Origin of the sequence: Pseudoxanthobacter soli DSM 19599 (genome assembly GCF_900148505.1) — a bacterium.
Classification (GTDB): Bacteria; Pseudomonadota; Alphaproteobacteria; order Rhizobiales; family Segnochrobactraceae; genus Pseudoxanthobacter; species Pseudoxanthobacter soli.
This window is the reverse complement of sequence record NZ_FRXO01000013.1, coordinates 57,081-106,981: the sequence shown is the minus strand read 5'-3', so window position 1 is coordinate 106,981 and position 49,901 is coordinate 57,081. Positions and strand designations below refer to the sequence as shown.

Genomic DNA, 49,901 nt, shown 5'->3' with positions numbered 1-49,901 from the left:
AGCAATGCATGAGCTTACCGGTACTAATAGCTCGATCGGCTTGATCACTCTCATTAATCAATGCCCGTACCAGATCACTTCCGCTCACGTGCTTCGCCGGCCTGGTGGCTATGGCGAGGGACCCCAACCCGATCCCATTCCGAACTCGGCCGTTAAAACCCTCTGCGCCAATGGTACTGCATCTTAAGATGCGGGAGAGTAGGGCGCCGCCAGGCCCGCTAAGCACGTCTTTCCTCTCCACAATCAAACAACACCGCGGGGTGGAGCAGCCCGGTAGCTCGTCAGGCTCATAACCTGAAGGCCGCAGGTTCAAATCCTGCCCCCGCAACCATATCAAAACATCCCAAACACACAAAAAGCCCAGGCACACCACCCAGGGCTTCTATGCGTAGTCGTGATTGTCGCTACTGTGGCAAGAACAAAACAGGAACGATATCGAAGAGCCAGGCGCGCCGACAATCACGTCAAACGTCAGAACAACAGCAAAAGCCCACAACAACTCCCGCATTCACTCCAAACACCGCAGCCTGCAAGGCTTCGATAGGGCGGAGGGGGGAGCCAGAGTTTGGGGGTGTCCGGCTCGATTTCCGCTTTCGCGCCATCGACCAAAGCCGGAAACCGGCAGGGAAGGGGACATCGAGCCCCCCTCCCCGCGTGGGCGCAAGCGCTTTTACGCCGGCGACCCCAACGCACGTTCCACGGCCCCGACGAGGCGATCGTCCGAGGGGACGATGTCGGGCGCGAAGCGGTCGATCACCGCGCCGTCGCGATCGATCAGGAACTTCTCGAAGTTCCAGAGCACTTCGGGCTCGGGGTTCGGGTTCCTGCCGCGGCCGTTCAGCATTGCGCGGAATGCCTCGCTGTCGCGCGCCTTCGGCTGCGCCGCGATCAACGCCGCATAGAGCGGATGCTTGTCCTCCCCGACTACGGTGATCTTGGAGAACATCGGGAAGTCGATGGCATAGACGGTCGAGCAGAAGGACTGGATCTCGCCGTCGCTTCCGGGCTCCTGGCCGGCGAAGTCGTTGGCCGGGAAGCCGAGCACCACGAAACCCCGATCCCGGTACGTCTCGTAAAGCGTCTCGAGGGCCTCATATTGTGCCGTCAGGCCACATTTCGACGCCGTGTTGACGATGAGGAGCACCTTTCCCGCATAGGCGGCAAGGCTGGTTTCGGTCCCCTCGATGGTCTTGAGCGGGATCGATCGCAAGTCGGTCATGGGAAGGCCTTTCCGGCACGGCGCTGATGCGCCCGGTCTGGGCACCGCGAGGTGGCATCGCCACCCGCATCGAAGGCAGCGTCCCGAAGGAGAGGCTCTCAGGCGCGGCCGGCCGGATCATAGCCCCGATCTTGCCGGAACACATCGGGCGGCGGGCTTGCCCCAGCCTTGGTTGCCATGCAGCATCGCGCACCCTCGGGCGAGACACCGGGCACGGTTTTGCTATAGTTGCCGAACGACAGAGGTTCAGGCATGGCAGATCCATTCTATTCGATTCGTGTGGGACGGAACGAGAACTCGCAGGGGCTTCCTCTGCGCGATATCCTCAATCTGTTCTACGCACTTTACAAGAAGCTCGACAATGACGGCCTGTTCTTCGAATATTTCGGCCAGAAATGCATCCGGAACGAGGGCCGGGACGCGCTGATCAAGCGCCCGGAGGATGACATCCTTTTCAAGCTGAAGAAAAAGAATGTCTGGCCGATCGAGTACAAGATTCTCTCCTATAGCGAAGAGGATTTCTTCGATATCGTCGAATATATTTACCACCACATATCGGTTCCGGTGGATGGCCGGCCGGCGCGGAACTGCCTCTGCCGCAAGCACTGGACGGTGTTCGACAGGGACGCGGCCAAGGCGAAGTTCCGGCGCGAAGTAAATGCGCTGCTGGAGAGCTATCGCGGCGACTTCGAGATGTCGGCGAACGGCCAGGTGTTGCAGAAGGCCAATCCCGGTTTTGAGGCTCTGGTCGAGGCCGAGCCGCCGACCGACAACGCCGATATCCGCGGCGCGATCGACGCCGCGCTGGTGAAATTCCGCAAACCCGGCGTCACGCTAGACGGCCGTCGTGAGGCGGTGCGCGCACTGTCCGCCGTGCTGCGGCGCATCGAGAACCATGCACGATCGGCGGCCGCGGAGCCCGGCAATGAGTTTCTGGTGGAGTTCTCCCACGGCGTCCGCGCCCTGAAGGACCAGAGATGGGCCGACCGGGAAAGCGACCCCGTGGTGGTGGAACTGCTGTTCCATCTCCATCTCTCCACCATCTACGCCCTGCTTCAGAAGGTCGGCGACGGCGAGGCGTGACGGCGCTGCCGTCCGTCAGCCCCGGACCTCGCGTACGATCCAGTCGATCAGGTCCTGAGCGGCGGCCGAGGGTTCGGGACCGGGCCGGACCCAGTAGCCGCTCTCCGCCCGCGAAAGCGGTGGGCCAACCGCGACGAGCGTGCCATCGGCGATCGCCCCATCGATCAGACCGGCCCAGCCGAGCGCGATGCCCTGGTCGGCGATGGCGGCCTGGACGACGAGCCCGTAGGTGTTGAGGCTGAGCTCGCCCGGACCGGGGTCACCGTCGAGCCCCGCCGCCGCGAACCAGTCCCGCCACGAGAACCAGCGCGGATGGGGCGTACTTTGCAGGTGCAGCAGCGGCAGCCCGGCGATCCGCCGCGGGTCGTCCGCGAGGGCATGGCGTGCGGCGAATTTCGGGCTGCAGACTGGAAAGACGCACTCCTCGAACAGTTGCACCGCGCCCGCGCCGAAATCCGTCCGCATACCGAACAGCACGGAAACGTCTCCCGCCTCGTCGCTGCCCGGGTCCGCCGCGGCGGAGGCGATGATGTGGACTTCGGTTTCCGGCCGCACCACTCTGAACCGCGCCACCCGCGGCATCATCCAGAACGAGGCGAAACCGTAATCGGTGAAAAGGCGCAGCGCTGGCCGCTGTCGCAGGCGACGCACCGCGCGGGCGGCCGCATCGAGATCCGCCACGGCGGCGCTGGCCGCGCGGTGCAGCCTCTCGCCGGCCGGCGAAAGCCGGCTGCCGCGGTGACCCCGCTCCAGCAGCACCGTGCCGAGCTGCTCTTCGAGCGCGCGCACGATGTAGCTGACGGCCGGTTGGGAAAGGCCAAGCTCGCGCCCGGCCGCGGTGAGGCTGCCGAGCCGCCCCACCGCATCGAACACCCGAACCCAGCCGAGATCGAGCGAGCGGTCGGTCATAAAATCTCCTGATGCCAGTTATCGAAAACGGGCGGCTTCACAGGCTGTGCCATTTAACGGCCTGATGTTCGACAGGGCAAGGCGGGCTCAAGACCCGAAAATCAGGGCACCCCTTCTTGCGGCGGCCCGTCGCGTGGCGGGCGCGTTCCCGTGGCGGCTTCGCCACCAACCTTCCGAGGGGTCGATCATGAAGCGCATTCTCCGGGCTGCCTGTGCCCTGTCCCTGTTCCTCGCGGCCGGCACCGCCTTTGCCGCCGATGCCCCGTCCTGCAAGACCATCCGGATGTCCGATCCGGGCTGGACGGATATCACCTCCACCAACGCCATTGCCGGCGAAGTGCTCGCCGGGCTCGGCTACAAACAGGAGGTGCAGACGCTGTCCGTGCCGATCGGCTATGAATCCATGAAGAACGGCGATCTCGACGTCTTCCTCGGCAACTGGATGCCGGCTCAGCAGAAGTTCATCGATGCGCTGAACGAGGCCAAGGCCGTGGAGGTGCTGGGCGTCAATCTCACCGGCGCGAAGTTCACGCTCGCGGTGCCGAGCTACGTCGCCGATGCCGGCGTGAAGGACTTCAAGGATCTCGCCCCCAATGCGGCGAAGTTCGGCAGCGAGATCTTCGGCATCGAGCCCGGCGCACCGGCGAATGCCAACATCCAGAAGATGATCGACGCCGACGATTTCGGCCTCAAGGGCTGGAAGGTGGTGGAATCGGGCGAGCAGGCGATGCTGGCGCAGGTCAAGCGGGCGACCAACGGCAAGAAGTGGATCGTCTTCCTCGCCTGGGCGCCGCATCCGATGAACGAGACGTTCGCCATCACCTATCTCGCGGGTGGCGACGCCTATTTCGGCGCGAACTACGGCGGCGCGGATGTGCGCACACTCGCGCGGACCGGCTGGTCGGCCGAGTGCCCGAACGCGGCGGCGCTGTTCCGGAACCTGAAGTTCGATCTCGGCATGGAGAACGCCATGATGGGCAAGATCCTCGACGACGGCCAGGAGCCGTCCGTGGCCGCGAAAGAGTGGCTCAAGGCCCATCCCGAGGCGCTCGAGCCGTGGCTCGCGGGGATCACGACATTCGACGGCAAGCCGGGGCTGCCGGCCGTCAAGGCCGCGCTCGGACTGTGATCGCGCCACCCCGGGATCGTCTTGGCCGCCGGCACATGCCGGCGGTGCCGTGATCCCCACCCCCCGGGCGGTGCCTGCCGGACTGCGGATGAACGCGGTTCGGGCGGGCGGCGCCCGCCTTCTTCCCCCGGCGGAGCTTTCGATGACGCGCCCCAACATTCTCGTCCTGATGGTCGACCAGTTGAACGGAACGCTGTTCCCGGACGGCCCGGCGGATTTTCTCCACGCCCCCCACCTGAAGGCACTCGCCCGTCGTTCCGTGCGCTTCGCCAACACCTACACGGCGAGCCCGCTGTGCGCGCCCGCGCGGGCGTCCTTCATGTCGGGGCAGCTTCCGAACCGAACCCGCGTCTACGACAACGCGGCGGAGTTCGCCTCCGACATCCCGACCTTCGCCCATCATCTGCGCCGGGTTGGCTACCGCACGATCCTGTCGGGCAAGATGCACTTCGTCGGCCCCGACCAGCTTCACGGCTTCGAGGAACGGCTGACGACCGACATCTATCCGGCCGATTTCGGCTGGACGCCGGATTATGCCCGGCCCGGCGAGCGCATCGACTGGTGGTATCACAATCTCGGTTCGGTCACCGGCGCCGGGGTGGCCGAGATCACCAACCAGCTCGAATATGACGACGAGGTCGCATACCACGCCGGGCGCCGCCTCTACGATCTCGCCCGGAGGCAGGACGAGCGCCCGTGGTGCCTCACGGTCAGCTTCACCCACCCGCACGATCCCTATGTCGCACGGCGGCGCTTCTGGGATCTCTACGAGGCGTGCCCGGCCCTCGATCCGGTGGTGCCGCCGATCCCGTTCGAAGCCCAGGACCCGCACTCCCGGCGGCTGATGCTGGCGAGCGACCACGCGGCAAGCGGCGTCACCGACGAGGACGTTCGCCACGCCCGCCGGGCCTATTTCGCCAATATCTCCTATATCGACGAGAAGATCGGTGAACTCCTCGATATTCTCGACCGCTGCCGGATGGCCGACGATACCGTCGTGGTGTTCGTGTCGGATCACGGCGACATGCTCGGCGAGCGCGGGCTGTGGTTCAAGATGAACTTCTTCGAAGGCTCTGCCCGGGTGCCCCTGATGATCGCGGCACCGGGGCTTCCGGCAGCCCTGGTGGAGCGGCCGGTCTCGACCCTCGACGTGCTGCCGACCCTTGCCGACCTCGCCGCCCTCGATCTGTCGGGAATCATACCATGGACGGATGGCGAAGACCTCGTTCCGCTCGCGCGCGGTGAGGGCGGACGCGGACCGGTGCCGATGGAATATGCGGCGGAAGGCTCCGAGGCACCGCTCGTCGCGCTGCGCAACGGGCCCTGGAAGCTGGTGCTGTGCGAGCTCGACCCGCCCATCCTCACCAATCTCGACGACGATCCGCACGAGCGCGCCAACCGGGCCGCCGACCCCGCCTGCGCCGCGATCCTGTCGCGGCTGAGTGCGGCGATGCGGCAACGCTGGGACCTCGCCCGCTTCGATGCGGATGTCCGGGCGAGCCAGGCCCGCCGCCACGTCGTCTACGAGGCCCTGCGCAACGGCGCCTATTATCCGTGGGATTTCCAGCCTTTGCAGAAGGCATCGGAGCGCTATATGCGCAACCACATGGACCTGAACGTCCTGGAGGAGGCGCAACGCTATCCCCGCGGCGAATGACGCCGCCGGGAAGCGGTGCGTCGGACCCACGCCGGGAGGCGTCGGCGGAACGGGCTCAGGAAAGCCCGTAAAACGCCGCGCAGTTGCCGCCGAGCACGGCGGCGCGCTCGGGCGCGGCCAGCCGTTCGCTCCAGCCCTCGACGATGGCCATCGTCCCGGCATAATCCGCGCCGCAGGTCGCGACCGGCCAGTCGGAACCGATCATGCAGCGCCCGGCACCGAACGCCTCCAGCACGAGGTCGAGATAGGGATGGAAGTCCGCGCGGCGCGCCGGCATGGCGCCCGGCAGCGTGACGAGGCCGGAGAGCTTGCACCACACGTTCGGCCGCCGGGCGATCGCCTCGATCCCGTCGCGCCATTCGGCGGTGAAGTGGCCGTCTATGGCTGGCTTGGCGATGTGGTCGACCACGAATTTCTGGTTCGGCAGCCGATCGACCAGCGCAATGGCGGCCTTCAGGTGCGGCGGTTTCAGCAGAAGGTCGTAGGTGAAGCCGTAGCGCTCCAGCAGGCCGACGCCGCGCACATGGGCGTCGCTCGCCGCGAAGCCGACATCCGGGTGGTCGTGGACCAGCATCCGGAATCCCTTCAGCAGGGGCGTGCCGCGATAGCCATCGAGGTCGCGCTCGACATCCGGGGCGCAGAGGTCGAGCCAGCCGACCACACCCTTGATGCGCGGGTTCGCGGCGGCGAGGCCGAGCAGGAAGTCCGTCTCGGCCTTCAGTTCGCGCGCCTGCACGGCGACGGTCCCGTCGTAGCCCGTCGCGTCGAGCAGCGGTTCGAGATCCGCCGGCAGGAAGTTGCGGCGGATCGGCTCCTCGGCAGGGCCCATCCAGGTGAAGTCGCCCGGGTTGGCGTCGTAGTCCCAGAAGTGCTGGTGCGCGTCGATCTTCATGGCCGTTTCCCCGTTTGCCGCGTCGGCCGACCCTATTCCGCCGCCTCGACGCGGTGGATCAGATACATGATTCCCTCGCTCATGCGGCCATAGTCGCGGGTGTTCTCCAGTTCGCCGGAGATGCGGTAGTCGTTCATCACCACGATGCGGTCGGCGAGGGTGATCATTTCCGGCATGTCGCTGGTGATCAGAAGGATCGCCGTGCCGCTGTCGGAAAGCTCGCGCAGAAGCTCGTGCAGGTAGGCCTTGGTCTTGATGTCGATACCGACGGACGGCTCGTCGACGATCAGCACGTCGATGCCCGCCGCCAGCCACTTCGCGACGCTGATCTTCTGCTGGTTGCCGCCGGAGAGGTTGCCCACGATCTGCTCGAGCGACGGCGTGCGCACCTCGAGCTTGCGGATATAGGGCTCGACCGTGCGGCGCACCGTGCCGTCGGTCAGAAGGCCGAGGCGGTTGGCGAGCCGCCGCCACACGGTGATGCCGGCATTCTCCAGCACCGTGTGGATCAGCACGAGGCCTTCCTGCTTGCGGTCCTCGCTGACATAGCCGATCCGGTAGCGATGGATGGCATCGGCGACGGTCGTGATCTTCGCCGGTTTGCCGGCCACCTCCACAGTGCCGCCGGTCACCGGGTGCGCACCCATGATGCACTTGGCGAGTTCCGTGCGGCCGGCGCCGACGAGGCCGTAAAGGCCGACGATCTCACCCTTGCGGACGGTCAGGTCCACGTCACGGTGGCCGAGAGCGGTCGAAACGCCCGTCAGTTTCAGCGCCTCAGGCGCCTTCTCGAAGTGGCGCGTGGGCCAGTTGGCGATCTGCTCGCTGCGGCCGATCATCAGCCGCACCAGATCGTGCCGGCCCATGCCCGCCATCGACTGGCTGGCGCAGGCGTTGCGGCCGTCGCGCAGCACCGTGACGCGGTCGCAGATTTCCTGCACTTCCTCGAGCTTGTGGCTGACGAACAGCATGCTCACGCCGTCGTCCCGAAGCCTGCGCAGCAGATCGAACAGCGCGACCGTCTCGTGCGGGGTGAGCGAGGCGGTCGGCTCGTCCAGCAGCAGCACCCGCGACTTGAGCGACAGCGCCTTGGCGATCTCGACGAGCTGCATCTTGGCGACGGAAAGCTGCGAGACCGGCGTGCGCGGGTCGATGTCGAGGCCGAGCACGCCGAGCCAATGCCGCGCGGTCTCGTTCAGGGCCTGATAGTCGACGGTCTTGAGGGGGTGGGTGGCGAGCCTTTCGAGCGAGATGTTCTCGCCCACCGTGAAGCGCGGGATCAGGTTGCGCTCCTGATGCACGACGCCGATGCCGCGCGAGGTGGCATCGCGGGTGCCTCTGAGCTCGATCGGGGTGCCGTCGAGCAGGAGCGTCCCGCCATCCGGCCGGTGCACGCCGGTGATGATCTTGATCAGCGTCGACTTGCCGGCACCGTTCTCGCCGAGCAGCGCGTGGATCGAACCCGGCTCGAGCCGCATGGAGACGTCCTGCAGCGCCTTCACGCCGGGGAAGAACTTGGAGACCTCGCGCGCCTCAAGCACCGGAACGGTCGAAGGGGACGAAAGATCGGCCATCGCTCAAATCCTCTTCGCGGTCTTGGCGAGACGGACCTCGCGGAAGCGGTTGATGCCGACGGCCCACAGGATGAGGACGCCGAGCACCACCTGCACCAGGAACGGGTCGATGTTGAACAGCACCAGGGCCTGGGTGATGATCGCCACGATGGCGACGCCGAGCAGGGTGGCCGGCACGCTGACGTGGCCGCCGCTCAGGACCGCGCCGCCGATGACGGGGGCGGCGAACGACAGGATCAGCCAGTCGTCGCCGATGGTGGGCTGGCCGATCTGCAGCCGGGCGACGAGCGCGACGCCGGCCAGTGCCGCGAGCAGGCCGGACAGCGCATGGGCGGCCACGATGGTCTTGCGCACCGAGATGCCGGAGAGTTCGGCCGCGTGCTCGTTGCCGCCGACCGCGAGGATGCAGCGGCCGAGCGCCTGCCGGTTCAGCAGGAACCACAACAGCACTGCCACCACCGCGGTCACCACCGCGAGCCATGGCAGCGGGCCGATGATGTTGGTGTTGCCGAAGTCCTTCACGATCTGCGGGATGTCGTAGAACGGCGAGGCGCGAGTGATGCCGAGATTGATGCCCTTGAACACCGAGAGGCTGGCGAGGGTGATGATGAACGCCGATATACCGGTCCAGGCGATGAAAATGCCGTTGAGCATGCCGGCGACGACGCCGATCGCGAGCGCCAGCACCAGCGCGACGGGCACCGGCAATCCCCACACTTCCATCATGCCGGCGAAGGCGATGGCGGCGAGACCGCCGATGGCGCCGACCGACAGGTTCATCTGGCCGATGGCGATGATGATCATTTGCGAGAACGCGATCAGCGCGTTCACCGCGATGGCGAGCAGCAGCACCTGGATATTGAACGGCGACAGGAACGAGGGATTGAAGCCGCCGACCAGCGCGATCGCGATCAGGGTGGCGATGAGCGGTCCGAACCAGTCGGTGCGGGCATAGCGCGAGAGATATCCCATCAGATCATCCTCCGGCTCGCGAGGAACAGCCTGCGCGCCTTGTCGAGCAGCACCGCGATCAGCAGCAGGATGCCGAGGCAGGCCTGCACCCAGAACTCGCCGATCTGGAGCAGCAGCAGCCCGCTGGTCAGCATGGTCACGAGCAGGGCGCCGAGGAAGGTGCCGAGCACCGAGACGCGCCCGCCCGACAGGAGCGTTCCGCCGAGCACGGGGCCGAGGAACGCGGGCAGAAGCCAGTCCTGGCCGAGTTGGCCTGCCATGGCGGGAATGGCCGCGCCGTTGCGCGCGACCAGCATCAGCGCGGCAATGGAGGCCAGCAGGCCCGAAAGCAGGTGGCAGAGCACCACCACGCGGTCGACCCGCACGCCCGACAGCACGGCGGCCTCGGGCTTGGCGCCGGCGGCCAGCATCTCGCGGCCGAGCGGCGTCAGGCGGTAGAGCACCACGAGCGCGAGCGACACCGCGACCGCCACGATCAGCAGGGGCGAGATCACCCCGGCGAGCTTCATGCGGCCGAGCATGGTGAAGGACTGCGGCAGACCGCGGAAGGATTCGGCGCGGGTGATGAACACCATCACCCCGAAGAAGATGCTCATGGTGGCGAGCGTGATGATGAAGCTGTGCAGTCCCGAGCGGACCACGGCGATGCCGTTGACGGCGCCGAGCGCCGCACCGAGGGCGAGCCCGCCGGCGAGCGCGATCGGCCACGGCAGCCCAACCACCTCGATCAGCGCGCCGAACGTCATGGCGGCGCAGACGCCGATGGCGCCGACGGCGAGGTTGAGGCCGCCGGTCACGATCACCGCCATCATCGAAAGGCCGATGACGATGTTGACGGCGGCGGTGCGGCCCAGCGTGAACAGGTTGAAGGAGGACAGAAACCCCTTGGTCGCCAACCCGAACAGCACGGTGAAGACGACGATCAGAACGATCAGACCGAATTCGTTCGACAGGAGGAACCGCAGCGAGGCGTTGGGTCCGCGTTGGTCGGCCGGCGACGCCTGCGGCGCCGGAGCGCGCGCCGGGCTTTGTTCGACATTCATCGCATCACCTCGAAAACTCTGCCGGCTTCACCGGGAGCGCGGCCGGGCCGGCGACGCGGCACCGGGTGCTCGCACGGGCCGCAAAACCCGGGAAGCGTCGCTGGCGGCGCGCGCCGGAACGGGCCGGGCGGAGCGGGCCGCCGGCGGGACGGCGCGTGCCGCGTCTACTGTCGCGGATCGTGTATCGCGGAACTTGTCTTGTGGGATCGTGGCGGGGCGCCCTTGCCACGCCGGGGCGGGCCGGCCGGCGACCGGTTTCCCGGTATCGGCGGCGGCCCGCGGGCACCGCGCACCGGCAGGCGCGCGGTTCAGGACAAACCTGCGGCGAGCGGGGATCAGCTCGGGCAGTTCAGGTAGGTCTTCTCGAAGGTCGAGAACAGGTCCTTCGTGATGCCCTGCATCGCGGTCACGTAGTTGTCGACCTGCTCGGGGCCGACGAACACCGTGCCCGAGTCGATGAAGTGGTCGGTCAGCGCGTTCTTCTTCCAGGGCGCGTCGGCCTTCACCGTGCAGCCGCTGCGCAGCTTGTCGACGGCGAACGAGCCGATATAGCCCTGGCCGTAGGGGTTCTGCAGCATGGTGCCGGCGACGAAGCCGTCCTTGATCGCCTTGATCACCACTTCGTCGTGGTCGATGCCGACCATGACGATGCGCTTGTCGCCGATCTTGCGCAGCGCGTTGGCGGCGGTCACGGCCGGCACCCAGGCCGTCGTGATGATGCCGTCGACATCGTTGGCATGGGCGGCGAGATAGGCGTTGATCTTCTCTTCCGCCGGCTCGGGCGCGTCGATGTCGGCAATCACCTGCACGACCTCCGCACCCTCTTCCTTCGCCGCCTGGTTGACGGCGTCGATACGAAGCTGGGTGTTCGGGTCGACGAGGAAGCCGGTGAAGTGCGCGATGCGCTTCTTGCCCGCGGGCAGGCGCTTGATCAGTTCCTTCGCGCCGAGATAGGCGGAATGGCCGGTGTCGGTGCCGAGGCAGAACGAGGCGTCCGACGGGTCCTTCAGGCAGCCGGCCGCCGCGATCACCGGGGCGCCCGCGCCGACGAGCTCGTCCACCGTGGAGACGGAGCCGACCGGATCACCGGGGAAGATGAGGAATGCGTTGTAGCCCTGGGTCAGCAGGCTTTCCAGAAGCTGGTTCTGGGCGCTCAGCTCCCACTTCTGCGGCACCTTGTAATCGGCCCCTGCGAGGCCGAAATCGCGTGCGGCGTCCTTTCCGGCCTGCTCCCAGGCGGCGAAATAAGGATGCGGCCCGCCCGGCACCAGCGCGACCTTCGTGTCGTCCGCAGCCTGAGCGACGCCGATGCCGGCCACGATGGCGATCGCGGCCGTGAGAATTCCCAAACGACGGGACATTCGTCCTCTCCTAAAAGTTTGTCCTCCCGGACCCCGGTCGCAGGAAGGAAGCGCCGTGACGATCATTCTTGCGTGGGGTGCCTGAACCCTAGTATACAAGTGTGCAGGGCGCAACGCTTTTGTTGGCGGTGGGATGGCCCCAAGGACCGGCCGACGAGCGCGTCCGGGCCGGCAAAGCGGCAAGATGCTGCGATTTCGGCGTCTTGTTCGGCCGCGCCGGCGGTGCCCTTCTCGCCCCTGCGGCGTCTCGGAGTTCTACGATGTCATTCGTCGCGCAGATGCCCGGAGACCACGATCGCAGCGAAGCGCCGCTCGACGTCGCGTTCGTTCTCGACCGGCGGCAGCCCGTCTCCGATCAGGTCTACGAAGCGCTGAAGCAGGCCATCGTCAGCGTGCGCCTGCTGCCCGGCGCCTCGATCAGCGAGAACCGGATCGGCCGTCATTTCGGCGTGTCGCGCACGCCGATTCGCGCCGCCATCCTGCGCCTCGTCGACGACGGGCTGATTGAGGTATTTCCGCAGCAGGGCAGCTTCGTCGCCCCGATCAAGCGGGGCGATCTCGCCGACAACCAGTTCGTCCGGCTCTCGCTCGAGGTGGCCGTGCTGCGCGAGGTTGCCGCCCGCTGGACGCCGGAGATGAGTGCCGCCTCCCGCGCGATCGTCGAGCGGCAGGTGGCGGCGGTGGCGGCAGGCGACGTCGAGGGCTTCCACGAGGCCGATGAACGCTTCCACCAGATCATGACCGAGTTCGCCGGCCGGCAGGGCGTGTGGCAGGCGATCCTGCTCGCCAAGACGCGGCTCACCCGCTTCATCCGCCTGTTCGGCCAGCGCGAGCGCCTGCCGGATGCCATCGCCGAACACACGGCCGTGCTAGACGCGCTCGATGCCGGCGACGCGGCGGCGGCCGAGGCAAGGCTCGTCTTCCACCTCGACCGCATCTTCACGCTCGTCGAAAACTTGCCCGAGGAGCGCCGCCGCTTCGTCGTCGATTGAGTAGGCGCCGCTTCCCCCCCGCAATAAAATCAGGCGCCGCCCAACGGCGCACCAGGAAGGAATGGAATCCGGGATGGAACTGTCAGGGAAAATCGCGGCCGTCACCGGCGCTGGCGGATCGATCGGCCGGGCCGTGGTCGCCCGCCTTGTCGCCGCAGGCGCCCATGTCGCCGCCATCGACCGCAGCGCGGAGGCGCTTGCCGCGCTGTCGCGAAGCCACGGCGATGCGGTGTCGCTGCATGATGTCGATCTCGGCGACCTCGCGGCGACCGAACGGCTCGCCGGCGACATCGTCGCCGCCCGCGGCGGCATCGATATCCTCGTCAACAATGCCGGTATCCTGTCGAACGACAAGCTCGCCGCCACCGATCTCGGCGACTGGCACCGCATCATGGCCGTCAATGTCGATGCCGCTCTGGTCCTTACCCGCGGCGTGATGGCGGGCATGAAGGCACGCGGCTGGGGCCGGATCATCAATGTCTCCTCCTACGCCGCCAAGTGCGGCGGCCTCACCGCCGGCACGGCCTATACGGTGTCGAAGGCGGCGATGAACGGCCTCACCTTCAGCGCCGCGCGCGAACTCGCCGGCTTCGGCATCACGGTGAACGCCATCGCCCCGGCTTACGTGCTCTCGCCGATGATCCTGGAACAGTTGAGTGACGAGGACCGCGCCCGCCAGCTTGCCGCCATTCCGGTCGGCCGCTTCTGCGCCCCGGAAGAAGTCGCCCATGCCGTCGCCTTCCTGGCTTCGCCGCTCGCGGGGTTCATCACCGGCGAGATCGTTGACATGAACGGCGGCCTCCAGTTCGACTGACCCGCCGTACGCAGGTTGCCGCGCGGCAAGCCGGCCCGGCCGTCTGGACAAGAAAAGACGCAAGAGGAAATGCCCGTGACCACGCTTTCGAACGCGACGCTCGGATCGCTCAGGCCCGACGTGCTTCGCCCCGCCTATGATCGCTCCGCCGTCACGCCCGGCATCGTGCATCTCGGCGTCGGCGCGTTCCACCGGGCGCATCAGGCGGTGTTCGCCGACGACGCGCTCGGCCGTGGCGAGAGCGGCTGGGGTATCGTCGCGGCCTCGCTGCGCAGCCCCGACACCCGCGATGCGCTCGCTCCCCAGGACGGCCTCTATTCGCTTGCGCTGCGCGACGGGGAACGGGAGGAGGTGCGCGTCATCGGCTCGATCGGCTCGATCCTCGTCGCCCCGGAGGCGCCGGCCCGCCTCGTCGATGCGCTCGCCGATCCCAGGGTGAAGCTCGTCACGCTCACCGTCACCGAGAAGGGCTACCTGATGGATCTTGCCGCCGGCACGCTGTTGGCGGATCATCCGGACATCCGGCACGACCTCGCCAATCCCGCTGCGCCGCGCTCGGCCATCGGCTTTCTCGTGGAGGCGATCGCCCGCCGGCATGCTGCGGGCGTCGCTCCCTTCACCATCGTCTCGTGCGACAACCTGCCGAGCAACGGCGCGACGCTGTCGGCGGCGCTGTCGGCTTTTGCCGAGGCGCGCGACCCCGCGCTCGCCCGTTTCATCGCCGAAAGCGTCGCGTGTCCGTCCTCGATGGTCGACCGTATCGTTCCGGCCACCACCGATGCCGACCGTGCGGCGATCGCCGCGCGCCTCGGCGTGACGGATGCGTGGCCGGTGGTGGGCGAGCCCTATTTCCAGTGGGTCATCGAGGACCGCTTCTCTGCGGAACGGCCGCGCTACGAGGAAAGCGGCGTCGAATTCGTCGCCGACGTGCGGCCGTTCGAGCACATGAAGCTGCGGCTGCTCAACGGCTCGCACACCGTCATCGCCGCCGCCGGCCGGCTGGCCGGCTTCGAGACGGTGGCGCGGGCTTTTTCCGAGCCGACCGTGCGGCGGCTGGTCGATGCCTACTGGCGCGATGTCATCCCCACCATCGAAACGGGGGAAGCAGCGGCCACCGCCTATACCGGGCGGCTGAAGGCGCGCTATGCCAACAGTGCTCTCGCCCACCGTACCGCCCAGATCGCGACCGACGCGTCGCTGAAGGTGCCGCAGCGCCTGCTGGCGCCATTGCGCGAGCAACTCGCCGCCGGTTCGCCTGCGAAGGCGCTCACGTTCGCGGTGGCGCTTTGGATCCGCTCCTGCGGCGGCATCGACGACGCCGGCCGGCCGTTCGATGTCACCGACCCGGCGCTCGCGGAATGGACCGGCCGTCCCGACCAGTCCACCGCCTCGCCGGAGGCCGTCGTGGATGCCTTCCTCGGCTTCGCCCGCGTGTTCGGCAGCGAGCTTCCGGTGCGCCCGGGCTTCCGCCCGTCTCTTATCGAGGCCTATGCCGCGATCCGGGCGAAGGGCGTGCTCGCAGCCGTCGACGAGACGCTCGCCGCCTGACGAACATGCGCGCCGCGGCGTGTCCGGCAGGTCGCCAGGGGCGGCGTCAGCTTTTGCGCAGCCGGTAGAGGTCGTGGCACGACGAGCAGGTGGCGCCGACGGCCTGGACGGCGGGGGCGAAGGCCGCAAGCCCGCCTGGCGCGGCGGCCACGCCCGCCTTGGCCGCTTCCTCGAGCTTCGTGATATGGGCGTCGAAATCGGCCATGTTCTCCCAGATCTTGGGAGAGGCGCGGGTATCGCCGCCGGTCTGGCTGTCCGCCGGAAACAGCGTGTGCAGCTCGGCCGCCGCGGAGGCGATGGTCTGCATGGCTTTTCCGGCCGCCGCCGCGTCGTAGCTGTCGGCGCTGCCCTTGGCGATGGTCGAGGCGGTCTTCATCGCCCGTCCGATATCATCCATGGCGTCCTGGCGGTCGCCGATCGGGTCCTGTGCCGCGCTGACCGTGCCAAGCCCTGCCAGCAGGGCGATCGCGACGAAAGACGCCGGCACGAGGCCCGCGCGTGAAAGACCGGAACGCATGCTTCTTCCTCGATCACGGGCATCCTGCCGGATGCGGCCTCGCGTAGCCCCGAGGGGACCGGGAAGAAGGGTATCGGTGAATGGAATTGCTGTAAAGAAAGCCCCGTCCGGCGATCAGGCCGTCTCGCCCTCGACGAGTTCGAAGCCCAGATCGACGGTCTGTGCAGAGGCGCCGGCCAGCACCAGACGCATGCCGGTTTCGCCGATGCCCACGCGGGGCGTGCGGATCGTCGACATCACCTGCGGCGCGAACCGGCCGACATCGAGGCCGTTGTGGCCGAAAAGGGCGAGCTGCGACGGTACGGACAACCCGTTGGCGAGGCAGTGGAAATAGCCACCGATCGCCATGTCGTCGTTGGCGTAGTAGATCGCCTCGACGCCGGGCGTGCGTTCCAGCATCCGGTCGGTGCCGACGCGTCCCGCCTCGATGGACGACGAGACCGGCACGATTTCCTCGTCGGCGAGCGTGAGGCCAGCCTCGCGCAGCGTCTCGACGAAGCCGCGATAGCGCTTGCCCGCGCGGGTGTCGCGACCGAAATCGCGCCCGAGATAACCGAACCGCTTGTAGCCGCGCGCCAGCAGGTGGCGGGCGGCAGCGCGCCCGGCGCCTTCGTTGGAGAACCCGACCACGAGGTCGAGGCCCGGCCCATCGATGTCGAGCAGCTCGCACACCCGGCTGCCGCTCGCCGCGAGCAGCGCTCTGGTGCGCTCGGAATGCTCCAGTCCCGCCACCATCATCGCCGCCGGCCGCCACGACAGCATGCTGGCGACGAGCGCCTCCTCCCGGCGGGGGTCATAGTTCGTCACCCCGACCACGGCCTGGAAGCCCTCGGCGTCGATCACCGCGTTGGCGCCGCGCAGCACGTCGGAGAACACGATGTTGGTCAGCGACGGGATCAGGATGCCGATCAGGTTGGAACCGGCGGAGGCGAGCGTCCCGGCGATGCGGTTCGGCACGTAGCCGAGTTGAGCAGCGGCCGCGAGCACGCGCTCGCGGGTCGCCTGGGAGAACGAGCCGTGATTGCGCAGAACGCGCGAGGCGGTGCTTTCGCCCACGCCGGCCGCAGCCGCCACCTCCGTCAGGGTGACGGAGCCGGGCAGCATCACGGTGGGCGCGGCAGGTTTCGATGGCTCGTCCAGGACGTGGTCCCCCCGTGAGAATCCTGTTCGGAATCCCGTTTATGCATTTTCCCCGTTTTCCGGGAACGCGACAACTCCGTGATATCACGGAGCGGAATTGTCGAGGCCGGCCTTGCGGCCCGCCGGTGCGCCGTCGAGGCAATGGGCATAACGCACCGCGTGGGCGCTGTCCGTGGAAACCGCCGGGTCGAGGGTATAGAGCGTCTGGGCGCGCCCGACGCCGCGCAGCGCGAACCGTCCCGTCGAGACGAAATGCTCCTGCTCGACCGGGCCGAGCGCCTCGATCAGGGCCGCGGAGACCAGAAGGTCGCGGTCGACCGCCCGGCACATCGAGGCGATCCGGCTCACCTCGTTGACGGCCGGGCCGACCACGGTGAAGTCCAGCCGCTCGTTGCTGCCGATGTTACCATAGAACACCTCGCCGCAATGCAGCCCGACATAGGCCGACGTGGTCGGCCGCTCAAGCGCGGCGCGCTCGACGTCGAGGCGGCGGATGTTCTCCCGGAACCGCCGTTCGGCCCGGAGCGCGGCGCGGCCGGCAACCGGCGTGCGCGCGCCGCCGAAGATCGCCAGGATGCCGTCGCCCATCAGCTTCAGCACGTCGCCGCCCTCGCCGTGGATCGCGTCGATGGCGGCGGCGGCATAGTCGTTGAGGAAGGGAATGATCTCCTCCGGCGCCGCGGTGTCGGAGATCGAGGTCGAGGACCGGAGATCGGAATACCACAGCACCGCGTTGATGCGCTCGGCCACGCCCCGGGTGATGCGGCCGCCCAGCACCCGCTCGCCTGCGTCGCGGCCGAGATAGACGTGGGCGAGCGTCCGCGCCACCTCGGTCATCGTCGCGGTCTTGATCGCGAGCAGGAAAGCCGGCAGCAGGCTGCGCATGTCGTCGAGATCGTCGTCGGAGAAGCCTCCCGGCCGCCGCGTCGACCACGACGAATAGGTGCAGTCGACCGGTCCGATCGCCTTGCCGCGCTCGAAGCGGTGGATCGCGGCCATGTAGCCGGTGCAGCCTTCCGCGGCGAGATCCTGCACCACCGGATAGTCGAACGGCCCGCCGCCTTCGAGGTTGAGGTGCAGCAGCGTGTCGCCGTTCTCAAGCAGCCTGTAGAACGGCGAGAGGCGCCAGCGGTGGTCGTCGTCCGGGCTGGTGTGGCGCGGATATTCGAACATCGCGGCACCGCTGTTGCCGTCGCCGCCCCACCGCCAGCCGCGTCCTTCCAGGATCGGGTGCAGCGTGTCAATGAACACCACACCGCGATGAAGGTCGATGCCCGCGGCCTGGCAGCGCTCGCAGAACCCGCGCAGCAATTCGGTCTCGGCCGCCCCGGCAAGCCCGTGTTCCAGCAGCCAGTCGGTGATGGCGGTTCGCGTGGCCTTGTCCATGGTCTCTCCGGCGCGGCGGTCGGCAGGCGTCCGCACACGGCCGGGCAAAAGCCGGCGCAGCCGTCGCGGAACGCAGACAACCGTCAAGAGGTCCGCATTTTGTCAAAATGACGGAATGGATCCGATTTGGCCGAGTTCGGATCGTCTGCGAACCATGCGCCGCAAGGCGCGCCAGGGCAATCTCCCGCCGCATGGCGCGCGACGGCAATCTCCCGCCGCCGGACGGCGAGCCGTCAGGCCTCCGGGCGGTTGCCGTCGCGCGCGCCTCTCAGGTGGGCGTCGCCAGGATGCCGTCCACCGCATCGACGAAGCGATCGGCGTCCTCGATGGTCAGGCAGAGCGGCGGGCGCACTTTCAGCACATTGCCGAACGGGCCGGCGGCGCCGATCAGGATCTGCCGGTCGCGCAGCGCGTTGATCAGTGCTGTCGCCCCGGCGGGGTCGGGGCCCGCCTCGTCGACGATCTCGACGCCGAGATAGAGCCCGGTGCCCCTCACGGGTCCGATGGCGGGCCGCCGCGTCGCCAGCTCCTCCAGCGCGCGCTTCATGTGGCCGCCGACGACACGGGCGTTTTCCATCAGCCCGTCCTCGGCGATGGCGTCGAGCACGGCGAGCCCGGCCGCCGCCGCGACGGGATTGCCGCCGAAGGTGTTGAAATAGCCGAACTCCGCGCAGAACGCCGCGAGCAACTCCGGCCGGGTGACGACCCCGCCCATCGGGAAGCCGTTGCCCATCGGCTTGCCCATGGTGACGACGTCGGGCGTCACGCCGTGGCGCAGGAAGCCCCACATCGCGTCGCCGGTGCGGGCGAACCCTGGCTGCACCTCGTCGGCGATGAACAGCCCGCCGGCGGCGTGGACGGCGTCGACCGCCGGCTTCAGGAAGCCCGGGGGATCGGCGAACACGCCGTCGCTCGAGAAGATGGTGTCGACCAGCAAGCCGGCGAAGCGGATGCCGTCGGCTTCGAGCGCGGCGATGGCGGCCTTGACCGCCGCCGCGAAGCCTTCGCCGAGGTCGCCGGGATAGGCGCGCGGGTCGGGGGCCGGAACGGTGCGGACGTGGGCCGGCGGCCGCCCCTTCCTGTAGGACGACGGCGAGACCTCGGTCACCGCGGCGGTGTTGCCGTGATAGGCCGTCTCGGTGACGATGAAGCCGCGCCCGCCGGTGAAGGTAGAAACCAGCCGCAGCGCGAGGTCGTTGCTCTCCGTGCCGGTGCAGGTCAGCGCGAGGTTGGACAGCGGCGCCGGGAAGGTCGCCAGCAGCCGCTCGGCATAATCGTGCACGTTCTCATAGAGATAGCGGGTGTGGGTGTTGAAGCGCGCCAGCTGGCGCGACACCGCCTCGATGACCTTCGGGTGGCAGTGCCCGACCGAGGGCACGTTGTTGTAGAGGTCGAGATAGCGCTTGCCGTCGGCCGTGTGGATATAGGCTCCGCGCGCGCCGACGATGTGCAGCGGGCGCTGGTAGAACAGCACCGAGGCGGCGCCGAAGCTGTTCTGCCGGCGCGTCACCAGGGCGTCGATATCGTCGTCGAGATCGGCGGGCGCTGTTCCGTCGAAGGCGTTCAGCGACAGGATCTGCTGTGTCTTGATCTGGGTGGCGGACATTGTCGCGCTCCTCACGCTTGCGCCGACAGGTAGGCTTCCGCCAGCGCAACGGTTCCGTCGGTATAGGCCGTGCCCATGCTGAGCGCGGTGGGGGTTTCGGCGTGGGAGGCGACCCAGGCGGTCAACAGGATGCGCCGCAGCATCACGAGGCTCGGCAGCAGGCCGGCCTCGGCCGCGCTCAGGGGCGCGACGGTGCGGTAGCCTTCCACCCACGCGTCCTGCAGCGCCGGAATGTAGGGCTCGTGTTCGAGGAAGCTGACGGCGGCGGCAAAGTCGTAGAGATACCAGCTGAAGCCGCAATCGTCGAAATCGATCAGGGTCAGGCGGTCGCCGTCGACCAGCAGGTTGGCCAGCCGAAGATCGGCGTGGACGAGGCCGAAGCTCTCCGGCCCATCGCCGAGCACGGAAAGCCGGTCGCCGAGCACGCCCACGGTTCGTTCCAGAACCGCGCGCCCGTCCGGCGTCAGGCCGAGCCCGGCGCGCCAGTCACCCCACAGCGGCCGGTCGCCGACCGTGCTCGCGTGGTTCCAGACCTTGCGGACGAAGCCGTCCGGCCGCTTCCAGCGCTTGGAATGGGCGTGCAGCCGGGCGTGGATCGCGCCGAGTTCCGTGAACCAGCGTGCCAGATCCTCTCCTTCACGCGGCTCCTCGCCCGTGACGTGCTCGAAGGCGACGACGTGGCGGGTGCTACCGGCGTCGTCGATGTGCGCGACGAGCCCGCCCTTGCGCAGCGCCACCGGCTCCGGCGTCGCCACCACGCCTTCCGCGCGCAGGGCGCCGATCCAGGCGAGCTCGGACTCGATCTCGGCGAGCGTGTGATACTCGGGCCGGTGGACCCTGAACACGAGGTCCGTGGCGCGCCCGGTGCCGGTCGCCCGGAAGGTGGCGTTCTCCGAGATCGTGAGCAGCTTCAGCTCCGTATCCGGCGAGACATCCCACAGCGGCAGGGCCGCGCGGACGCCGTCTTCGAGCCTCTTCAGGAAGCCGTCATCGTACACGTTGGTTTTCCTCAAATCCCATCTTTAAACCTGCGGCTGTCAAGCCGCCCGCGCCTTCTGAAGAAAGGGCAGTATCGCCGCGTCGAACGCCTGCGGTTCCTCGTAGAACGGCATGTGGCTCGAATTCTCGAACAGCACGAGTTCGGCGTGCGGCAGCCCGGCCTTCATCAGCGAGGCGCATTTCGGCGTCTGTTCGTCGTGGCGACCGACCAGGATCAGCACCGGAGCGGTGATGCGGTCGAGGTCGGCGAGCCGGCTCCAGTCCTTCAGGTTGCCGATATAGAGAAACTCGTTCGGCCCCTGCATCGCCTCGTAGGGCTTCATGTTCCAGTCGGCGAGCGAGCGGCCGACCGGAGCCGGCGGCTGCTTGAGGCGGCAGACGTGGCGGTAGTTCAGAAGCGTGATGGCGGCGAGATATTCCGGGTCACGGAAGTCGCCGGCGGCCTCGCGCGCCAGCATCATCGATTCCGTTTCGTGGCCGAGCGCCGAGCGTAGCCGGTAGAGTTCCTGCATCAGGTGCGGCAGGTCGGCCGCCGTGTTCTCCAGGATCAGCGAGCGCACGGCGCCCGGATGCGTCAGCGCATATTCGATCGCGAGCCAGCCGCCCCAGGAGTGCCCGACGAGATGGACAGGTCCGAGCCCGAGCGCCGTGCGCACCGCCTCGACCTCGCCCACATAGCGCCGGATGTTCCAGAGCGACGGATCGTCGGGGCGGTCGGACCTGCCGCAGCCAAGCTGGTCGAACGCGACCACGCGGAAGTTGTGGTCGGCGAGGAACGAGTGCGCCTCGCGCAGGTAATCGCAGGGCAGGCCCGGCCCGCCATTGAGGCAGAGCACCACCTCGTCACCCGTTCCGAACGAGTAGGCGACGACGCGATGGCCGTCGACCTCGATCGTGATGGTTTCGTCCGGTTGCCGCTCGCTCCACATGGGCGCTGCTTCCTGTCTCAGCTTCGTTTCTGCGCAAGGATGATGTCGACGCGGGCGCGCTCGATGGCGCGGGCGACCGAGCCGACGGGTGCCGCGTCGGTGACGAGATGGGCGATGTCGTGCCAGCGCCCCCAGATCGCGAGCGCCTGCTGGTCGTACTTGGTGTGGTCGGCGACCGCGATGGTGGCGACCGCCCGCAGCATCATGGCCTTGTAGACCGAGGCTGCGCCCGCGCCGGCATCAGACAGGCCCTCGGAGGTCAGCCCGGTGGCGCCCAGCACCGCCCAGTTGGCGTTGTAGGACTGCAGGAACTCGATGGTCTCCGCGCCGGAGATCATGCCCTCGCCGCCGTCGTAGCGGCCGGGGCAGAGCAGCACGTCGATGGTCGGGTTGGCGGCGAGCACGGTCGCCACCGAAAACGAATGGGTGATGGCGGTGATGTCCCGGCACTCGGCCGCCATGCGCCGGGCGACATGGGTCGTGGTCGCGCCGGCGCCGATCAGCACCACTTCCTTCGGCTTGAAGAACCGCACCGTCGCCGCGGCGATCGCCTCGCGCTCCGGCACCATCATCCGGTGCCGTTCGCTGACCGAGGGTTCGGTTCCGAGTGGCCGCACCGCGCCGCCATAGGTGCGGTTGATCAGCCCCTTCTCGCCGAGCTCGTAGAGGTCGCGTCGGATCGTCTCCGTCGAGACCATCAGTTCGGCCGCGAGTTCAGAGACGCGCAGCGTCGAGTTTGCCATCGCCTCGGCGACGATGCGCTCGTGGCGCTGGCGCTTGCTCAGCCGTGTCTCGTTCAGCATGGCGTCCCCTCCCGTCCCGCATCCATTCCTGCACGGAATGGCGCGGGGAGGCGATGGTCGCAAGGCCGGGCGGCGTCGGATGCCATCTCAGGCGGCCCGCTGGCGTCGGATGATCATCGCCACCAGCCCGGCGCCGAGCAGCGCTGCGGCGGCGCCCAGCGTCGACATCGTGCCGAGTGCCGGCACCATCGGCGTGTAGCCCGCGACCATCTTGGCGTAGAGCCATTTCGGGATCGTGGAATCCGCGCCCGCCGTATAGAGCGACAGCGGAAAGTTGCCCCACGACAACAGGAACGCGAACAGCGCGCCGGACCAGATGCCGGGCCACAGCAGCGGCAGCGTCACCTCCCGCAGCACCTGCACCCGCGAGCAGCCGAGGTCGAACGCCGCTTCCTCCAAGCTCGGGTCGAAGCCGTAGACCTGGATGGCGATCACCAGCGTCACCACCGGCACGATCCAGACGAGATGGGCGAAGGCCGCGGTGAGCCACGAGGTCTGGATGCCGAGCGCGCTGAACCACAGCAGCAGCGCAAGGCCGAGAACCGGCTGCGGAAAGAAGATCGGCAGCAGCACGATCTTCTGGAACAGCCGGCGTCCCTTCCAGTCGTAACGGGCGAAGGCCAGCGCGCCGCAGAACGCCACGATGACGGAGACGACCGTCACCATCGCCGCCACCGCGACCGAGTTGCGCACGATCATGCCGATCTCGATGGAATCCACCGTGCGCTGCCACCACTCGAACGAGAACGTGCGCACCGGGAAGCCGAAATAACGGCCCTTGGAGAGGCTTGCGAGCGCCCCGCAGACGATGGGCAGGTAGATCGCGACGACGACGATCGCGGTCCAGATGGCGATGAAGAAACGGGTGCGCTTCTTTTCCTGCTGCATCACCGCCTCCCCAGCAGCGTGTCGAGGTCGAGTTTCGAGAACACGGCCAGGGTGAGCACGCCGATGAACAGCGTCACCAGCACGGCGAGCGCAGAGCCCAGCGGCCAGTTCTGCGAGTAGGTGAAGGCGATCTCGATGTCGTGGGAGATCACGATCACCGACTGGCCGCCGAGGATCTTGGCTTCCGCCACGGCGCCGATGCCGAGCACGAAGGTCAGCAGCATTCCGATCAGGATGCCGGGCATGGCGAGCGGCAGTTCGATCTCGCGCCACACCTGCAGCCGGCTGGCGCCGAGGTCGATGGCGGCGTCGATGCAGTCGCGCGGCACAAGGGCGAGGCCGAGGGTGATCGGGAACAGCATGAACGGCAGGTAGGTATAGACCATGCCGGCGAGGATCATCGGCGGCTGGTAGAGCACCTCCGGTCCCGACAGGCCGAACAGCTTCAGCGTGCCGTCGAGCACGCCGTTCTTGATGAAGAACAGCACCCAGCCATAGAGCCGGACGTTCTCGGACACGAACAGGGGGAACACGAACAGGATCGACACGATGGAGGCGAACCGGCCGAACACCCGGTTGAGGCCATAGGCGATGGGATAGGCCACGACCGCGAGGATGACGCAGGTCGCAAGCGCGAAGCCGATCGACCACAGGAACGAGAGCCAGACCGTGTTCGACGGGTCGAACAGCTCGGCATAGTTCTCCAGCGTGAACGAGCGGAACACGTCGAACGACCGTGGCGTCGCGAACGAATAGGCGAAGATCGCCACCAGCGGGGCGGCGAAGCCGATGCCGAGCAGCACCAGCACCGGCAGCGCGCAGCGCGCCCCGGCGGTCAGCGCGAAGCCGTGGAAACGGTCGAGCCACGAAGGCGCGGCGCGGGAGGGAGCGGCGGAGACGCCGTCGGTCGCGGTGCTCATCGGTTCACGCCCTGACCGAGATGGCGTCGCGGGCGTCCCAGCCGAGCGTTACCGTGGAGCCCGCACCGGGGGGCAGCGCGTTGGCGCGCGACAATTCCACCAGCATGACCTTCTCGCCCACCCGCACCTGATACTGGATGCGCGAGCCCAGCGAATATTCGTTGTAGATCTGGCCCTGGATCGCGTTGTCGGCGGTCTGGCCGGGGGTGAGGAAGCGCATGAACTCCGGCCGGATCACCACGAACGCCGAGGCGATGTCCGCGTCCGCGCCGGCCGGCGGGTTGACGCGGAAGGCGCCCGGCACGTCCACGCCCGTCCAGCCGTCGCCGCGGCGGGCGACTTCGATCACGTTCACCTCGCCGACGAACTCGGAGACGAAGCGGTCGACGGGCGCGCTGTAGATCTGCTCCGGCGTGCCGACCTGCACGAGACGTCCGGCCCGCATCACGCCGATGCGGTCGGACATCACCATCGCCTCCTCCAGCGAATGGGTGATGTAGATGAAGGTCTTGCCGGTTTCCCGGTGGATGTCCTTTAGTTCCTTCTCGAGGATCTTCTTCAGCTTGTAGTCGATGGCAGAAAGCGGCTCGTCGAAGAACAGCACCTCGGGGTCGTAGGCGAGGGCGCGCGCGATGGCGACGCGCTGGCGCTCGCCGCCGGAGCACTTGGTCACGCTCTTGGAATAGTAGCTTTCCGGCAGGCGCACGGCCGCGATCAGCTCCTTCGCCCGCTTGCGCCGAGTGGCGGCGTCGACGCCGCGCACCTTCAGCGGAAATTCGATGTTCTCGCCGACCGTCTTGTGGGGGAACAGCGCCAGCGACTGGAACACGAGGCAGGTCGGGCGCTTGTTCGCCGGCAGGTCGTTGATGCGCTGGCCGCGCAGCGTGATGTTGCCCTCGGTCGGGCTGTCCATGCCCGCGAGCATCCGCAACAGCGTCGTCTTGCCCGAGCCGGACGGCCCGACGATGGTCAGGAATTCGCCTTCGAGCACGTCGAGGTCGATGCGGTCGACGGCGACGAAATCGTTGAAGGTCTTGCGCACACCGACGAGTTGCAGGATCGGCAGCGGAGGCTTGGGTGCGTCGGGCATCGTCTGTCAGCTCGATAGGGTTGCCGCGGTGGTCGTGGCCGCCGCGTCATGAACACCGGTCCCGGCCGTCACATAGCCGGGAAGGAAGGCCCGCCGCCGGTCGCGACAGGCCCCGATGCGGCCGGGATCAGCCGCGCAGCCGCTTGGCGGCGTTCATCAGGTCGAGCGCCTTGTCGTAGTCGGGAACGATGTCGTACTCGACGCTGCGCGCCATTTCCTCGTCGAGGCTGTCCCACTGGATCGCTTCCAGCTCGTCCTTGGTGAACAGCTTGAAGCACTCCGGATTGCCCATCTGGGCAACCGGATTGTAGGTGCCCTCGGCGAAGGCGACCCGGTGGGCCACCTCCGGCTCCTGGACATATTTCAGGAAGGTCTGCGCGAGAGGCGACAGGTTCGGATTGTTGACCGTGGAGGTGATCTCGATCCAGGCGATGCCGCCCTTGCCGCCGGGCAGCGGCCCCTTCAGCGGGGTGATGCCGCGCAGGTTGAGATAGCCGTCGGCGCGGGCCGGGGAGACCGAATAGGTGCCGCCCGTCAGGTGCAGGTCGATCTCGCCGGAGACGAGCGCCTGGTTCATGGTGGCGATGTCGCCGATCATCTTGGCGTTCTTGAACACGGTCTTGGCCGTCTCCGAGAACTTGGCGAGCTCGGCCTCGTCATGGACCTTGAACGGGTCGATGCCGGCGAGCACGAAGATGTTGAAGACGTTCCAGTCGTCCGATTCAAGGATGCCGTACTTGCCGGCGAGCGCGGGATCGAGGAACAGGTCCCAGCCGGTCTTCTCCGCGGTGTCGCGGCTGATCTTGTCGGTGTTGACGACGAAGCTGTAGGGGCCGAAGCGCTGGCACATGCCGAGCAGCTCGGTGCCGCTTTCGTCCATCGCCCACTTGTAGGGCGGCTTGAACATCGGCAGCATCTTGTCGAAATAGGGCTCGAACTCGGCGCGCGGCAGCGGCTTGATCAGCTTTTCGGGGAACATCACCTTGCGGGCCCAAGGGTTGTTCACGTTGATCAGATCCCAGATGTTGATCTCGCCGGCGCGCAGCCGGTTGATCATGGTGGGATCGTTGGTCAGGCTTTCCGCCTTCACCGTGGCGCCGTACTCTGTGCGGAACGGGTCGAGCACCTGCGCGGAATTATAGCCCTCCCAGCACAGGATGTTCAGCTCCTTCTCGCGCGCGGCGAAGGCGGGGCCGATGCCGCCGAGCGAGGTTCCGGCCAGCGCGAGCCCGCTTGCGGCCATGCCTTTCAGCACTGAGCGTCGGTTCAGTTCCATCCTCAAATCCCTCTGGTTTTCGTCTTGCCGAGCCCATGGACATGCCGCCTCGGACACGCACCGCGGGAGGACGGGCGTGTGGCATGGCCGAAAAATTGTGGGACTCATGTTGTATTTGCGTGGATGTTAAGCCCCGTTCCGTGGGCTTTACAACATATTTTTTCGGTGCGAGGGTGGATTTTGCCGAATGAAGCGCCACATCGTGCGGCTGCCTAAAATTTAAACATGACCTGGACGGAAAGCCGGCAGGGGATCGAGGAGAAGAGAATGTTCAAGACGCTTGCGGGGCGGACGGCCATCGTCACCGGCGGCAGCAAGGGAATCGGCCGCGGAATCGCCGAGCGGCTCGCCCGCGCCGGCCTCAATGTGCTGGTCGTGTCCCGCTCCCTCGCCGATGCCGAAGCGGCCGCCGCGGCCATCGGGCCCAATGCGTCGGGCTTTGCGGCGGATGTGGCGGATCCCACATCCTGCGCGGCGTTCGCCACAGCCGCGATGGAGCGCTACGGCCGCATCGACGTCCTGTGCGCCAATGCCGGCATCTTCCCGTCCGCCAAGCTCGGCGAAATGACAGCGGCCGATTTCGATGCGGTGATGAGCACCAACCTGAAGGGCATGTTCCTGTCGATCGACGCCGTGCTGCCGGCGATGAAGGCGGCGAAGTGGGGCCGCATCATCGTCACCTCGTCGATCACCGGGCCGATCACGGGCTTTCCCGGCTGGTCGCATTACGGCGCGTCCAAGGCCGGCCAGCTCGGCTTCATCCGCACCGCCTGCATCGAGCTCGCGCCGTGGCAGATCACCATCAACGCGGTGATGCCCGGCAACATATACACCGAGGGTCTCGACGCGCTCGGACCCGGCTATCTCGCGCAGATGGAGGGTTCGGTGCCGCTGAAGCGGCTCGGCACCGTCGAGGACATCGCCAACGGCGCCCTGTTCTTCGCCTCCGAGGAAGCGGCCTATGTCACCGGCCAGTCGCTCGTCATCGACGGCGGTCAGGTCCAGCCGGAATCGCTGATGGCGCTCCAGGAAATGGCGACCGTCGACTGAAGCGGATCGTCGGCGCTCCCGTCCGGGCCGGCCGGACGGGACATGCCCTGAATCGGGTGACCCCGGACCGTCCGAGCCGTGACCTATTGCGTCAGCCGCGACACCGCGTCGTGCCAGGCCGCGATACGGCGCGCGCGCGTGCCGGCATCCATCTCCGGCAGGAAGCGGCGCTCGCGGTGCCATCCGGCGGCGAACTCCGCTGGCTGCGGATAGAAGCCGCTCGCGAGCCCGGCTAGGTAGGCGGCGCCGAGGGCCGTCGTCTCCATCAGCACCGGCCGGTCCACCGCCGCGCCCAGCAGGTCCGCGAGGCGCTGCATGGTGAAGTCGGAGGCCGACATGCCGCCGTCGACCCGCAGAATGGTGTTGGACGAACCATCCCGCCCGGCCCAGTCGGCGTGCATCGCCTCAAGCAGGTCGACGGTCTGGAAGCACACGCTTTCGAGCGTGGCACGGGCGAGTTCCGCCGGGCCGGTCGCGCGCGTCAGTCCGAACAGCGCCCCGCGCACGTCCGGGTTCCAGTGCGGCGCGCCGAGACCGACGAATGCCGGCACCAGCATCACGTCCTGCGCCGGGTCGGCCTTGGCCGCGATCTCGCTCGCCTCCCGCGCGGAGGAAACGACGCCGAGCCCGTCCCGCAGCCATTGCACCGCGGCGCCGGCGACGAAGATCGAACCCTCCAGCGCATAGGTGCGCTTGCCGTCGAGCTGGTAGGCGATGGTCGTCAGCAGCCGGTGCCGCGAGGTCACGGGCACCGTTCCGGTGTTCAGAAGCGCGAAGCAGCCCGTGCCGTAGGTCGATTTCAGCATACCCGGCTCGAAGCAGGCCTGCCCGACGACGGCCGCCTGCTGGTCGCCGGCGATGCCGCAGACCGCGATCTCGCCGCCGAGCAGGTCCTTGTCCGTCTTGCCGAATGCGGCGGCGCTGTCGCGCACCTCCGGCAGCATCGAGCGGGGGATGCCGAACAGCCGCAGCAGATCGTCGTCCCAGGCTCCGGTGTGGATGTCGAACAGCATCGTCCGCGCGGCGTTGGTCGCGTCGGTCGCGTGCACGCGGCCCCCGGTGAGGCGATAGAGCAGGAAGGTATCGACGGTGCCGAAGGCGAGTTCGCCGCGCTCGGCGCGTTCCTGCGCGCCCGGCACGTTGTCGAGCAGCCAGCGCAGCTTCGGCGCCGAAAAATAGGCGTCGAGCCTGAGGCCGGTGCGCGCCTGCACGAGCGGGCCGTGGCCGTCCTCCTCGAGGCGCGCGCACATCGGCGCGGTGCGCCGGTCCTGCCAGACGATCGCGCGGTAGATCGCCTCGCCCGTCTCCCGGTCCCATACCAGCGTGGTCTCGCGCTGGTTGGCGATGCCGATGGCGACGATGTCCGCCGCCGTCGCACCCGCCTCGGCCATGGCGGCCCGGCAGGTGGAGAGCGACGTGCGCCAGATGTCCTCGGCTTCCTGCTCGACGAAGCCGGACGCGGGATAGTGCTGCGGCAGTTCCTCCTGGGCGGAGGCCGCGACCGTCAGGTCGTCGCGGAACAGAAGGGCGCGCGAAGAGGTCGTGCCCTGGTCGATGGCGAGGATGAAGCGGCCCATTGTTTCCGTCCGAGGTGTTTCCGCCCGAGGCGTTTCGTTGTTCTTTTATCGTTTCAGCGCACGCCGGGCGCGGTCCTGCGACCGGCCATGTCCCCGCGAGTGGAATGTGCCTTGTGCTGGGAATCGATCCGACGGTGCGCCGCGCGAACAATAGTCCGCGCCCATTTGGGCGTCAGCAAAGCCCCTGCTATTCACGCGCGGTATTGTCGCGCTGCCATGCGACCAGACGGGCGAACTCGAACGTTCCAGCGCCGTACATCGCCGCAATGAATTCGTAGGTGTCTTCTGCATCGGCGGTGATCGTTGCGCCGTTGATCGCCAGAAACGTGTAGGTCACCGCGAATGCTGCTCGCTTGTTGCCATCTATGAATGGATGATTCTGGGCCATGCTCTCCCAGAGCGCCCCCGCTTCCTCGATAAGGTCTTCATAATAGCCTGCCTGCGGGTGGAAAAACGCCGCTTCAAGTAGACCCCTGTCGGGGATGCCGTGGGCGCCACCATATCGGTCGATCTGGTCGTGGTGAATTGCGAGAGCTTCAACGACGGACAGGTAGTCCGTCATTCGGCTAGCTTCTTGTAGAGCGAGCTGAACCGGGCATGGCTGGACTGATAGGCGGCCATGACGTCAGGCCGTGGCCGTGCCCGATGGCGCTTCTCGATCAAGTCCGCCAAGGCCTCGTCCACGAGGGACTGCAGTTCGCGTCCTTCGCTTTGGGCGAGGTCGTGAACGGCGGCCAGAATTTCCGAATCGACCTGCGTTGCTAACGTCTTGCGAGCTTGGGATGCCATCGCATGCCTCCATTGTCCGAACGATAGCATGATCGCCGTCAGGAGGTCATCACATAGCGCCCGCCCGTCTGTCGCTTCGCCGCAAACGCATCCGGTCCCGCGGCCTGTCCGCCCGCGGGACCGGGTTGCGTCACTTCACCGGCGCGGGCTGGCGCGGTGCCTTGGCCGGCTTGCCGGCGGGCTTCGCCGGGGCCGCCTCCGCGCCGGGCGCGGGAAGATCCGGGGAGATCTTCCAGGCCCGCAATTCGTAGACCGTGCCGGGGCGCACCGGCTTGCGCGCGGGCTCGGCGAGGCGCCTGCGGAACGAGTGGATCGGGGTCGCGCGGGGGTCGATCAGCACCTCCACCACCGAGGGGCCGTCATAGGCGAACGCCTCGTCCAGCGCGGCATCGATCTGCGAGGGATGGCGCACCTGAATGCCCTTCAGGCCCATGGCGTTGGCGGCGGCGGCATAGTCCGGCTTGCCGTTGAACGACAGATCCACCGACTGGCGCAGGTTGGTGAAGAACAGCTCCTGCCACATCTGCAGCCACCCGAGCGTGCCGTTGTTGAGCACGATATTGACGACCGGCAGGCCCTGCTGGGCGAGGCTCGCCGCCTCGCCGATGGCGTAGGAGTGGCCGCCGTCGCCGGAAACCGTGATCACGCGGGCGCCCTTGTCCCGCTGCAGCACGCCGGCGCCGAGCGCGGCCGGAATGGCGTAGCCGAGGCCGCCCTGTCCACGGGCATAGAGGAAGCGGCGGCCGGGAACCCGCGCCGGAATGTAGGACGCGATCCAGCCGGCCGACCAGGAGGCGTCCGAGATCACCACGTCGGCGTCCGTCATCCGCTTCGCCACGCCGGCCATCACCCGCTGGGGCAGGATCGGCTCCTGGTCGCTCGCGACCTCGGCGGCGATGCGCGCGTCGTTTACGGCCTTCACCGCGTGGACGCGTTCCAGCCAGGCCGCGCGCGGCCTGAGGTCGGCAAGCCGTTCCGCCAGCGCCTCGACCGTCAGGCGGATGTCACCGCACAGCGCCACCGTCGGGCGGAAGGTGCGGCCATGCTCCAGCGGGTCGGAATCGATCGTGATGGTGGCCTGCGACGGCGTCGGCAGCGTCCAGTTCATCGCGGTGTTCTGGCTCGCCTTGGAGCCGAGCCACACCACGAGGTCGGCTTCCTTGGCGAGTTCGATCGCCGCCGCCGAACCGAGCGGGTTGAGCACCCCGGCGACATAGTCGCGGTCTTCCGGCACGGAGCCCTTGCCGGACAGGCTGGTGACGACGAGCGGGCGGATGCGGTCGGTGAGCGCGGTGACCGCCTCTGCCGCGTCCGAGCCGTGGACGCCGCCACCCGCGACGATCATCGGCCGCTCGGCGGCGCGGATCAGGCGTGCGGCCGCGTCGAGGTCTTCGTCCGCCGGGCGGTAGCGCAGCGAGGGAATGCGGATCGTGCGGTCGTCGGTCAGGATGGTGTCATCGCCGTCCCATTCCGCGTCCATCACGTCGTGGGGAATGATCAGCGCCACCGGTCCGGGGCGGGGCGCGGTGGCGATGCGGAACGCCGAGCGCACGAGGTCGGGCAGCGCCGCGACGCTCGGCACCATGAACGTCGCCTTGGTGATCGGCGCGAGGAACGCCTGTTGGTCCATGCCCTGCGAGGCGACGCCCTTGGCGCGCAGCGAGGTCCAGTCGAGCGGCAGTTCTCCGACGAGCGCGATCATCGGAATCGAGGCATTGAGCGCTTCAACCAGCCCGTCCGGCAGCTTCGTCGTGCCGGGGCCGACGGTGACGTCGCAGATGCCCGGCTTGCCGGTCAGCCGCGCATAGGCGTCGGCTGCATAGGGCGCGCTGCGCTCGTCGCGCACCAGGACGTGCCGGATCTTGGGCGAACGGTGGGCGATGCCGTCGTGCAGTGCGGTGGTCTGCCCGCCGGGCATTCCGAAGACATATTCGACGCCGTAGCGCACCAGCATCTCGGCGAGCAGATCTCCAACGTGGGGCATTTCTCGTCTCCAGCCGGCTCTGCCGGCGTTCAGGGGCGTGACCGCGGTCACGGGGGGCAGAAAAAGGGCGCACGGGCGGGCGAGGCCGGGAGGGAGTGGTCCCGCGAGCCCGTGCGCCTCAGGGGCCGCCGCCGTCACCGGCGGCGGCCATTTCATGGGATTAGTTTCCGACGCTGTCGGGCATCACCTTGCCCGCCTTCCAGGCGTCCAGAAGGTCGCCGTAGCGCACCGTCTGCGGCTTTTCGTTCTCGTCGGCGAGCTTGCGCTGCGGGGCGAGGTTGCCGTCCTTCTCGGCCTGCTCGTACCAGTATTCGGCCGTCTTCTTCGGGCCGATGCGCGGGCCGCACTCGCCCTGGGCGCCGGACCGCTCGATGCGCTCCATCACCTTGTCCTGGGCCTCGGCGAGGCCGTCGAGCGCTTCCTGCACGGTCTTCTCGCCGCTGATCGCCTGCGAGATGTACTGCCACCACAGCTGCGACATCTTCGGATAGTCGGGCACGTTCACGCCGGTGGGCGTCCAGGCGACGCGGGCCGGCGAGCGGTAGAACTCGACGAGGCCGCCGAGATGCGGCGCGAGGTCGGTCATGGCCTGCGACCGCACGTCGGAATCGCGGATCGGGGTCAGGCCGACCACGGTCTTCTTCAGCGAAGTGGTCTTGGCGACGACGAACTGCGCATAGAGCCAGGCGGCCTTCTTGCGGTCGTCGGCGACCGACTTCAGCAGGAGCCAGGAGCCCATGTCCTGGTAGCCGAGCTTCATGCCGTTCTTCCAGTAGGAGCCGTGCGGCGAGGGCGCGACGCGCCACTTCGGCAGGCCGTCGTCGCCGACGACGGGCAGGCCCTTCTTGGCGTAGTCGGAGATGAAGGCGGTGTACCAGAACGCTTCCTGGGCGATGGTGCCCTGGCTCGGGAACGGCGTCGCCTCGTAGAAGGTCATGCCCTGCGCCTCGGGCGGGGCGAACTTCTGCAGCCATTCGATGGACTTGGTTAGGCCGTAGACCGCCGCCGGGCCGTTGAGGTCGCCGCCGCGCTCCACCGTCGAGCCGACCGGGTTGCAGCCGACCATGCGGATGCCCCACTCGTCCACCGGCTTGCCGTTCGGCAGGCCCCGGTCGCCGGAACCGGCCATGGAGAACCACGCGTCGGTGTAGCGCCAGCCGAGCGAGGGGTCCTTCTTGCCGTAATCCATGTGGCCGTAGATGCGCTTGCCGTCGATCTCCTTCACGTCGTTGGTGAAGAAGTTGGCGATGTCCTCATAGGCCGTCCAGTTGATCGGCACACCGAGGTCGTAGCCGTACTTCTCCTTGAACTGCTTCTTCAGGTCGTCCCGTTCGAACCAGTCGGCGCGGAACCAGTAGAGGTTGGCGAACTGCTGGTCCGGAAGCTGGTAGATTTTTCCGTCCGGCGCGGTGACGAAGCTGAGCCCCATGAAGTCCTTGAGATCGAGCGTCGGCAGCGTCACGTCCTTGCCAGGCCCGGCCATCCAGTCGGTCAGGTTGTCGACGAAACCGTAGCGGAAGTGGGTGCCGATCAGATCGGAATCGTTGACATAGGCGTCGTAGACGTTCTGGCCCGACTGAAGCTGCGTCTGCAGCTTCTCGATCACGTCGCCTTCCTGCAGCAGGTCGTGCTTGACCTTGATGCCGGTGATTTCCTCGAAGGCCTTGGCGAGCACCTTCGATTCATATTCGTGGGTCGGCATGATCTCCGACACCACGTTGATCTGCATGCCGCGATAGGGCTCGGCCGCCTTCGCGAACCACTCCATCTCCTTGAGCTGTTCCTCCTTGCTCAGGGTGGAGGGCTGGAACTCGTTGTCGATCCACTTCTTCGCCGCCTCCGTCGACTGCGCCTGCGCGAAGGCCGGGGTGACGGAAAGCGGGGCCGCGAAGCTTCCGGAGACGAGGATGGCGGCGGCGGTGCCGAACAGAAGGCCCCGGAGCGAGGCCGGTCGCCTGCGGCGGGCGGATGCGTGGCTGGACATGGTATTCCTCCCCTGATCGTGTTGTTTTTTCCGGTGCGGCCGGTCAGGAACGGGCACGCGCGGTCTCATTCGGCCGAACGTTGTCGGCCGTTCCGGTTCGAAGCGGATGCTTCGGCGAAAGCGGTGTCTCTGTCAGGCGGCGCCGGGCGCCGCGTTATGCTGCTTTCATGGGATGTATCCCATCGATTGCGGCACTCATGCCCATCTCAGGATGCCCGCGCCCGCGACGACCGCGGCCCCGAGCGGTATCCACAGCGCGGATTCCGGATCGGACACCATCAGCCATCCGATCTGGAGGAACGCCGCCACCATCAGCGCCATGAAGAAGCGGTCGCCGCGCGTCGTCGTCATCGGCAGGAAGCCGCGCCGCGGGATCGAGGGCGACACGATCTGCCAGATCGTCAGGCCCACGAGGCAGGCGGCGATGGTGCCGAAGAAGATGGCGGTCGGCACCGTCCAGGCCATCCATTCCAGGTCGATCGTCATGGCGGCCTCCTCACACCCGCCCGAGGGCGAAGCCCTTGGCGATGTAGTTGCGGACGAACCAGATCACGAGCATTCCCGGCACGATGGTCAGCGTTCCGGCCGCCGAGAGCAGGCCCCAGTCGAGGCCGGAGGCGGAGACGGTGCGCGTCATCGCCACCACGATCGGCTTGGCGTCGACCGAGGTGAGCGTGCGGGCGATCAGAAGTTCGATCCAGGAAAACATGAAGCAGAAGAACGCGGTGACGCCGATGCCGGAGCCGATCAGCGGCACGAACACGGTGGTAAAGAACCGCGGGAAGCTGTAGCCGTCGATATAGGCGGTCTCGTCGATCTCGCGCGGGATGCCGGACATGAAGCCTTCCAGGATCCACACCGCCAGCGGCACGTTGAACAGGCAGTGCGCCAGCGCCACGGCGAGATGGGTGTCGATCAGCCCGAAGGTCGAATAGAGCTGGAAGAACGGCAGCAGGAACACGGCCGGCGGCGCCATCCGGTTGGTGAACAGCCAGAAGAACACGTGCTTGTCGCCGATGAAGCGATAGCGCGAGAACGCATAGGCCGCCGGCAGCGCCACCGAGAGCGAGATGATCGTGTTGAGGCACACGAACACGATCGAGTTCCAGTAGCTCATGTACCAGCTCGGATCGGTGAAGATCGTGCGGTAGTTGGCGAGCGTCGGATTGCGCGGGAAGAACGAGAAGTCCGCGAGGATGTCCGGCGTCGACATGAACGACATCCGGATCAGCCAGTAGATCGGCAGCAGGCCGAACACGATGTAGAGCGCGAGCAGCGCGTTGCTGCTCAGGCTGCGGTCGTCGCGGCGGCGCATCCGGCGCGTGCGCGGGCGGGCAGCGGCGGCCGTCGTGTCGCGGGTGGCAGTCGCCGGGCCCGCCGAGGTGACCGCGCGGAGAGTGGCATCGCTCATTTTGCGCTCACCTGTTGCAGGACGGTATAGAAGATGTACGAGAACAGCAGGATCACGAGGAAGTAGAGCAGCGAGAACGCCGCCGCCGGGCCGAGATCGAACTGGCCAACCGCCATCTTCACGAGGTTGATCGAAAGGAACGTGGTGGAGCTGCCCGGACCGCCGCCGGTGACGACCATCGGCTCGGTGTAGATCATGAACGAGTCCATGAAGCGCAGCAGCACGGCGATGGTCAGCACGCCCGACATCTTGGGCAGCTCGATGTAGCGGAACACCGCCAGCCGCGAGGCGCCGTCGATGCGCGCCGCCTGATAATAGGCATCCGGGATCGAACGCAGGCCGGCGAAGGCGAGCAGCGCCACCAGCGGCGCCCAGTGCCAGACATCCATCACCACGATGGTGAACCAGGCGTCGAACACGTTGCTGGCATAGCTGAAGGGAATGCCGAGCGCCTCGATCGCCGCGCCCATCAGGCCGATATCGGTGCGCGCGAACACCTGCCAGATCATGCCGACCACGTTGAAGGGAATCAGCAGCGGCAGCGCGATCACCACGATCGCGAGCGACGAGGTCCATCCCCGCTTCGGCAGCAGCAGCGCGACGCCGACCCCGAGCGGGATCTCGATCAGGAGGATCAGCGCCGAGAACGCGAACTGGCGCACGAAGGCGTCGCGGATGTCGCCGTCCTCCAGCACCTGTCGGAACCACTCGGTGCCCACGAACACCCGGTTGCCGGGGCCGAAGATGTCCTGCACCGAATAGTTCACCACCGTCATCAGCGGCAGCACGGCGCTGAAGGCGACCAGCGCTACCACGGGCAGGATCAGGAGCCAGGCGCGATTGTCTTCTGTCTTGGTCGTCATGCGAGCGCTCCCACCAGCCGGTCGTCGGCGAACACGAGGGTGTGGTCGGGCGGCAGCACCAGCCCGGCATCGTCGGCGGGGATCGGCACGCCGTCTGCGACCTTCACCTTGACGAGGGCATCGCCCAGCCGCACGTCGACCACCGAGAACGGCCCGAGCCGCTCCACGTCCTCCACCCGCGCCGGCAGCGCGTCGCGGTCCATGCCGGGGGAAACGAGGCGCATCGCCCCGGGCCGCACGCCGAGCTGCAGGCTCGCGCGCTCCGGCAGCCGTTGGCCCATCCCCGAAGGCATCGCGAGGCTCTGGCCGCAGAAGGCCAGGCGGTCGCCCTCGATGCGCGCCGGCAGCAGGTTCATGCCCGGCGAGCCGATGAAGTAGCCGACGAAGCTGTGCTGCGGCCGCTCGTAGAGGTCTTCCGGAGGCCCGACCTGAACGACTTCGCCGTCATACATGATGACGATGGTGTCGGCGAAGGTCAGCGCCTCGTTCTGGTCGTGGGTGACGTAGATCATCGTCAGCTTCAGGTGCTCGTGCACGGCCTTCAGCTTGCGGCGCAGCTCGAACTTCACCTGCGGATCGATCACCGTCAGCGGCTCGTCGAACAGGATCGCCGCCACGTCGGGCCGCACCAGCCCGCGGCCGAGCGAGATGGTCTGCTTCTCGGCGGCGCTCAGGCTCGCGGCGCGCCGGTCGAGCAGCCGGCCGAGATCGAGCATCTCGGCGACGTCCTCCACGCGCCGCTTGGCCTCCGCCTCCGGCACGCGCCGGTTGCGCAGCGGAAAGGCGAGGTTCGCCCGCACCGTCATGGTGTCGTAGATCACCGGAAACTGGAACACCTGGGCGATGTTGCGCCGCTCGGTCGGCACGTCGGTCATGTCGACGCCGCCGAACAGGATGCGCCCCTCGCTCGGCTGCACCAGCCCGGAGATGATGTTGAGCATGGAGGTCTTGCCGCAGCCCGAGGGGCCGAGCAGCGCGTAGGCGCCGCCGTCGCGCCAGACGTGGTCGACCCGTTTCAGCGCCCAGTGGCTCGGCTCGCTGGGATAGGGGAAATAGGAGTGGCGGACGCCTTCGATGCGGATCTCGGCCATCAGTGCGCCTCGCGGCTGGCGGTGGGCGGAACGGCCACGAGGTGGCCGGCCGGTGCGAACAGGTAGAGCCGGTCGGGATCGATCGCGGCGATCACCGGCGTGCCCGGCGCGGTGGGGTGAACGCCGTGGCGCTCGGCGATCCACAGCGCGTTGCCGGCCTCGATGTGAACGAAGGTCTCCGAGCCGTTGACCTCGGCGAGGGTGACGGCGCCGGAGAGCGCGATGCCGGTCGGCGCGCCTTCGAGGCCGATGGCGAGCTGGCTCGGCCGCAGCCCGACGAAGGCCGGCCCCTCCGCCGCCTCAGCCATGTGCGCGGGGCGGGGAACGGTCACGCCGGCAAGGCTCAGCCGGTCGCCGTCGAGCCGCGCGGGCACGAGGTTCATCGGCGGATCGGAGAAGATCTCGGCGGCCTTCAGCGAGGCCGGCCGGCGATAGACCTCGATCGCCTCGCCTTCCTGGATGATGCGGCCCTCGTCCATCAGGATGGTGGTGCCGCCCATCTGCATCGCTTCCACCGGCTCCGTGGTGGTGTAGACCACAAGCCGGCCAGAGCGGCGGAAGATCGCCCGCAGTTCCGAACGCAGCTCCTCGCGCAGCTTGTAGTCGAGATTGACCAGCGGCTCGTCGAGCAACAGCACGTCGGCATCCTTGACCAGCGCGCGGGCGATGGCGACGCGCTGCTGCTGGCCGCCGGAAAGCGCGGCGGGCAGCCGGTCGAGCAGGTGGTCGATGTGGAGAAGCGCCGCCGTCTCGCGTACCCGCGCGTCGATGGCGGCCCGCGCGAGGCCCGCCCGGCGCAGCGGCGCGGCGATGTTCTCGAACACCGTGAACGAGGGATAGTTGACGAACTGCTGGTAGACGAACGCCACCTTTCGCTTGTTCAGGGGAATGGTGCGCGCGTCGCGGCCGTTCACCATCACGCGGCCGGCGCTCGGCCGGTCGAGGCCGGCGATGACGCGCAGCAGCGAGGTCTTGCCGGCGCCGGTGCGTCCCACCAGCACATGCAGGCGGCCCGGCGTCAGCGCGAGATTGATGTCGGCGAGATGGATCTCGCCGTCGAGGCGCCGTTCGACGCCCTCGATCAGGATCGACATGAGCCTTCTCCTTCAGGCGGCGACGAGCGCAGGCTGCGGCGCACGCCAGAGCGAGGACATCGCGGCGGTCGCGGTCTTGAAGCGGGCATATTTCTCCCGCAGCGCCGGGAAGCGGCGGGCCTGCGGCTCGAACCGGCGCGAGACGCGCACCATGCTGCCGATGGCGGTGCGGAAATCGGCGTGGATGCCGAGCCCGACCGAGGCGGTGATGGCGACGCCGAGCGCGCCGAGTTCGCTGCCCTCCGTCAGTTCCACCGGCAGTTCCAGCACGTCGGCGAAGATCTGCGCCCAGATCGTCGAACGCGCCGCGCCGCCGGCGAGGCGGATCGCCTGCGGATGGGCGGCATCGCGGCCGGACAGAAGCAGCTCGATATCCACCTTGTGGGCGAACGCGATGCCCTCGTAGATGGCGCGGACCACGTCGCCGAACTGGTGCCCGGCTGAAAGGCCGAGGAAGCCGGCGGGCGCGCCGTCCGGTCCGCCGAACAGGTAGGGCAGGAACAGGATGTCGTTCGGCCGTTCCAGGCTCTCGCCCACCGCTTCGTTGCAGATGTCGTAGATTGAGCGGCCGCCGGGATCGGGGCTTCGGCCGGCCGTCAGCACGGACTTGCAGAACCATTCGAGGTTGCCGGCGGAGGTCGCGGCGCCCTCGGTGGCGAGATAGAGCCCGTCGATCGGGTAGGGGCTCTGCAGGAACGGCAGGTGCTCCAGCCGGGGCGCCCGGTGCAGGGTCTGGTTGATGGAGAAGGTGCCGGCGACGACGGCGAGCCGGCTCGCCTCCGTGATGCCGGAGGCGATGGACGCTGCGGTGACGTCGACGAGGCCGCGCACCACCGGCGTGCCCACCAGCAATCCCGTTTCTTCCGCCGCGCGGGCGGTGACCCCGCCGACCACGGCCTCGGAGGGGCCAAGCGGCGGCAGCTTGTCGAGCCAGGCTTCGAGCCCGAGATCGCGCAGCACCTCCTTGGGGTAGCCGCGGGTGACGTTGTCCATCAGCCCGGAGATGCCGCCATCGGTCGGATCCGACGAAATGTCCCCGGTCAGCCGGCCGCGCAGGAAGTCCTTGCAGAACAGCACGGAGTGCGCGCGCGCCACCATCTCCGGCTCGTTCTCGGCGAGCCAGGCCATCAGCGTCATGGAGTGACCGCACCAAAGCCGCTGCTGGATGCGCGGGGAGTGCTGCGCAAAGCGGCCGTCCTTGCGCCAGCGCTCGACGAGGTTCGTGGCGCGGGTGTCGGTGGAAACGATGCCGGGCCGTACCGGATCGCCGGCGCGGTCGACCACGTAGAGCCCGGACCCGTAACCAGCGGTGGAAACCCCGGCGATCTCGCCAGGCGCCACGCCCGTCCGTTCCATGAGCAGGCGGACCGCACTCGCCGCCGCGCGCCACATCGCGTCCGGATCGCGCTCGGTGTGGCCGGGCGCGGGAAACAGCATCTGGTTCGGAAATCGTTCGCAGGCCCGTTCGCGTCCGTTCGTGTCGAACAGCGCGGCCTTGGTCATGGTGCCGCCGGCATCGATGCCGATGAGCCACTCCGCCATCTTGTCACCTCCCCGAGGGCGCGGGGAGCAAGCGGCACGCAAAGCGGGAGGTTTCCCGCCGCACGCCCACGGCCGGGATATCCGCTTCTTCGACGCTTCCTCCCGAGGGCTGCCGCTTTTGGCGCGGCTTTGAAACCCTGCGGCCCTAACTTGTTATTATATGTTGAATGTACAGCCCTTCCTCGGCGCGTCAACCCGAAAGTGTGGACTGGCCGAAAATGGCCTGAAGTGGAGGATTTCAGCGCAATTCTCGCTCTCCCGGTCAGCTGCCTTCTTAAGATCGATCCTAACTTGTAATCACAAGTGAATGATTTTAGGATGCGCCCGACCTGAACGAAGGCGGCCGGAGAGCCGCTCTGGAAACAAGTGATGAGGCCCACCATGAAGACCCGCGCCGAAGTGCTTCGCCGGCTTGCCGCTCTCGGCGCCGGCGATGGAACCGTGGACGTGCTGATCGTCGGCGGCGGCATCAACGGCGTCGGCATCCTGCGTGATCTGGCCGCCCAGGGCGTGCCGGCGCTTCTCGTCGAGCAGGAGGATTTCTCGGGGGGCACCAGCGCCGCGCCCTCGCGCCTCATCCATGGCGGGCTGCGCTATCTGGAAACCGGCGAGTTCGCGCTCGTCCGCGAATCGGTGGAGGAACGCAACCTGCTGCTGCGCAACGCCGCCCATGTGGTGAAGCCGCTGCGGGTCTGGGTGCCGGTGCAGGGCTGGTTCGGCGGGCTCGGTTCCGCGCTCGGCCGCGTGCTGCGCCTGGTGCGCACGCCCTCCCGCAAGGGCGCGGCGGTGGTGACGATGGGTCTCGTCGTCTACGACTGGTTCGGCAAGGTCGGGCGCTCGATGCCGACCCACCGCATCCTGTCGCGACGCGACGCGCTCGCCGAGGTGCCGTCGCTCAACCCGTCGACCACCGTGATCGGCGAGTTCTACGATGCCCGGATCACCCATCCCGAGCGCCTCGTCGTGGAGCTCGTCGCCGACGCGGAGGCCGATTGCCCGCAGGCGATGGCGGTGAACTACCTCTCCGTGAGCGGCTTCGCCGATGGCGCGGTGGTGCTGACCGACCGGATCGGCGGCGCCGAGTTCCGCGTCCGCCCGAAGGTCGTCGTCAACGCCGCCGGCCCCTGGGTCGACGGCGTCGACGGCGTGCTCGGCAGCCGAGACCGCCTGATGGGCGGCACCAAGGGCTCGCATCTCGTCATCCGCGCCCCCGGGCTCGTCGGCGAACTCGGCGACACCATGCTCTATTTCGAGACGCCCGATCACCGCATCTGCCTGATCTACCGGCTGTCGGGCGACCTGTTCCTGCTCGGCACCACCGACATCCGCACCGACGATCCGGCCGACCGGGTCTGTTCGGAGGCCGAGATCGCCTATCTCCTCGATGTCCTGCGCACCGCGCTGCCGGGCTTCCGGCCGAACCGCGAGGACATCGTGTTCCAGTATGCCGGCGTGCGTCCGCTGCCGGTGTCGAGCGCGGGGGCCACCGGCGCCATCAGCCGCGACCACAAGCTCCATGAACGCGAGCCGTCGGCCGGCCGCCCGTTCGCGCTCCTGACGCTGGTCGGCGGCAAGTGGACCACCTATCGCGCCTGCGCCGAGCAGATCGTCGACGTCGTGCTGAGGCGGCTGCATTACCCCCGCCGCGTCGATACCCGCACCCTGCCGGTCGGCGGCGGGCGCGATTTCCCGGCCGACGAGGCCGCCCTCGGCGCGTGGGTCCGGGCGCTCGCCGCCCGCCACGGCCTGCCCGACGCCCGTGTCCGCGACCTCGCCGGTCGTTACGGCAGCGGCGCGGAGGCGGTCGCGACGGCCATCGCCGCCGCGGTGACCGACCGTCCCATCGCCGGCGCGCCGACCTATTCCGCGGCGGAAATCGCCTGTCTCGCCCGGCAGGAGCGTGTCGAGCGACTCGGCGACATCGTTCTGCGCCGCACCCTGATGGCGTTCGAGGGGCTCGCCTGCCGGGAGACGCTCGCCGATCTCGCCGAGGTCGTCGGCGACGCGCTGCACTGGAGCGGCGAGCGGCGCGAGGCCGAACTTCAGGCCACCATGACCCTGATGGCGACCCGCCACGGCGTCGCGATGGACTGGGCGCGGGCGGCATAGGTCGCCGTCCGGTCGCTCCGGTTGGCCACCGGCTCCAGGGCGATGAGCCGGAACCCGCCCTTGGCTCGTCCCGCCGCCCGTGTCTGTTCCCGGCCGGCGGCGCGCTTGGGCTTGCGGTGGGCGCGGCGGACTGGCATTGCGATGAAAACCGCGCACGCCCGGCAGACCGCCCGGGATCGAAGAGGCAAGTGATGAAGAGGCAGGCCACCATCGGCCGCGACGAAAGCGCCGGCCGCAAGCCGGCGGGCCGTTCGGCGGCGGAAACGGCCGACGAGACCCCCGCCCCGGCCGGCGGACCGTCCCCGCTGTCCTCGCTGCCGCCGGCGCACATGCCGCTGTGGTCGCAGGTGAAGTCCGCGCTGATCGCCCGCATCCACGAGGAAGGCCTCGGCGAACACGCCAAACTCCCCTCCGAGCACGAGCTCTGCGCCGAGTTCGGCGTGTCGCGCACCGTCGTGCGCGAGGCCCTGAACCAGCTCGTCAACGAGCGGGTGATCTACAAGCTCCAGGGCAAGGGCGCCTTCGTCGCCAGCCAGCGCGAGGAGCAGGATTTCCTCGGCACCTCCGCCGGCTTCAGCGGCGAACTGCTCGGCAAGCAGAAGGTCATCGCCCGTCAGGTGCTGCGCCAGACCGTCACCGATCCCCACGAGCGCGCCCGGCATCTCCTCAAGCTCGCGGCTGGCCAGAAGGTGATCTCGCTCGACCGCGTGCTTCATGTCGACGGCATGCCGCGCATCATCGTGCGCACCCTGATCCCGGAGGCGCTGGCGCCGGGCCTCGATCAGGTCAACATGCAGAACCGCTCGCTCTACGACACCCTGCGCCGCCAGTACGGCATCGTCGTCAAGCGGGCCGACCGCTGGCTCGAGGCGTTGATGCCCACCCGCGAGGACGCCGCCCTGCTCGGCGCGCCGGTCGACCAGCCGGTGATCGGCATCGAATCCTGCGCCTACACCGCCTCCGGCGACCCTGTCGAATATTACACCGGCGTCTACCGCAGCGACCGCGCGCGCCTGCATTTCCGGGTCGGCTGATCGCCGCCGCTCACCATCGGCGTTTCGTCTGAATTAAACCTGTTTCCCCCGGATTGGCGAAACACGCGCTTGACGGCCGGTTTTTGGGCGTGGTCATAATTTGACCTGCTGGTGGGACGCGGGTGCGTCTGGAGGCGGGGGCCGATCTTGATCAGGAATGCTGCCGAAGCGCCGCCCGCGGGAAATCCCGAGGGGCCGCTTGTCAGGATCGCCGGGGTTTCCAAGACCTTCGGCAGCGGCGCGGGCACCGTCACCGCCCTCGGCAACGTCAGCCTCGATATCGGCCGCAACGAGTTCTTCACGCTGCTCGGTCCGTCCGGCTGCGGCAAGACCACGCTCCTGCGCCTGCTCGCCGGCTTCGAGCACCCGACCACCGGCGAAATCCGGCTCGATGGCGTCGACGTCGTCTCGCTCCCGCCGCACAGGCGGCCGATCAACACCGTGTTCCAGTCCTACGCGCTGTTCCCGCATATGACGGTGGCCGAGAATGTCGGTTTCGGGCTGGCGCGGCTCGGCAGGCCCGCGGACGAGATCCGCCGCCGCGTCGCCACCGTGCTCGGCCTCGTGCGCATGGATACGTTCGCCAACCGCCGCCCGGCCCAGCTTTCCGGCGGCCAGCAGCAGCGCGTCGCGCTCGCCCGCGCGCTCGCCCCGGCGCCGCGGCTGCTCCTGCTCGACGAGCCGCTGTCGGCCCTCGATCTCAAGCTGCGCCGCGAGATGCAGGGCGAGCTGAAGCGCCTCCAGCGCGAGACCGGGGTGACGTTCGTGCTCGTCACCCACGACCAGGAAGAAGCGCTCGCCATGTCCGACCGCATCGCGGTTATGCGGTCCGGCGCCGTGCTCCAGGTCGGCGGCCCGGAGGAAATCTACGCCCGGCCGCGCACGCGCTTCGTGGCGGATTTCATCGGCGAGGCCAATCTCATCCCGGCCGCGCTCGCCGCGACGGGCGGCAGCGGCGTCGTCGCGGTCCGCCCGGAGCGGGTGCGGCTTTCGACCGGAGGCCCCGGCCTCGCCGGCACGCTGCGGGCCGTCACGTTCCTCGGCTCCGACGTGCTCTACGAGATGACGCTTGCCGACGGCACGCCGGTCAAGGCGCGGCTGCGCGATCCCGTCGCTGGGCTGGAGGTCGGCGGGCCGGTCACCGTGACGTGGGATGCCCACGCCGCCCGCGCGGTCGAAGACGACGCGGTGGCATCATGACCCCGGGCCGCGCCGATCATACCCTGAGGATGGTCGCGCCGGCCCTCCTCATCATCCTCGTGTTCATGGTCGCGCCGATGCTGATCGCCGCGGCCTATTCCTTCCTCACCGCGGGGGCCTATGGCGGCGTGAAGCTGCCGTTCACCGCCGACGCCTATGTGCGCTTCCTGTTCGACCGCGATCTCGACGACAGCCTGCTGTTCGACGACACCTATCTCATCATCTTCGGCCGCTCGATCGTGCTCGCGGGGCTGACGACGGTGTTCTCGGTGCTGATCGGCCTGCCGCTCGCCTGGTACATGGTGTGCCGCACGCGCCCGGCGCGCGATCTCCTGGTGCTCGCCGTCACCATCCCGTTCTGGACCAACCTCCTGATCCGCACCTATTGCTGGGTGCTGATCCTGCGCGACCAGGGCCTTCTCAATGGCGGCCTCATCCGCCTCGGCCTGATCGAGACGCCGATCACCTTTCTCTATTCCAACGAGGCCATCCTGCTCGGGCTCGTCTATTCGTTCCTGCCGTTCATGGTGCTGCCGATCTATTCGACGCTGGAGAAGCTCGATCCGCGGCTGATCGAGGCGGCGCACGATCTCTATGCCGGCCGCTGGGCCGCGTTCCGCCATGTGGTGTGGCCGCTGGCGAAGCCCGGCATCGCGGCCGGCACGGCGCTCGTGTTCGTGCCCGCGCTCGGCGCCTTCCTCGCGCCGGATCTGCTCGGCGGCGGCAAGAAGCTGATGATCGGCAGCCTGATCCAGCTCCAGTTCTCGTCGTCGCGCAACTGGCCGTTCGGCGCCGCCGCCTCGATGATCCTGATGGCGTTCGTGCTGGCCGCGCTGGTGTGGAGCGCCCGCCGCCGCGGCGCGGGGGTGGCGTGATGGGCGCGGGGCAGGGGGCGAAGGGGTTCGACTGGCGCGCCACGCCCGGCCTCGGCGTGTTCGCCGTGCTCGTCATGGTGTTCCTCTACGCGCCGCTGGTGGTGCTGATCGTCTATGCCTTCAACGCCTCCAACCTGGCGATGACGTGGGGCGGCTTCAGCCTGCAATGGTTCGCCAAGGCGATCTCCAACGCCGATCTCCGCCGCGCGGCGATGAACAGCGTCATCGTCGCCGTGGCGGCCACGGTGGTGTCGACCGTGGTCGCGGTGCCCGCGGCGATCGCGCTCGAACGCGGCCGGCGCTTTCTCGGCCGCGGCGGGGCGGAGGCGCTGATCGCGCTGCCGCTGGTGGCGCCGGAGATCGTGACCGCGATCGCGACGCTGGTGTTCTTCTCCGCCATCGGGCTGCGCCTCGGCATCGCCAACGTCGCCATCGCCCACATCGTGTTCTGCATCCCGTTCGCGCTTCTGCCCATCCGCGCGCGGCTGCGCGACACCCCGCGCGACATCGAGGATGCCGCCCGCGATCTTTATGCCGGCGAATGGCAGGTCTTCCGCCGGGTCACGCTGCCGCTTCTGATGCCGGGCATCGTCTCGGGCGCGATGCTCGCTTTCATTGTGTCGCTCGACGATTTTCTGATCACGCTCATGGTCGCGGAGGCCGGATCGACGACACTGCCGGTCTATCTCTACGGAATGCTGCGCCTCGGGGTCACGCCGGAGGCCAATGCCGCCGCGACGCTCCTGCTCGCGGCCTCGGTCGCGGCCGTGGTGGCGGCCTTCCTGGTAATGCGGCGCGGCGCCAGGGTCGAAAAATGAGCGCCGGAACCGATTGCAACGAAAAAGCCAGAGGTTGAACGACGATGAAGCGCCTAGCCGCAGCTCTCCTGCTCTCCGCCCTGTGGGCGGCCTCCCCGGCCAAGGCCGAGGGCGACCTGTTCATCTACAACTGGACCGACTACACCGCGCCCGAACTGGTGGCGAAGTTCGAGAAGGACACCGGCATCAAGGTCACGGTGGATACCTACGATTCCAACGAGACGCTGCTCGCCAAGCTGAAGTCCGGTTCGGCCGGCTACGACATCGTCATCGTGTCGTCGGACTTCGTCGAGATCTTCGCCAAGGAAGGGCTGATCGCCAAGATCGATGCCCCCAAGATCGACGGTTACGCCAATCTCGACCCGCGCTGGACCAAGCCGGTTTGGGATCGCGAGAACGCCTACACCATTCCCTGGAACTGGGGCACCACCTCCTATTCCGTCAACACCGACGCCTACAAGGGCCCGGCCGACAGCCTGAAGCTCCTGTTCGAGCCGCCGGAGGAACTGAAGGGCAAGGTCGGCATGTTCTCCTCGCCGTCCGAGGTGATCAGCCTCGCCGAGCGCTATCTCGACATGGAGCCGTGCCAGACCGACACCGCCAACATGAAGAAGGTGCAGGACCTCCTGCTCGCCCAGGCGCCGTTCGTGAAGGTCTACAATTCCGACGGCATCATCGAGCGGCAGGCCACCGGCGAGACCGTGGTGCACCAGCAGTGGAATGGCGCGGCGATGCGCTCGCGCGAGCTGAACCCGGCCATCAAGTACGTCTATCCGAAGGAAGGCGTGGTCGGCTGGATGGATAACGTCGCCGTGCCCGCCACCGCGAAGAATCCCGAGAACGCGAAGAAGTTCCTGAGCTTCATCATGCAGCCGGAGAACATGGCGCTGCAGTCGAATTTCACCAAATATTCCAATGCCGTCATGGGCAGCGAGAAGTTCTTCGAGAAGTCCATGCAGGGCGCGCCCGAGCTGAACCCACCGGCCGATCTCAAGGTGGTGTTCACCCCGGCCTGTTCCGAGGCCGCCACCAAGCTGATGGATCGCGTCTGGACGCGCCTGAAGACCTGACGCGGCAAACGCCGGACGGCGCGATCGCGGCCGGGCGCTTCCGGCCGCGTCCTGCGCCCGGCCCCTGCCAACGCTTCCGGCGGCGCGGTTCGGGCCGCGCCGCCACCTTCGTCCCCATCGAAAGATGCCATCATGAAGACTGTCTACAGTCCGCTTCATCACGGCCATTCCGGCTATTTCGAATTCTGCAACGGCGCCTTCGTCCCGGGCTTCGAGAAGCCGGTCCGGGCCGAGTTCATCCGCTCCCGCATCGAGGAGGTCGGCCTCGGCCCCATCCTCGCGCCCGTCGCGCACGGCATCGGTCCGGCCCAGGGCGTCCACACCGCCGATTATCTCGCCTTCCTCGCCGATGCGTGGACCCTCTGGACCGCGATGGACCGCCATACCCCGGCGCTGCCGATGGTGTGGCCGATTCCGGGCCTGCGCGCCGACAAGCCGCCGAAATCCATCGACGGCCTGCTTGGCTTCTATTCGCTCGATACCGGCGCGCCGATCGTCGCCGGCACCTATCCGGCCGTCGTGGCGTCGCTGGAATCCGCCATCACCGCGGCCGACCTCGTGCGGAACGGCGAGCGGGCCGCGTTCGCGCTCTGCCGTCCGCCCGGCCATCATGCCGGCAGCCGCTTCATGGGCGGCTATTGCTACGTCAACAACGCCGCCGCCGCCGCCCAGCACTTCCGCGACAACGGCGCCGCGCGGGTGGCGATCCTCGATGTCGACTATCATCACGGCAACGGCACGCAGGAGATCTTCTATTCCCGCGCCGACGTCATGGTGGTGAACCTCCACGGCGATCCGCTGACCGAATATCCCTTCCTGCTCGGCCATGCCGACGAGCACGGCTCCGGGCCGGGCGAGGGCTTCAACGTCAATTATCCCATGCCCCACGGCACCGACTATGCGGTCTGGGGCGCGGCGCTCGACGATGCCTGCCGCAAGGTCGCCGCCTACAAGCCGGATGTCGTGGTCGTCTCCCTCGGGGTCGATACCTTCGAGAAGGACCCGATCAGCCATTTTCTCTTGAAGACGCCGGATTATCCGAAGATCGGCCGGCGCATCGCCGAACTCGGGCTGCCGACGCTGTTCGTGATGGAAGGCGGCTATGCGGTCGCCGAGATCGCGGTCAACGCGGTCGGCGTGCTCACCGGCTTCGAGGGCGAATGATGGCCCGTCCGGTCACCCTCGGCGTCGTGCAGTTCGCCTGCGTCGACGATATCGATGCCAACGTGGCCACGGCCGAGCGCCTCGTGCGCGAGGCCGCCGGCCGCGGCGCCAACGTGGTGCTGGTGCAGGAACTGTTCGAGGGACCCTATTTCTGTGCCGAGGAGAGCGCGGTGCATTTCGCCCGCGCCCGCCCGCTGGAGGGGCACCCGACCGTCGCCCGCTTCCGGGCGCTCGCCGCCGAACTCGGCATCGTGGTTCCGGTCAGCGTGTTCGAGCGCGCCAATCAGGCCTATTTCAACACCGCCGTCATGGTCGACGCGGATGGCTCCATCGCCGGCTTCTACCGCAAGTCCCACATTCCGGACGGGCCGGGCTACGAGGAGAAGTTCTATTTCAGCCCCGGCGACACCGGCTTCAAGGTGTTCGGGACGCGGTTCGGCCGCATCGGCCTCGCCATCTGCTGGGACCAGTGGTTTCCGGAAGCCGCGCGGGCGATGGCGCTCCAGGGCGCGGAGATGCTGCTCTATCCGACCGCCATCGGCTCGGAGCCGGCCGACGCCGGCCTCGATTCCCGCGACCACTGGCAGGTGACGATGCGCGGCCATGCCGGCGCCAACCTCATGCCGGTCGCGGCCGCCAACCGCGTCGGGGTGGAACGCGTCGCGAGCGGCACCGAGATCACCTTCTACGGCTCGTCCTTCATCGCCGACGCCTCCGGCGCGCTCGTCGCCGTCGCGGAGCGCGAAGGCGAAGCCGTCCTCACCGCCACCTTCGACCTCGACGCCGCCACCACCCGCCGCGCCGCCTGGGGCCTCTTCCGCGACCGCCGCCCAGAGCTTTACGGGGCGCTACGGGGGCTGGATGGGAGGGGGTGATCACATTGGGGGACAATCACCTGGGATTGCAGGCGATTATTTTAGATTGTTTTCTTCCGAAATAAGATGATCTTATCTGAGTTTTGAGACGACGTTGTATTCTCTAATTGGTGAGAAAATAGACTCATTAGAGGAGGGGTTAAGTATCTTCTCTTTTGTCGACGCTTGAATATTTTTTCTCGGTGACCTGATTCAATAGGTCCATTTGAAGAGATTCGCTCGGAACTTTAAGATCGGCTACATTAATCACGTGCAGCCCAACCCTCTTCGCAAAGGAGGACAGATTGATGTCGTCACTATAAATGGCCGAGGCTGAGTTGACCTTCGCTATGGCGACAATTTGCCTGTCGTATTTGATTTTTGCCCATGTGGCGGCACTGCCGTCTTTCTTGTCTCCGTGGTCAATGGCTGACCGCGTCATTTCCGCGACTTCTATGGCAGCTCGTTCGTCAAATGACTCGATTTTGAACCAGCCGGATTTCTTGAGTCGCGCAAGATAGGCTTCACCAGCGACTGCACCGGCCCGAACAAGTGCTTCGCTCAACGCTGGAGTCGGGATGATGATTTTGACCTTGCGTTTGGAAAGGTCGGCAACCAGCCCGTCAATTCGTTCTTTCGCAAAGG

45 protein-coding genes, 1 tRNA gene and 1 rRNA gene (1 of these 47 only partly in view) are annotated in these 49,901 nt (G+C 67.7%); 17 read left to right on the top strand and 30 right to left on the bottom strand.

Annotated features, from left to right (window positions below):
* Positions 1–100 precede the first annotated feature (100 nt).
* Positions 101–215, top strand: a 5S ribosomal RNA gene (rrf, locus tag BUF17_RS20395).
* Positions 216–254: 39 nt separating this feature from the next.
* Positions 255–331, top strand: a tRNA-Met gene (locus BUF17_RS20390).
* Positions 332–670: 339 nt separating this feature from the next.
* Here BUF17_RS20390 and BUF17_RS20385 read toward each other — a convergent pair.
* Complete coding sequence (locus tag BUF17_RS20385) at positions 671–1,219, bottom strand: glutathione peroxidase (protein ID WP_073632192.1); 549 nt, start codon at positions 1,217–1,219, stop codon at positions 671–673.
* A gap of 252 nt (positions 1,220–1,471) precedes the next feature.
* Here BUF17_RS20385 and BUF17_RS20380 point away from each other — a divergent pair, with 252 nt between their 5' ends.
* On the top strand, positions 1,472–2,302 hold the full coding sequence (locus BUF17_RS20380) for a hypothetical protein (protein ID WP_073632191.1): 831 nt from the start codon (positions 1,472–1,474) through the stop codon (positions 2,300–2,302).
* A 15-nt stretch (positions 2,303–2,317) separates the two neighbouring features.
* Here BUF17_RS20380 and BUF17_RS20375 read toward each other — a convergent pair whose 3' ends face one another.
* The gene (locus tag BUF17_RS20375) at positions 2,318–3,211 is read right to left on the bottom strand and encodes a LysR substrate-binding domain-containing protein (RefSeq protein WP_073632189.1); all 894 of its coding nucleotides are present in this window, start codon (positions 3,209–3,211) and stop codon (positions 2,318–2,320) included.
* Positions 3,212–3,398: 187 nt separating this feature from the next.
* Here BUF17_RS20375 and BUF17_RS20370 point away from each other — a divergent pair, with 187 nt between their 5' ends.
* Positions 3,399–4,340 carry a choline ABC transporter substrate-binding protein gene (locus BUF17_RS20370; RefSeq protein WP_073632187.1) on the top strand — a complete coding sequence of 314 codons (942 nt, stop codon included), beginning with the start codon at positions 3,399–3,401 and terminating at the stop codon, positions 4,338–4,340.
* Positions 4,341–4,482: 142 nt separating this feature from the next.
* Positions 4,483–5,997, top strand: a complete 1,515-nt coding sequence (gene betC, locus BUF17_RS20365; protein ID WP_073632232.1) for a choline-sulfatase — start codon at positions 4,483–4,485, stop codon at positions 5,995–5,997.
* A 55-nt stretch (positions 5,998–6,052) separates the two neighbouring features.
* On the opposite strand, the gene BUF17_RS20360 is transcribed toward betC, so the two are convergent.
* The 5 genes from BUF17_RS20360 to BUF17_RS20340 form a co-directional block, all read right to left on the bottom strand.
* Complete coding sequence (locus BUF17_RS20360) at positions 6,053–6,889, bottom strand: amidohydrolase family protein (RefSeq protein ID WP_073632185.1); 837 nt, start codon at positions 6,887–6,889, stop codon at positions 6,053–6,055.
* A 32-nt stretch (positions 6,890–6,921) separates the two neighbouring features.
* Positions 6,922–8,463, bottom strand: coding sequence for a sugar ABC transporter ATP-binding protein (locus tag BUF17_RS20355; RefSeq protein WP_073632183.1), 1,542 nt, complete (start codon positions 8,461–8,463; stop codon positions 6,922–6,924).
* 3 nt (positions 8,464–8,466) lie between these two features.
* Positions 8,467–9,435 carry an ABC transporter permease gene (locus BUF17_RS20350; RefSeq protein ID WP_073632181.1) on the bottom strand — a complete coding sequence of 323 codons (969 nt, stop codon included), beginning with the start codon at positions 9,433–9,435 and terminating at the stop codon, positions 8,467–8,469.
* Positions 9,435–10,478: an ABC transporter permease gene (locus BUF17_RS20345; protein WP_084565022.1), complete on the bottom strand. Its 1,044-nt coding sequence runs from the start codon at positions 10,476–10,478 to the stop codon at positions 9,435–9,437. The genes BUF17_RS20350 and BUF17_RS20345 overlap by 1 nt, the downstream gene beginning before the upstream one ends.
* 335 nt (positions 10,479–10,813) lie before the next feature.
* A complete protein-coding gene (locus tag BUF17_RS20340; protein WP_073632179.1) occupies positions 10,814–11,839 on the bottom strand; it encodes a sugar ABC transporter substrate-binding protein in 1,026 nt (341 codons plus the stop codon).
* A gap of 260 nt (positions 11,840–12,099) precedes the next feature.
* Here BUF17_RS20340 and BUF17_RS20335 point away from each other — a divergent pair, with 260 nt between their 5' ends.
* The 3 genes from BUF17_RS20335 to BUF17_RS20325 all read left to right on the top strand — a co-directional run bounded on the left by BUF17_RS20335 (position 12,100) and on the right by BUF17_RS20325 (position 15,193).
* Positions 12,100–12,831 carry a GntR family transcriptional regulator gene (locus BUF17_RS20335; RefSeq protein ID WP_084565020.1) on the top strand — a complete coding sequence of 244 codons (732 nt, stop codon included), beginning with the start codon at positions 12,100–12,102 and terminating at the stop codon, positions 12,829–12,831.
* A 73-nt stretch (positions 12,832–12,904) separates the two neighbouring features.
* A complete protein-coding gene (locus BUF17_RS20330; RefSeq protein ID WP_073632226.1) occupies positions 12,905–13,645 on the top strand; it encodes an SDR family NAD(P)-dependent oxidoreductase in 741 nt (246 codons plus the stop codon).
* 69 nt (positions 13,646–13,714) lie between these two features.
* The gene (locus BUF17_RS20325; RefSeq protein ID WP_073632177.1) at positions 13,715–15,193 is read left to right on the top strand and encodes a mannitol dehydrogenase family protein; all 1,479 of its coding nucleotides are present in this window, start codon (positions 13,715–13,717) and stop codon (positions 15,191–15,193) included.
* A gap of 46 nt (positions 15,194–15,239) precedes the next feature.
* On the opposite strand, the gene BUF17_RS20320 is transcribed toward BUF17_RS20325, so the two are convergent.
* The 11 genes from BUF17_RS20320 to BUF17_RS20270 all read right to left on the bottom strand — a co-directional run bounded on the left by BUF17_RS20320 (position 15,240) and on the right by BUF17_RS20270 (position 26,747).
* Positions 15,240–15,710, bottom strand: a complete 471-nt coding sequence (locus BUF17_RS20320) for a c-type cytochrome (RefSeq protein WP_073632175.1) — start codon at positions 15,708–15,710, stop codon at positions 15,240–15,242.
* Positions 15,711–15,824: 114 nt separating this feature from the next.
* Complete coding sequence (locus tag BUF17_RS20315) at positions 15,825–16,814, bottom strand: LacI family DNA-binding transcriptional regulator (protein WP_073632172.1); 990 nt, start codon at positions 16,812–16,814, stop codon at positions 15,825–15,827.
* Positions 16,815–16,934: 120 nt separating this feature from the next.
* On the bottom strand, positions 16,935–18,236 hold the full coding sequence (locus BUF17_RS20310; RefSeq protein WP_073632170.1) for an adenylate/guanylate cyclase domain-containing protein: 1,302 nt from the start codon (positions 18,234–18,236) through the stop codon (positions 16,935–16,937).
* Between the two features lie 268 nt (positions 18,237–18,504).
* Positions 18,505–19,842: an aspartate aminotransferase family protein gene (locus BUF17_RS20305; RefSeq protein WP_073632168.1), complete on the bottom strand. Its 1,338-nt coding sequence runs from the start codon at positions 19,840–19,842 to the stop codon at positions 18,505–18,507.
* Positions 19,843–19,853: 11 nt separating this feature from the next.
* Positions 19,854–20,840, bottom strand: coding sequence for a phosphotransferase enzyme family protein (locus BUF17_RS20300; RefSeq protein WP_073632166.1), 987 nt, complete (start codon positions 20,838–20,840; stop codon positions 19,854–19,856).
* 39 nt (positions 20,841–20,879) lie between these two features.
* Positions 20,880–21,770 carry a proline iminopeptidase-family hydrolase gene (locus BUF17_RS20295; protein WP_073632164.1) on the bottom strand — a complete coding sequence of 297 codons (891 nt, stop codon included), beginning with the start codon at positions 21,768–21,770 and terminating at the stop codon, positions 20,880–20,882.
* A gap of 17 nt (positions 21,771–21,787) precedes the next feature.
* Positions 21,788–22,573 (bottom strand): DeoR/GlpR family DNA-binding transcription regulator, encoded by a 786-nt coding sequence (locus BUF17_RS20290; RefSeq protein ID WP_073632162.1) that lies wholly within the window; start codon positions 22,571–22,573, stop codon positions 21,788–21,790.
* Between the two features lie 87 nt (positions 22,574–22,660).
* The gene (locus BUF17_RS20285) at positions 22,661–23,461 is read right to left on the bottom strand and encodes an ABC transporter permease (RefSeq protein WP_073632160.1); all 801 of its coding nucleotides are present in this window, start codon (positions 23,459–23,461) and stop codon (positions 22,661–22,663) included.
* Positions 23,461–24,381, bottom strand: a complete 921-nt coding sequence (locus tag BUF17_RS20280; protein WP_073632158.1) for an ABC transporter permease — start codon at positions 24,379–24,381, stop codon at positions 23,461–23,463. Before BUF17_RS20280 ends, BUF17_RS20285 begins: the two co-directional genes overlap by 1 nt.
* Positions 24,382–24,385: 4 nt before the next feature.
* Positions 24,386–25,471 (bottom strand): ABC transporter ATP-binding protein, encoded by a 1,086-nt coding sequence (locus tag BUF17_RS20275; RefSeq protein ID WP_073632156.1) that lies wholly within the window; start codon positions 25,469–25,471, stop codon positions 24,386–24,388.
* Positions 25,472–25,598: 127 nt separating this feature from the next.
* Complete coding sequence (locus tag BUF17_RS20270) at positions 25,599–26,747, bottom strand: ABC transporter substrate-binding protein (protein WP_084565018.1); 1,149 nt, start codon at positions 26,745–26,747, stop codon at positions 25,599–25,601.
* Positions 26,748–27,014: 267 nt separating this feature from the next.
* Here BUF17_RS20270 and fabG point away from each other — a divergent pair, with 267 nt between their 5' ends.
* Positions 27,015–27,797, top strand: a complete 783-nt coding sequence (fabG, locus tag BUF17_RS20265) for a 3-oxoacyl-ACP reductase FabG (protein WP_073632154.1) — start codon at positions 27,015–27,017, stop codon at positions 27,795–27,797.
* An 83-nt stretch (positions 27,798–27,880) separates the two neighbouring features.
* On the opposite strand, the gene glpK is transcribed toward fabG, so the two are convergent.
* The 11 genes from glpK to BUF17_RS20210 form a co-directional block, all read right to left on the bottom strand.
* Entirely contained in the window at positions 27,881–29,374 is a 1,494-nt protein-coding gene (glpK, locus tag BUF17_RS20260) for a glycerol kinase GlpK (protein ID WP_073632152.1), read from the bottom strand.
* 187 nt (positions 29,375–29,561) lie between these two features.
* A complete protein-coding gene (locus BUF17_RS20255) occupies positions 29,562–29,936 on the bottom strand; it encodes a type II toxin-antitoxin system death-on-curing family toxin (protein WP_073632150.1) in 375 nt (124 codons plus the stop codon).
* A complete protein-coding gene (locus BUF17_RS20250) occupies positions 29,933–30,163 on the bottom strand; it encodes a hypothetical protein (RefSeq protein WP_073632148.1) in 231 nt (76 codons plus the stop codon). The genes BUF17_RS20255 and BUF17_RS20250 overlap by 4 nt, the downstream gene beginning before the upstream one ends.
* A gap of 130 nt (positions 30,164–30,293) precedes the next feature.
* Complete coding sequence (locus BUF17_RS20245) at positions 30,294–32,147, bottom strand: thiamine pyrophosphate-binding protein (protein WP_073632146.1); 1,854 nt, start codon at positions 32,145–32,147, stop codon at positions 30,294–30,296.
* Between the two features lie 160 nt (positions 32,148–32,307).
* On the bottom strand, positions 32,308–34,131 hold the full coding sequence (locus tag BUF17_RS20240; protein ID WP_073632144.1) for an ABC transporter substrate-binding protein: 1,824 nt from the start codon (positions 34,129–34,131) through the stop codon (positions 32,308–32,310).
* Between the two features lie 195 nt (positions 34,132–34,326).
* Entirely contained in the window at positions 34,327–34,617 is a 291-nt protein-coding gene (locus BUF17_RS20235) for a DUF2160 domain-containing protein (RefSeq protein ID WP_210215483.1), read from the bottom strand.
* Positions 34,618–34,627: 10 nt separating this feature from the next.
* Entirely contained in the window at positions 34,628–35,446 is an 819-nt protein-coding gene (locus tag BUF17_RS20230) for a carbohydrate ABC transporter permease (protein WP_073632221.1), read from the bottom strand.
* A gap of 92 nt (positions 35,447–35,538) precedes the next feature.
* Positions 35,539–36,405: a carbohydrate ABC transporter permease gene (locus tag BUF17_RS20225; RefSeq protein ID WP_073632142.1), complete on the bottom strand. Its 867-nt coding sequence runs from the start codon at positions 36,403–36,405 to the stop codon at positions 35,539–35,541.
* Entirely contained in the window at positions 36,402–37,496 is a 1,095-nt protein-coding gene (locus BUF17_RS20220) for an ABC transporter ATP-binding protein (RefSeq protein ID WP_073632140.1), read from the bottom strand. Before BUF17_RS20220 ends, BUF17_RS20225 begins: the two co-directional genes overlap by 4 nt.
* Positions 37,496–38,590, bottom strand: a complete 1,095-nt coding sequence (locus tag BUF17_RS20215) for an ABC transporter ATP-binding protein (protein WP_073632138.1) — start codon at positions 38,588–38,590, stop codon at positions 37,496–37,498. The genes BUF17_RS20220 and BUF17_RS20215 overlap by 1 nt, the downstream gene beginning before the upstream one ends.
* 12 nt (positions 38,591–38,602) lie before the next feature.
* On the bottom strand, positions 38,603–40,132 hold the full coding sequence (locus tag BUF17_RS20210) for an FGGY-family carbohydrate kinase (protein ID WP_073632136.1): 1,530 nt from the start codon (positions 40,130–40,132) through the stop codon (positions 38,603–38,605).
* Positions 40,133–40,501: 369 nt separating this feature from the next.
* Between BUF17_RS20210 and BUF17_RS20205 the strand changes: the two genes are divergently transcribed.
* The 8 genes from BUF17_RS20205 to aguB all read left to right on the top strand — a co-directional run bounded on the left by BUF17_RS20205 (position 40,502) and on the right by aguB (position 49,277).
* Positions 40,502–42,241 carry a glycerol-3-phosphate dehydrogenase/oxidase gene (locus BUF17_RS20205; protein WP_210215482.1) on the top strand — a complete coding sequence of 580 codons (1,740 nt, stop codon included), beginning with the start codon at positions 40,502–40,504 and terminating at the stop codon, positions 42,239–42,241.
* A 191-nt stretch (positions 42,242–42,432) separates the two neighbouring features.
* The gene (locus tag BUF17_RS20200; protein WP_084565016.1) at positions 42,433–43,275 is read left to right on the top strand and encodes a GntR family transcriptional regulator; all 843 of its coding nucleotides are present in this window, start codon (positions 42,433–42,435) and stop codon (positions 43,273–43,275) included.
* A gap of 147 nt (positions 43,276–43,422) precedes the next feature.
* The gene (locus tag BUF17_RS20195) at positions 43,423–44,475 is read left to right on the top strand and encodes an ABC transporter ATP-binding protein (protein WP_428977667.1); all 1,053 of its coding nucleotides are present in this window, start codon (positions 43,423–43,425) and stop codon (positions 44,473–44,475) included.
* Complete coding sequence (locus tag BUF17_RS20190; RefSeq protein WP_073632132.1) at positions 44,472–45,350, top strand: ABC transporter permease; 879 nt, start codon at positions 44,472–44,474, stop codon at positions 45,348–45,350. The genes BUF17_RS20195 and BUF17_RS20190 overlap by 4 nt, the downstream gene beginning before the upstream one ends.
* Positions 45,350–46,168: an ABC transporter permease gene (locus tag BUF17_RS20185; protein WP_073632216.1), complete on the top strand. Its 819-nt coding sequence runs from the start codon at positions 45,350–45,352 to the stop codon at positions 46,166–46,168. Before BUF17_RS20190 ends, BUF17_RS20185 begins: the two co-directional genes overlap by 1 nt.
* A 44-nt stretch (positions 46,169–46,212) precedes the next feature.
* Positions 46,213–47,238, top strand: a complete 1,026-nt coding sequence (locus BUF17_RS20180) for an ABC transporter substrate-binding protein (RefSeq protein ID WP_073632129.1) — start codon at positions 46,213–46,215, stop codon at positions 47,236–47,238.
* Between the two features lie 132 nt (positions 47,239–47,370).
* A complete protein-coding gene (locus tag BUF17_RS20175; protein WP_073632126.1) occupies positions 47,371–48,402 on the top strand; it encodes a histone deacetylase family protein in 1,032 nt (343 codons plus the stop codon).
* On the top strand, positions 48,399–49,277 hold the full coding sequence (gene aguB, locus BUF17_RS20170) for an N-carbamoylputrescine amidase (protein WP_428977666.1): 879 nt from the start codon (positions 48,399–48,401) through the stop codon (positions 49,275–49,277). Before BUF17_RS20175 ends, aguB begins: the two co-directional genes overlap by 4 nt.
* Before the next feature lie 139 nt (positions 49,278–49,416).
* On the opposite strand, the gene BUF17_RS22765 is transcribed toward aguB, so the two are convergent.
* A protein-coding gene (locus BUF17_RS22765; protein ID WP_139282622.1) for a hypothetical protein crosses the window boundary here: on the bottom strand, positions 49,417–49,901 show its 3' portion. Its footprint extends 85 nt past the window's final position; 485 of the gene's 570 nt are visible here — the last part of the coding sequence; its start codon lies beyond the right edge, outside the window — the gene reads right to left on this strand; it ends in the stop codon at positions 49,417–49,419.

What these genes read in the sequence shown, in the direction of transcription:
- BUF17_RS20385 (WP_073632192.1), bottom strand. Translation starts at nt 1,219, where the DNA reads ATGACCGACTTGCGATCGATCCCGCTCAAGACCATCGAGGGGACCGAA.
- BUF17_RS20380 (WP_073632191.1), top strand. Translation starts at nt 1,472, where the DNA reads ATGGCAGATCCATTCTATTCGATTCGTGTGGGACGGAACGAGAACTCG.
- BUF17_RS20375 (WP_073632189.1), bottom strand. Translation starts at nt 3,211, where the DNA reads ATGACCGACCGCTCGCTCGATCTCGGCTGGGTTCGGGTGTTCGATGCG.
- BUF17_RS20370 (WP_073632187.1), top strand. Translation starts at nt 3,399, where the DNA reads ATGAAGCGCATTCTCCGGGCTGCCTGTGCCCTGTCCCTGTTCCTCGCG.
- betC (WP_073632232.1), top strand. Translation starts at nt 4,483, where the DNA reads ATGACGCGCCCCAACATTCTCGTCCTGATGGTCGACCAGTTGAACGGA.
- BUF17_RS20360 (WP_073632185.1), bottom strand. Translation starts at nt 6,889, where the DNA reads ATGAAGATCGACGCGCACCAGCACTTCTGGGACTACGACGCCAACCCG.
- BUF17_RS20355 (WP_073632183.1), bottom strand. Translation starts at nt 8,463, where the DNA reads ATGGCCGATCTTTCGTCCCCTTCGACCGTTCCGGTGCTTGAGGCGCGC.
- BUF17_RS20350 (WP_073632181.1), bottom strand. Translation starts at nt 9,435, where the DNA reads ATGGGATATCTCTCGCGCTATGCCCGCACCGACTGGTTCGGACCGCTC.
- BUF17_RS20345 (WP_084565022.1), bottom strand. Translation starts at nt 10,478, where the DNA reads ATGAATGTCGAACAAAGCCCGGCGCGCGCTCCGGCGCCGCAGGCGTCG.
- BUF17_RS20340 (WP_073632179.1), bottom strand. Translation starts at nt 11,839, where the DNA reads ATGTCCCGTCGTTTGGGAATTCTCACGGCCGCGATCGCCATCGTGGCC.
- BUF17_RS20335 (WP_084565020.1), top strand. Translation starts at nt 12,100, where the DNA reads ATGTCATTCGTCGCGCAGATGCCCGGAGACCACGATCGCAGCGAAGCG.
- BUF17_RS20330 (WP_073632226.1), top strand. Translation starts at nt 12,905, where the DNA reads ATGGAACTGTCAGGGAAAATCGCGGCCGTCACCGGCGCTGGCGGATCG.
- BUF17_RS20325 (WP_073632177.1), top strand. Translation starts at nt 13,715, where the DNA reads ATGCCCGTGACCACGCTTTCGAACGCGACGCTCGGATCGCTCAGGCCC.
- BUF17_RS20320 (WP_073632175.1), bottom strand. Translation starts at nt 15,710, where the DNA reads ATGCGTTCCGGTCTTTCACGCGCGGGCCTCGTGCCGGCGTCTTTCGTC.
- BUF17_RS20315 (WP_073632172.1), bottom strand. Translation starts at nt 16,814, where the DNA reads ATGCTGCCCGGCTCCGTCACCCTGACGGAGGTGGCGGCTGCGGCCGGC.
- BUF17_RS20310 (WP_073632170.1), bottom strand. Translation starts at nt 18,236, where the DNA reads ATGGACAAGGCCACGCGAACCGCCATCACCGACTGGCTGCTGGAACAC.
- BUF17_RS20305 (WP_073632168.1), bottom strand. Translation starts at nt 19,842, where the DNA reads ATGTCCGCCACCCAGATCAAGACACAGCAGATCCTGTCGCTGAACGCC.
- BUF17_RS20295 (WP_073632164.1), bottom strand. Translation starts at nt 21,770, where the DNA reads ATGTGGAGCGAGCGGCAACCGGACGAAACCATCACGATCGAGGTCGAC.
- BUF17_RS20290 (WP_073632162.1), bottom strand. Translation starts at nt 22,573, where the DNA reads ATGCTGAACGAGACACGGCTGAGCAAGCGCCAGCGCCACGAGCGCATC.
- BUF17_RS20285 (WP_073632160.1), bottom strand. Translation starts at nt 23,461, where the DNA reads ATGCAGCAGGAAAAGAAGCGCACCCGTTTCTTCATCGCCATCTGGACC.
- BUF17_RS20280 (WP_073632158.1), bottom strand. Translation starts at nt 24,381, where the DNA reads ATGAGCACCGCGACCGACGGCGTCTCCGCCGCTCCCTCCCGCGCCGCG.
- BUF17_RS20275 (WP_073632156.1), bottom strand. Translation starts at nt 25,471, where the DNA reads ATGCCCGACGCACCCAAGCCTCCGCTGCCGATCCTGCAACTCGTCGGT.
- BUF17_RS20270 (WP_084565018.1), bottom strand. Translation starts at nt 26,747, where the DNA reads ATGGAACTGAACCGACGCTCAGTGCTGAAAGGCATGGCCGCAAGCGGG.
- fabG (WP_073632154.1), top strand. Translation starts at nt 27,015, where the DNA reads ATGTTCAAGACGCTTGCGGGGCGGACGGCCATCGTCACCGGCGGCAGC.
- glpK (WP_073632152.1), bottom strand. Translation starts at nt 29,374, where the DNA reads ATGGGCCGCTTCATCCTCGCCATCGACCAGGGCACGACCTCTTCGCGC.
- BUF17_RS20255 (WP_073632150.1), bottom strand. Translation starts at nt 29,936, where the DNA reads ATGACGGACTACCTGTCCGTCGTTGAAGCTCTCGCAATTCACCACGAC.
- BUF17_RS20250 (WP_073632148.1), bottom strand. Translation starts at nt 30,163, where the DNA reads ATGGCATCCCAAGCTCGCAAGACGTTAGCAACGCAGGTCGATTCGGAA.
- BUF17_RS20245 (WP_073632146.1), bottom strand. Translation starts at nt 32,147, where the DNA reads ATGCCCCACGTTGGAGATCTGCTCGCCGAGATGCTGGTGCGCTACGGC.
- BUF17_RS20240 (WP_073632144.1), bottom strand. Translation starts at nt 34,131, where the DNA reads ATGTCCAGCCACGCATCCGCCCGCCGCAGGCGACCGGCCTCGCTCCGG.
- BUF17_RS20235 (WP_210215483.1), bottom strand. Translation starts at nt 34,617, where the DNA reads ATGACGATCGACCTGGAATGGATGGCCTGGACGGTGCCGACCGCCATC.
- BUF17_RS20230 (WP_073632221.1), bottom strand. Translation starts at nt 35,446, where the DNA reads ATGCGCCGCCGCGACGACCGCAGCCTGAGCAGCAACGCGCTGCTCGCG.
- BUF17_RS20225 (WP_073632142.1), bottom strand. Translation starts at nt 36,405, where the DNA reads ATGACGACCAAGACAGAAGACAATCGCGCCTGGCTCCTGATCCTGCCC.
- BUF17_RS20220 (WP_073632140.1), bottom strand. Translation starts at nt 37,496, where the DNA reads ATGGCCGAGATCCGCATCGAAGGCGTCCGCCACTCCTATTTCCCCTAT.
- BUF17_RS20215 (WP_073632138.1), bottom strand. Translation starts at nt 38,590, where the DNA reads ATGTCGATCCTGATCGAGGGCGTCGAACGGCGCCTCGACGGCGAGATC.
- BUF17_RS20210 (WP_073632136.1), bottom strand. Translation starts at nt 40,132, where the DNA reads ATGGCGGAGTGGCTCATCGGCATCGATGCCGGCGGCACCATGACCAAG.
- BUF17_RS20205 (WP_210215482.1), top strand. Translation starts at nt 40,502, where the DNA reads ATGAGGCCCACCATGAAGACCCGCGCCGAAGTGCTTCGCCGGCTTGCC.
- BUF17_RS20200 (WP_084565016.1), top strand. Translation starts at nt 42,433, where the DNA reads ATGAAGAGGCAGGCCACCATCGGCCGCGACGAAAGCGCCGGCCGCAAG.
- BUF17_RS20190 (WP_073632132.1), top strand. Translation starts at nt 44,472, where the DNA reads ATGACCCCGGGCCGCGCCGATCATACCCTGAGGATGGTCGCGCCGGCC.
- BUF17_RS20185 (WP_073632216.1), top strand. Translation starts at nt 45,350, where the DNA reads ATGGGCGCGGGGCAGGGGGCGAAGGGGTTCGACTGGCGCGCCACGCCC.
- BUF17_RS20180 (WP_073632129.1), top strand. Translation starts at nt 46,213, where the DNA reads ATGAAGCGCCTAGCCGCAGCTCTCCTGCTCTCCGCCCTGTGGGCGGCC.
- BUF17_RS20175 (WP_073632126.1), top strand. Translation starts at nt 47,371, where the DNA reads ATGAAGACTGTCTACAGTCCGCTTCATCACGGCCATTCCGGCTATTTC.
- aguB (WP_428977666.1), top strand. Translation starts at nt 48,399, where the DNA reads ATGATGGCCCGTCCGGTCACCCTCGGCGTCGTGCAGTTCGCCTGCGTC.